The sequence below is a fragment of the Jeongeupia naejangsanensis genome (genome assembly GCF_016865585.1).
Taxonomy (GTDB): domain Bacteria; phylum Pseudomonadota; class Gammaproteobacteria; order Burkholderiales; family Chitinibacteraceae; genus Jeongeupia; species Jeongeupia naejangsanensis.
This window is the reverse complement of sequence record NZ_JAESND010000002.1, coordinates 226,947-283,106: the sequence shown is the minus strand read 5'-3', so window position 1 is coordinate 283,106 and position 56,160 is coordinate 226,947. Positions and strand designations below refer to the sequence as shown.

53 protein-coding genes and 2 tRNA genes (2 of these 55 running past the window's edge) are annotated in these 56,160 nt (G+C 63.8%); 30 read left to right on the top strand and 25 right to left on the bottom strand.

Translation table 11 applies throughout. From position 1 onward, the window contains the following. The 6 genes from JMJ54_RS06460 to JMJ54_RS06435 all read left to right on the top strand — a co-directional run. A protein-coding gene (locus JMJ54_RS06460; RefSeq protein WP_203537129.1) for an AAA family ATPase crosses the window boundary here: on the top strand, positions 1–297 show its 3' portion. It extends 615 nt beyond the left edge of the window; only the last 297 of its 912 coding nucleotides appear in the window; its start codon lies off the left edge, out of view; the stop codon is at positions 295–297. A 65-nt stretch (positions 298–362) separates the two neighbouring features. Continuing rightward, positions 363–1,250 carry a DUF58 domain-containing protein gene (locus tag JMJ54_RS19520; RefSeq protein WP_203537128.1) on the top strand — a complete coding sequence of 296 codons (888 nt, stop codon included), beginning with the start codon at positions 363–365 and terminating at the stop codon, positions 1,248–1,250. After that, complete coding sequence (locus JMJ54_RS06450; protein ID WP_203537127.1) at positions 1,247–3,190, top strand: transglutaminase TgpA family protein; 1,944 nt, start codon at positions 1,247–1,249, stop codon at positions 3,188–3,190. Before JMJ54_RS19520 ends, JMJ54_RS06450 begins: the two co-directional genes overlap by 4 nt. A gap of 14 nt (positions 3,191–3,204) precedes the next feature. Further along, positions 3,205–4,311: a ferrochelatase gene (gene hemH, locus JMJ54_RS06445; RefSeq protein WP_203537126.1), complete on the top strand. Its 1,107-nt coding sequence runs from the start codon at positions 3,205–3,207 to the stop codon at positions 4,309–4,311. 81 nt (positions 4,312–4,392) lie between these two features. Continuing rightward, the gene (locus tag JMJ54_RS06440; protein WP_203537125.1) at positions 4,393–5,091 is read left to right on the top strand and encodes a response regulator transcription factor; all 699 of its coding nucleotides are present in this window, start codon (positions 4,393–4,395) and stop codon (positions 5,089–5,091) included. After that, the gene (locus JMJ54_RS06435; protein ID WP_203537124.1) at positions 5,078–6,466 is read left to right on the top strand and encodes a sensor histidine kinase; all 1,389 of its coding nucleotides are present in this window, start codon (positions 5,078–5,080) and stop codon (positions 6,464–6,466) included. Before JMJ54_RS06440 ends, JMJ54_RS06435 begins: the two co-directional genes overlap by 14 nt. Before the next feature lie 3 nt (positions 6,467–6,469). On the opposite strand, the gene JMJ54_RS06430 is transcribed toward JMJ54_RS06435, so the two are convergent. The 3 genes from JMJ54_RS06430 to JMJ54_RS06420 form a co-directional block, all read right to left on the bottom strand. Continuing rightward, on the bottom strand, positions 6,470–7,111 hold the full coding sequence (locus tag JMJ54_RS06430; RefSeq protein ID WP_203537123.1) for a CoA pyrophosphatase: 642 nt from the start codon (positions 7,109–7,111) through the stop codon (positions 6,470–6,472). A 1-nt stretch (position 7,112) separates the two neighbouring features. Further along, complete coding sequence (locus JMJ54_RS06425; RefSeq protein WP_203537122.1) at positions 7,113–7,727, bottom strand: trimeric intracellular cation channel family protein; 615 nt, start codon at positions 7,725–7,727, stop codon at positions 7,113–7,115. A gap of 69 nt (positions 7,728–7,796) precedes the next feature. Beyond that, entirely contained in the window at positions 7,797–8,156 is a 360-nt protein-coding gene (locus tag JMJ54_RS06420; RefSeq protein WP_203537121.1) for an Hpt domain-containing protein, read from the bottom strand. Positions 8,157–8,281: 125 nt separating this feature from the next. Here JMJ54_RS06420 and metG point away from each other — a divergent pair, with 125 nt between their 5' ends. Both metG and JMJ54_RS06410 read left to right on the top strand, forming a co-directional pair. Next, the gene (gene metG / locus JMJ54_RS06415; RefSeq protein WP_203537120.1) at positions 8,282–10,327 is read left to right on the top strand and encodes a methionine--tRNA ligase; all 2,046 of its coding nucleotides are present in this window, start codon (positions 8,282–8,284) and stop codon (positions 10,325–10,327) included. A 70-nt stretch (positions 10,328–10,397) separates the two neighbouring features. After that, the gene (locus JMJ54_RS06410) at positions 10,398–10,682 is read left to right on the top strand and encodes an acylphosphatase (protein WP_203537119.1); all 285 of its coding nucleotides are present in this window, start codon (positions 10,398–10,400) and stop codon (positions 10,680–10,682) included. Position 10,683: 1 nt separating this feature from the next. Here the strand turns inward: JMJ54_RS06410 and JMJ54_RS06405 are convergent, their stop codons facing one another. Continuing rightward, positions 10,684–11,163, bottom strand: coding sequence for a WbuC family cupin fold metalloprotein (locus tag JMJ54_RS06405; RefSeq protein ID WP_203537118.1), 480 nt, complete (start codon positions 11,161–11,163; stop codon positions 10,684–10,686). A gap of 252 nt (positions 11,164–11,415) precedes the next feature. On the opposite strand from JMJ54_RS06405, the gene JMJ54_RS06400 reads away from it, so the two are divergent. The 3 genes from JMJ54_RS06400 to JMJ54_RS06390 are packed head-to-tail and all read left to right on the top strand — an operon-like array spanning position 11,416 to position 13,478. After that, complete coding sequence (locus JMJ54_RS06400) at positions 11,416–12,501, top strand: hypothetical protein (protein ID WP_203537117.1); 1,086 nt, start codon at positions 11,416–11,418, stop codon at positions 12,499–12,501. A gap of 15 nt (positions 12,502–12,516) precedes the next feature. Next, positions 12,517–12,834, top strand: coding sequence for a (2Fe-2S) ferredoxin domain-containing protein (locus JMJ54_RS06395; protein WP_203537116.1), 318 nt, complete (start codon positions 12,517–12,519; stop codon positions 12,832–12,834). Continuing rightward, positions 12,831–13,478, top strand: a complete 648-nt coding sequence (locus JMJ54_RS06390; protein WP_203537115.1) for an alpha/beta hydrolase — start codon at positions 12,831–12,833, stop codon at positions 13,476–13,478. The genes JMJ54_RS06395 and JMJ54_RS06390 overlap by 4 nt, the downstream gene beginning before the upstream one ends. Here the strand turns inward: JMJ54_RS06390 and JMJ54_RS06385 are convergent. Both JMJ54_RS06385 and JMJ54_RS06380 read right to left on the bottom strand, forming a co-directional pair. Further along, a complete protein-coding gene (locus tag JMJ54_RS06385; protein WP_203537114.1) occupies positions 13,475–14,878 on the bottom strand; it encodes a sensor histidine kinase in 1,404 nt (467 codons plus the stop codon). The two genes, JMJ54_RS06390 and JMJ54_RS06385, sit on opposite strands and share 4 nt — an antisense overlap. Beyond that, a complete protein-coding gene (locus tag JMJ54_RS06380) occupies positions 14,865–15,542 on the bottom strand; it encodes a response regulator (RefSeq protein ID WP_203537113.1) in 678 nt (225 codons plus the stop codon). The genes JMJ54_RS06385 and JMJ54_RS06380 overlap by 14 nt, the downstream gene beginning before the upstream one ends. Before the next feature lie 200 nt (positions 15,543–15,742). On the opposite strand from JMJ54_RS06380, the gene JMJ54_RS06375 reads away from it, so the two are divergent. The 3 genes from JMJ54_RS06375 (at position 15,743) to JMJ54_RS06365 (ending at position 19,727) form a co-directional block, all read left to right on the top strand. Beyond that, complete coding sequence (locus JMJ54_RS06375) at positions 15,743–16,840, top strand: ABC transporter substrate-binding protein (RefSeq protein ID WP_203537112.1); 1,098 nt, start codon at positions 15,743–15,745, stop codon at positions 16,838–16,840. Positions 16,841–16,918: 78 nt separating this feature from the next. Next, positions 16,919–18,670: an ABC transporter permease gene (locus JMJ54_RS06370; protein ID WP_238999926.1), complete on the top strand. Its 1,752-nt coding sequence runs from the start codon at positions 16,919–16,921 to the stop codon at positions 18,668–18,670. After that, entirely contained in the window at positions 18,663–19,727 is a 1,065-nt protein-coding gene (locus JMJ54_RS06365; protein WP_203537111.1) for an ABC transporter ATP-binding protein, read from the top strand. The genes JMJ54_RS06370 and JMJ54_RS06365 overlap by 8 nt, the downstream gene beginning before the upstream one ends. 96 nt (positions 19,728–19,823) lie before the next feature. Here the strand turns inward: JMJ54_RS06365 and JMJ54_RS06360 are convergent, their stop codons facing one another. Beyond that, positions 19,824–20,933, bottom strand: coding sequence for an agmatine deiminase family protein (locus JMJ54_RS06360; protein WP_203537110.1), 1,110 nt, complete (start codon positions 20,931–20,933; stop codon positions 19,824–19,826). Between the two features lie 230 nt (positions 20,934–21,163). Here JMJ54_RS06360 and JMJ54_RS06355 point away from each other — a divergent pair, with 230 nt between their 5' ends. From JMJ54_RS06355 to JMJ54_RS06345, 3 genes are all read left to right on the top strand, one after another. Then, positions 21,164–22,072, top strand: a complete 909-nt coding sequence (locus tag JMJ54_RS06355; protein WP_238999925.1) for a LysR family transcriptional regulator — start codon at positions 21,164–21,166, stop codon at positions 22,070–22,072. A gap of 82 nt (positions 22,073–22,154) precedes the next feature. Further along, the gene (locus tag JMJ54_RS06350; protein WP_203537108.1) at positions 22,155–22,688 is read left to right on the top strand and encodes a phospholipase D family nuclease; all 534 of its coding nucleotides are present in this window, start codon (positions 22,155–22,157) and stop codon (positions 22,686–22,688) included. 91 nt (positions 22,689–22,779) lie between these two features. After that, the gene (locus tag JMJ54_RS06345; protein WP_203537107.1) at positions 22,780–23,439 is read left to right on the top strand and encodes an energy-coupling factor ABC transporter permease; all 660 of its coding nucleotides are present in this window, start codon (positions 22,780–22,782) and stop codon (positions 23,437–23,439) included. On the opposite strand, the gene JMJ54_RS06340 is transcribed toward JMJ54_RS06345, so the two are convergent. Further along, entirely contained in the window at positions 23,436–23,999 is a 564-nt protein-coding gene (locus tag JMJ54_RS06340) for a GNAT family N-acetyltransferase (protein WP_203537106.1), read from the bottom strand. The two genes, JMJ54_RS06345 and JMJ54_RS06340, sit on opposite strands and share 4 nt — an antisense overlap. Positions 24,000–24,058: 59 nt before the next feature. Then, positions 24,059–25,339 carry an NAD(P)/FAD-dependent oxidoreductase gene (locus tag JMJ54_RS06335; RefSeq protein ID WP_203537105.1) on the bottom strand — a complete coding sequence of 427 codons (1,281 nt, stop codon included), beginning with the start codon at positions 25,337–25,339 and terminating at the stop codon, positions 24,059–24,061. 156 nt (positions 25,340–25,495) lie between these two features. On the opposite strand from JMJ54_RS06335, the gene rlmM reads away from it, so the two are divergent. Together rlmM and mscL are read left to right on the top strand one after the other, a co-directional pair. Next, a complete protein-coding gene (rlmM, locus tag JMJ54_RS06330) occupies positions 25,496–26,554 on the top strand; it encodes a 23S rRNA (cytidine(2498)-2'-O)-methyltransferase RlmM (protein ID WP_203537104.1) in 1,059 nt (352 codons plus the stop codon). Positions 26,555–26,641: 87 nt separating this feature from the next. Next, a complete protein-coding gene (gene mscL / locus JMJ54_RS06325; protein ID WP_203537103.1) occupies positions 26,642–27,061 on the top strand; it encodes a large conductance mechanosensitive channel protein MscL in 420 nt (139 codons plus the stop codon). 94 nt (positions 27,062–27,155) lie between these two features. On the opposite strand, the gene JMJ54_RS06320 is transcribed toward mscL, so the two are convergent. From JMJ54_RS06320 to gyrA, 9 genes are all read right to left on the bottom strand, one after another. Then, positions 27,156–28,232, bottom strand: a complete 1,077-nt coding sequence (locus JMJ54_RS06320) for a calcium:cation antiporter (protein ID WP_203537102.1) — start codon at positions 28,230–28,232, stop codon at positions 27,156–27,158. A gap of 123 nt (positions 28,233–28,355) precedes the next feature. Further along, a complete protein-coding gene (gene hisC / locus JMJ54_RS06315) occupies positions 28,356–29,453 on the bottom strand; it encodes a histidinol-phosphate transaminase (RefSeq protein ID WP_203537101.1) in 1,098 nt (365 codons plus the stop codon). Positions 29,454–29,519: 66 nt separating this feature from the next. Then, positions 29,520–30,107 carry an LOG family protein gene (locus JMJ54_RS06310; RefSeq protein ID WP_203537100.1) on the bottom strand — a complete coding sequence of 196 codons (588 nt, stop codon included), beginning with the start codon at positions 30,105–30,107 and terminating at the stop codon, positions 29,520–29,522. A gap of 72 nt (positions 30,108–30,179) precedes the next feature. Further along, positions 30,180–31,259, bottom strand: coding sequence for a prephenate dehydratase (gene pheA, locus JMJ54_RS06305; RefSeq protein ID WP_203537099.1), 1,080 nt, complete (start codon positions 31,257–31,259; stop codon positions 30,180–30,182). 3 nt (positions 31,260–31,262) lie between these two features. Next, entirely contained in the window at positions 31,263–31,469 is a 207-nt protein-coding gene (locus JMJ54_RS06300) for a hypothetical protein (protein WP_203537098.1), read from the bottom strand. A 4-nt stretch (positions 31,470–31,473) separates the two neighbouring features. Next, a complete protein-coding gene (gene serC, locus JMJ54_RS06295; RefSeq protein WP_203537097.1) occupies positions 31,474–32,571 on the bottom strand; it encodes a 3-phosphoserine/phosphohydroxythreonine transaminase in 1,098 nt (365 codons plus the stop codon). A gap of 58 nt (positions 32,572–32,629) precedes the next feature. Continuing rightward, positions 32,630–33,049, bottom strand: coding sequence for a PaaI family thioesterase (locus tag JMJ54_RS06290; RefSeq protein WP_203537096.1), 420 nt, complete (start codon positions 33,047–33,049; stop codon positions 32,630–32,632). After that, positions 33,049–33,504: a PaaI family thioesterase gene (locus JMJ54_RS06285; RefSeq protein ID WP_203537095.1), complete on the bottom strand. Its 456-nt coding sequence runs from the start codon at positions 33,502–33,504 to the stop codon at positions 33,049–33,051. Before JMJ54_RS06285 ends, JMJ54_RS06290 begins: the two co-directional genes overlap by 1 nt. Continuing rightward, entirely contained in the window at positions 33,497–36,229 is a 2,733-nt protein-coding gene (gyrA, locus tag JMJ54_RS06280; RefSeq protein ID WP_203537094.1) for a DNA gyrase subunit A, read from the bottom strand. The genes JMJ54_RS06285 and gyrA overlap by 8 nt, the downstream gene beginning before the upstream one ends. A 315-nt stretch (positions 36,230–36,544) precedes the next feature. On the opposite strand from gyrA, the gene JMJ54_RS19400 reads away from it, so the two are divergent. The 6 genes from JMJ54_RS19400 (at position 36,545) to JMJ54_RS06250 (ending at position 42,076) form a co-directional block, all read left to right on the top strand. After that, positions 36,545–37,228 carry an OmpA family protein gene (locus tag JMJ54_RS19400; RefSeq protein WP_203537093.1) on the top strand — a complete coding sequence of 228 codons (684 nt, stop codon included), beginning with the start codon at positions 36,545–36,547 and terminating at the stop codon, positions 37,226–37,228. A 70-nt stretch (positions 37,229–37,298) separates the two neighbouring features. Then, entirely contained in the window at positions 37,299–37,913 is a 615-nt protein-coding gene (lolA, locus tag JMJ54_RS06270) for an outer membrane lipoprotein periplasmic chaperone LolA (protein WP_203537092.1), read from the top strand. Further along, positions 37,897–39,231 (top strand): replication-associated recombination protein A, encoded by a 1,335-nt coding sequence (locus JMJ54_RS06265; RefSeq protein ID WP_203537091.1) that lies wholly within the window; start codon positions 37,897–37,899, stop codon positions 39,229–39,231. Before lolA ends, JMJ54_RS06265 begins: the two co-directional genes overlap by 17 nt. Positions 39,232–39,291: 60 nt before the next feature. Further along, positions 39,292–40,575 (top strand): serine--tRNA ligase, encoded by a 1,284-nt coding sequence (gene serS, locus JMJ54_RS06260; RefSeq protein WP_203537090.1) that lies wholly within the window; start codon positions 39,292–39,294, stop codon positions 40,573–40,575. A gap of 77 nt (positions 40,576–40,652) precedes the next feature. Beyond that, positions 40,653–41,120, top strand: a complete 468-nt coding sequence (locus tag JMJ54_RS06255) for an NfeD family protein (RefSeq protein ID WP_203537089.1) — start codon at positions 40,653–40,655, stop codon at positions 41,118–41,120. A gap of 11 nt (positions 41,121–41,131) precedes the next feature. Continuing rightward, positions 41,132–42,076: an SPFH domain-containing protein gene (locus tag JMJ54_RS06250; RefSeq protein ID WP_238999924.1), complete on the top strand. Its 945-nt coding sequence runs from the start codon at positions 41,132–41,134 to the stop codon at positions 42,074–42,076. Between the two features lie 86 nt (positions 42,077–42,162). Here the strand turns inward: JMJ54_RS06250 and JMJ54_RS06245 are convergent, their stop codons facing one another. The 6 genes from JMJ54_RS06245 to JMJ54_RS06220 form a co-directional block, all read right to left on the bottom strand. Then, a complete protein-coding gene (locus JMJ54_RS06245; RefSeq protein ID WP_203537087.1) occupies positions 42,163–43,071 on the bottom strand; it encodes a polysaccharide deacetylase family protein in 909 nt (302 codons plus the stop codon). A gap of 6 nt (positions 43,072–43,077) precedes the next feature. Beyond that, entirely contained in the window at positions 43,078–43,638 is a 561-nt protein-coding gene (locus JMJ54_RS06240; RefSeq protein ID WP_203537086.1) for an SRPBCC family protein, read from the bottom strand. Beyond that, the gene (locus JMJ54_RS06235) at positions 43,635–43,943 is read right to left on the bottom strand and encodes a PilZ domain-containing protein (RefSeq protein WP_203537085.1); all 309 of its coding nucleotides are present in this window, start codon (positions 43,941–43,943) and stop codon (positions 43,635–43,637) included. Before JMJ54_RS06235 ends, JMJ54_RS06240 begins: the two co-directional genes overlap by 4 nt. 86 nt (positions 43,944–44,029) lie before the next feature. Further along, a complete protein-coding gene (gspE, locus tag JMJ54_RS06230; protein WP_203537084.1) occupies positions 44,030–45,493 on the bottom strand; it encodes a type II secretion system ATPase GspE in 1,464 nt (487 codons plus the stop codon). After that, on the bottom strand, positions 45,490–47,595 hold the full coding sequence (gene gspD, locus JMJ54_RS06225) for a type II secretion system secretin GspD (protein ID WP_238999923.1): 2,106 nt from the start codon (positions 47,593–47,595) through the stop codon (positions 45,490–45,492). The genes gspE and gspD overlap by 4 nt, the downstream gene beginning before the upstream one ends. Before the next feature lie 8 nt (positions 47,596–47,603). After that, complete coding sequence (locus JMJ54_RS06220; protein ID WP_203537083.1) at positions 47,604–48,422, bottom strand: type II secretion system protein N; 819 nt, start codon at positions 48,420–48,422, stop codon at positions 47,604–47,606. Positions 48,423–48,588: 166 nt separating this feature from the next. Here JMJ54_RS06220 and JMJ54_RS06215 point away from each other — a divergent pair. The 5 genes from JMJ54_RS06215 to JMJ54_RS06195 all read left to right on the top strand — a co-directional run bounded on the left by JMJ54_RS06215 (position 48,589) and on the right by JMJ54_RS06195 (position 54,806). After that, positions 48,589–48,664 (top strand) — tRNA-Val (locus tag JMJ54_RS06215). Between the two features lie 36 nt (positions 48,665–48,700). After that, positions 48,701–48,777: transfer RNA gene (locus tag JMJ54_RS06210), tRNA-Asp, on the top strand. 157 nt (positions 48,778–48,934) lie between these two features. Beyond that, positions 48,935–50,122, top strand: coding sequence for a PAS domain-containing protein (locus tag JMJ54_RS06205; RefSeq protein ID WP_203537082.1), 1,188 nt, complete (start codon positions 48,935–48,937; stop codon positions 50,120–50,122). Between the two features lie 74 nt (positions 50,123–50,196). Beyond that, positions 50,197–54,078, top strand: a complete 3,882-nt coding sequence (gene hrpA, locus JMJ54_RS06200) for an ATP-dependent RNA helicase HrpA (RefSeq protein ID WP_203537081.1) — start codon at positions 50,197–50,199, stop codon at positions 54,076–54,078. Then, positions 54,075–54,806 (top strand): hypothetical protein, encoded by a 732-nt coding sequence (locus JMJ54_RS06195; protein ID WP_203537080.1) that lies wholly within the window; start codon positions 54,075–54,077, stop codon positions 54,804–54,806. Before hrpA ends, JMJ54_RS06195 begins: the two co-directional genes overlap by 4 nt. 35 nt (positions 54,807–54,841) lie before the next feature. Here JMJ54_RS06195 and JMJ54_RS06190 read toward each other — a convergent pair whose 3' ends face one another. Then, positions 54,842–56,160: the 3' portion of a histidine-type phosphatase gene (locus JMJ54_RS06190; protein ID WP_203537079.1), read on the bottom strand. 334 nt of this gene lie beyond the right edge of the window; only the last 1,319 of its 1,653 coding nucleotides appear in the window; its start codon lies beyond the right edge, outside the window — the gene reads right to left on this strand; it ends in the stop codon at positions 54,842–54,844.

Sequence of the window (56,160 nt, the reverse complement as noted above, 5' to 3'; positions counted from 1 at the left end):
CAGCGCGACGCCAGCGCAATCCGGATCGCCCCGCCGCTGCTCGACTACATCCAGGCGCTGGCTGCCGCCACCCGGCATCACGAGCGTTTTGCTTGCGGCCTGTCGCCACGGGCGCTGATCGGGCTGGTTGCCGCAACGCGCGCATGGGCCTGGCTCGACGGCCGGGATCACGCGATCCCCGAAGACGTGCAGGCCGTATTCCCGGCCATTGCCGGCCACCGGCTGCTGTCGCGTGCCAGCGGGCGGCCGGATGCACTGGCGGCGGTCGAGCTGCTCGACACCGTCGCCATTCCCTGATGCTTCGCTGGCTTCGATCCCGGTGGCAACGCGAGCAGACGCGCCGGCATCCACCTGCGTCCGTGGTGGCGCTCAAGCACAATCGCATCTATGTCCTGCCCACGCTGTTCGGCGCGATCTATGCAGCGACCGCAGTGCTAGTGCTGATCGGCGCCATCAACTACCAGCTGAGCCTCGCCTACCTGTTCGCCTTCGTCCTGATCGGTCTCGGTCATGCCGCGTTGCTGCAGAGCTATCGCAACCTGTTGAAGATCGAACTGCGCACACTGGCCACCGAACCGGTCTTTGCCGGTGACACCGCGCATTTCCCGGTCTCGCTGTCCAACCCGGGCAAACCGCCCCGGCGCGCGCTGAATCTGTCGCTGCGTGGCCACCCGGCAAGCTGGATCGAAGCCATCGATCGCGACGACACCGCTATCGCACACCTGCCGGTCGCGACGCTGGCACGCGGCTGGCTGGGCATGCCGACCATGCGCATCGACACCGCTTATCCGAGTGGCTGGTGCAAGGCCTGGAGCTACGCCAATCTCGACGCACGCTGCCTCGTTTACCCGCAGCCAGAGGCAAACGCGCCGCCCTTTCACGGAGAAAACGGTGATCGGGGTCAGCGACGCGTTCGTGGCGACGACGATTTTGCCGGGCTGCGCAATTACGTCCCCGGCGACACGCCGAGGCAGATTGCCTGGAAGCAGTTCGCCCGCCTCGATGCCCTGCTTGTCCGTCAGGACGACCGGGTCGAAGGCCAGACCTGGCTGTTCGACTGGCACACCCTGCCGGAACTCGGCACCGAGGCGAGATTGTCCCGGCTGACCGCATGGGTACTGGCGGCCGAAGCCGCCGGTGACCGTTACGCGCTGGCGCTACCAGGCACGACGCTGCCACGCGGTCGAGGCCCCGCGCACCGGCACGCCTGCCTGCGAGCGCTGGCCCTGTTCGGACAGACACCGTCATGAGCGATACGCTGCCCAGCCGCGCGCTGTATGCGCTGATCGCCGCCCTGATGATGGCGCTGCTGCCCCATCTGCTGACACTCCCCCCCTGGCTGGCGCTGCTGATCATCGCGGTACCGGTCTGGCGTGCCAGCCTTGTGTACCGCGGCAAGGCGCTTCCGTCGCGCTGGCTGCGTTATGCCTTGATGCTGGCCTTGCTGGCGCTGGTGTTCTGGCAGTTCCGCACGCTGATCGGCCGCAGCGGGGGCGTGGCCATGCTGGTCAGCCTGATCGCGATCAAGCTGCTCGAGACGCATGGCAGGCGCGACGCCGCGGTCCTCACCCTGCTCGGCTACTTTGCCAGCGGCGCCATGTTCCTCGTTTCGCAATCGTTCTGGATGCTGCTCTGGGCGCTGGCCACCGCAGTCGCGCTGACCACCCAGCTGATGGCATGGCAACGGCGCAGCGACCGCTTCGAGCGCGACGAAGCCTGGCGCGCCCTGCGCATGCTGGCAGAAGCCACGCCGGTCATTCTGCTGCTGTTTTTGCTGTTCCCGCGCCTGTCCGGACCGTTGTGGAGCATGCCGGAAGACCGAGGCGGTGCCAGCAGCGGCCTGTCGGACGTGATGAGTCCGGGCAGCTTTACCAATCTGGCGCTCGACGACAGTCCGGCCTTCCGCGTCAGCTTTGACGGCGAGGCGCCGCCGGTCTCGACGATGTACTGGCGCGGCCCGGTATTCGAGCGCTTCGACGGCCGCAACTGGCAACAGCTGCACGATGACACCGGCGTCCGCCCCACCGCCATCGCCGTCGGACCGACGGTGCGATACAGCATGCTGATGGAGCCGAACGAGCGCAGCTGGCTGCTGGCACTCGACCTGCCGGTACGCTGGCCCGAACGCACGCGGCTGACGTCGCGTTTCCAGCTGGTTGCCGATGCGCCGCTCACGCAGCGTCGCCGGGTCGACATCGTCAGCAGCCCCGGCTGGCACGCCCGCGAGCCGGATGCCGTACTGCGCCGCAATCTTGACCTGCCGGCCTCGGGCAACCCGAAAGCGCGCGCGCTGGCCCGGCAATGGCAGACGCTGTCCGCGCCGGCCCGCGTCGATGCAGCACAGCAGTGGCTGCGGGCAGGCCGGTTCAGTTATTCGCTGACCCCGCCATTGCTGCCCGGACCCGACCCGGTCGACGACTTGCTGTTCACGACACGTGAAGGCTTCTGCGAACACTACGCCGGCGCCTTCGTCTTTCTGATGCGTGCGGCCGGTGTCCCGGCCCGCGTCGTCGGCGGTTATCTCGGCGGCGAGCGCAACGCCGGCGGTGATTACTGGCTGGTCCGCCAGGCCGACGCACACGCCTGGACCGAGGTCTGGCTCGACGATCGCGGCTGGCAGCGGGTCGATCCCACCGCGGCGATTGCGCCGAACCGGATCAACCAGGGGCTGGCACAAAGCGTCACGGATGCGGCCCGGCTGCCCGGTGTGCTGCGTAACGAGGCCCCTTGGCTCAAGGGACTGCGCCAGCACTGGGACGCGACCGTTTTCCAGTGGAACCGCTGGGTGATCGGTTATGATGCGCAACGCCAGATGCAGTTGCTCAACCGGCTCGGCATCGACGCGCTGGCCTCGATGGCGTTCATCGGCTGGTTTGCGGCCCTTGTACTGACACTGCTGGCCGGTTATGCCGTCATGCAGCGCTGGCGCAGCCGGCCGCCCCCCCGCGATGCGGCAATGCGCAGCTGGCTGCGGTTCATCGCCAAACTCGACCGGGCCGGCATCGCCGCCTACCCCGGCGAAACACCCACTGCGCTGATCCAGCGCGCCACCGGCGCACTGCCCGGCCATCGCGATGCGCTGGATGCGATCGCCCGATGCTATCTGGCCGCCCGATATGGCGAAGATCACGCCGCCCTTGACGAACTGCGTACCCGGGTCAGGACGCTGCGCCTGTCCCGTGCCCCGTAATCAGGAAAGAATCAATGAGCCGTTTTGCCGTAGAACCCGAATTCAGCCACGATCAGCCCGCCCGGATCGGCGTTCTGCTGGTCAACCTCGGCACCCCGGACGCGCCGACCGCTGCGGCGGTCAAACCCTATCTGCGCCAGTTCCTGTCCGATCCACGCGTGGTCGAGATTCCGAAGCTGCTTTGGCAACTGATCCTGCGCGGCGTCATCCTGAACGTGCGACCGAAGAAATCGGCCCACAAGTACGCCAGCATCTGGAGCAAGGAAGGCTCCCCTCTGCAGGTCTGGACGCAGAAGCAGGCGCGCCTGCTCAAGGGTTATCTGGGCGAGCGGCTGCAGGTGCCGCTGTCGTTCGCGGTCGGCATGCGTTATGGCGAACCGTCGATCGCGGCGGGTCTGGATACGCTCAAGACCGCCGGCTGTGACCGGATCCTGCTGATGCCGCTGTACCCGCAGTATGCAGCCAGCACGACCGCCACCGCCTGCGATGCCGCGTTCACCCAGCTCATGCGCTACCGCAACCAGCCGGCGCTGCGTACCGTGCGCAGTTTTCACGACCACGCCGGTTACATCGATGCGCTCGCCGGCCAGGTTCGCGCGCACTGGCAGCGTGAAGGACGTGGCGACCATCTGCTGATGAGCTTCCATGGCCTGCCCCGCTACACGCTGACCAAGGGCGACCCCTATTTCTGCCACTGCCACAAGACGGCTAGGCTGCTTGCCGACGCGCTGGAACTCGACCCGGACCAGTACACGCTGAGTTTCCAGTCGCGCTTCGGCAAGGCCGAATGGCTCAAGCCGTACACCGCCGACGTGCTGACAAAGCTGGGCAAGGCCGGCGTCGGCCGCCTCGATGTCATCTGTCCCGGCTTCGCCGCCGATTGCCTTGAAACGCTTGAGGAAATCGCGATCGAGGGCAAGGAAACCTTCCTCACCGCCGGTGGTGGCAGCTTCCGCTACATCGCCTGCCTGAATGACAACGGCGACTGGATCAAGGTGCTGGCAGACCTTGTTGAGCGCGAACTTTCGGGCTGGCTGGCGCCTGACTGGCAGGCCGAACAGGCCACCGGTCTGGCTAGGGAAAGCAGGGAGCGCGCCCGAAAGCTGGGTGCATCAAAATAACTGGGAAATTGGCGAAATAGCAGTTACACTCAGCAGTAAGCATTTCCTTACAGAACACCGAGTTCCCGGAGGTTTCCCACCATGAGCACCCGGCTTTTTCTTGCCGAAGACGACCTCATTCTCGCCGACGCCCTGAAAACCAGCCTGTCGCAGGCCGATTTCCAGGTTGACTGTGTCAACGACGGCGCGCTGGCGCTGCAGATCCTTCTGCACAACGACTACGACATCGTCGTGCTCGACATCGGCCTCCCGAACATGGACGGCCTGACCGTGCTGCGCAACGTTCGCCAGCACAAGCCGTCGCTGCCGATCCTGATCCTGACCGCACTTGACGGTCTGGAAGAACGCGTTGCAGGCCTGGACGCCGGCGCCGACGACTACCTCGCCAAGCCGTTCGAGTTCGCAGAACTCGAAGCCCGCCTGCGCGCCCTGCTGCGTCGCAGCCAGATCCTGCCGCAATCGGTCCAGCAACTCGGCAACCTGCGTCTTGATCGTGCCGGCCAGCGCGCCTGGTGTAACGACACCCCGCTCGACCTGTCCGCTCGCGAGCTGACCGTGCTCGAGATCCTGATGTCGAACATCGACCGCGTCGTCACCAAGGAACAGATCGTTTCCGAACTCGGTTCGGACAATGCCGAAGTCGGCCTGAACGCGATCGAAGTGTACGTGCACCGTCTTCGCAAGAAGCTCGAACCGTGCGGCGTGGTGATCCGGACCATCCGTGGCCTGGGCTACCTGCTCGAGAAGCAACAGCCGCTGTCGCAGGATGCTGCGGGATAAGGTCTCGCTCAAACGGCAGCTGCTCCTGTGGCTGCTGATCCCGCAAATCGTCCTCTGGCTGGCCGGTGCGGCGCTGTACTACAACGTCGCGACGCACTACGCCAACGCCATTACCGACAATAGCCTGCTGCAAACCGCACGGGCCATTGCCCGGCAAGTCCAGCCTTACGATGACGGCCTCGTCGTCGACTTTCCCCGCGCAGCCCAGTTGCTGCTCGAGGAAGGTCCTGACGACAAACTCTTCTATACCGTCAGCACGCTTCCCGGCGGGATGATTCTCGGGAATCGCCGTCTTCCGCCGCCATCCGGCACACCGGTCGCCGACAAGCCCCTGTTCTACAACACCATGCAGGGCAGCGAACCGATTCGCGCCTTGTCGCTCTACTATCCGCTGAATCGCCCCAATCACTGGCTGCACGTGCAGGTCGGCAAGAATCTGCAGAAGCGCAGCCAGATGTCGCGCGAAATCCTGCTTGCAACCGGCATTCCGATGGGCCTGTTGATCATCGCGATGAGCGCACTGGTCTGGCTGGGCATCCGCCGCGGTCTGCGACCACTGGAAAAGCTCCAGCGCAGCGTCGAACACCGCGCGCCACAGGATCTGGCGCCGCTGGAGACGCACGCACTGCCGGTCGAGCTGCAATCGCTGACGCACGCGCTGAACCACCTGCTGTCGACGACCAACGAAAGCGTGTCCAGGCAGCGGCGCTTCATTGCCGATGCCGCCCACCAGCTGCGCACACCGCTGGCCGGGCTGAAATCGCAGACCGAACTGGCGATGCGCGAATCGACACCGGAAGGCCTGCGTGACCGGCTCAATCTCGTCCATGCGAGCGCCACCCGCAGCATCCACCTCGTGAACCAGCTGCTGACGCTGGCACGCTCAGAGCCCGGTGCGCAGACCGGCACGCCGGGCATGAAGGTCGACCTCGCCAAACTGATTCGCGACCTGACAGCAGAGTCGGTACCGCGTGCGCTCGCCGCCGGCATGGATCTCGGCTGCGACAGCGCACTGCCGGAAGCGAACATCGACGGCAATCCGGCCTTGCTGCGCGAGCTGTTCGTCAACCTGATCGAGAATGCGATCAAGTACATTCCGCGCGGCTGCAGCATCACCGTACGCCTGTTCGAACAGGGTACGGACTACATCGTCGAGGTTGAAGACGATGGCAATGGCATCCCCGACGAACAGAAACCCCGCGTATTCGAGCGCTTTTACCGCGTCAACCAGAACGACGGCAACGGTTGCGGACTGGGCATGGCCATCGTCAAGGAAATTGCCGAACGCCATGGCGGCAGCATCGTACTGGCCGATGCCGAGCCACACGGCCTGATTGCCAGAGTCACCTTACCCAAGCAGCGCGCAGCCGACTGACCCTCAGTCGATGATCCGGGGTTCACCAGCGACGCGCAGGGCCGCAGCCAGCATCAGCAGGATGTTCGCCGTCGCACCCCAGACGGTGTAGCCGTCGATCTCGATGAAATGCGTCTGCCCGCGCAGGCCGCGCCGTTCGACCCAGCGACGCTCGTACCTTGTCGGATCCAGCAGCGCTACCAGCGGCAACTCGAAGACCTGCTCGACCTCGTCGGCGCAGGGCACCAGCGAAAATCCGGGGTCCAGCACGCCGATCACCGGGGTCACTGCATAGGCGCTGACGGTGTAATAACTGCCCAGACTGTCGATGACCCGCACATAGCCGGGGTCCAGGCCGATTTCCTCGGCACTTTCGCGCAAGGCCGCAGCGATTGCGCCTTCGTCCTCCGGCTCGACCCGCCCGCCGGGAAAACTGATCTGCCCGGCATGCGTCGGCAGGTGCGCCGCCCGCTCGGTCAGCAGGATCGTCGCACCACCCGCACGGGGCACGATCGGAATCAGCACCGCAGCCGGACGCGACTCCTGCTCGAACGGAAAATCACCGCCTTCGGGACGCGGCGACCCGGCCAGCCTCGCCTTCAGCCAGTCGGCCCAGACCCGCGGGTCGCCGGAGTCCGGCCAGTCGAGCGGCAACTTGTCATCCATCTCAGTGGCCGACGCGTGGCAGGCGGAAATCGCGCAGATGCGCGACTAGGCGCAAGCCGAGCCCCACCGTGAACAAGATCCACTCGACCCACAGGCCACGCCAGCCCGACTGCGCTGCCGCATACAACAGCGCAGCCACCAGGATGGCAACCGTGCCGTAGAAATCTTCATGCAGGATGAACGGGACGTCGTTGACCATCATGTCGCGTACCAGCCCGCCGCCGACAGCCGTGACGAAGGCAAGGAAAGCAACACCAAACAGGTTCAGCCCGACGTCGAGGCCGATCTGCGCGCCGGCAATGCTGAATGCAACCAGACCGATCGAATCGGCGACGATGAAGATCTTGTACAACAAGCCGCGATTGCGCTGGTGCAGCTTGATCGCCCAGGCCACCAGCAAGGTGGCGAAAATCGTGTACAGCGGGCCTGCGTCGAGGAAAATGCGCGGCACCCGATCGACGAGGACGTCGCGGATCATCCCGCCACCAATGGCAGTCAGCAGCGCAAGAATCACTACGCCCAGTACGTCGAAGCGCTTCGTTGCCCCGACCAGATAGCCGGAAATCGTGAAGGCGGCGGTGCCGATCAGAAACAGCACATCGAACTGCAGCTGCATGGTCAGAAAAGCCCGAATTGGAAAAAAACGCGCCAGTGTAGCGCGGCCGTTACGGCGTCCATGTAACAGTCAGCGCCGCAACGCCGACTCGACGCCGGTCGCCAGCACGACCAGATCGGCATGGGCCTCGCCGGCCAGTCGGGACTCGCGCGCCGCCAGTTCGATCGTCCGGCACAGCGCTGCCATGCCAACCGCGCCGATCTGCGCACACGCCCCCTTCAACTGGTGCGCCGCACGTTCGGCCAGATAATGCTGACCCTGCTGCAGCGCCAGCCCGATTTCACTCAGGCACGCCTCGTGTGTCGGCCAGTAGGCATCCAGCAGCTCCGCGCGCAAATCCTGTCCCAGATCCAGTGCCAGCGTGGCAAAGGTGGCGTCGATGGCAGCCAGCTCGTGCTGCAGGTCGGGGGGCGGGGGCGGGGGCGGCATGCGTTCGGGATTCCTGTGAGGCCATCGGACCATGACAGACAACTATAACGGCCGACCCGCAATGCGTCACGGCCCGGCGTGCGGCTGCGATATAATCGGACGATTCATTGCCCAAAAAGACGACCATGAGCCGCAAGATCCTCGTCACCTCCGCCCTGCCCTACGCCAACGGCGCCATCCACCTCGGCCACCTTGTCGAATACATCCAGACCGACATCTGGGTCCGCTTCCAGAAGATGCGCGGCCACACCTGTCACTATGTCTGCGCCGACGACACCCACGGCACGCCGGTCATGCTGCGCGCCGAAAAAGAAGGCCTGAGCCCGGAGGCGCTGATCGAGCGCGTGCACGGCGAACACCTGCGTGACTTCACCGGCTTCCATGTCGCCTTCGACAACTACTACAGCACCAATTCGGAAGAAAACCGCCAGTTCGCCTACGACATCTACGGCAAGCTGAAAGCCAACGGCAAGATCGTCAGCCGGACGATCTCGCAGCTGTTCGATCCGGAAAAGAGCATGTTCCTGCCGGACCGCTTCGTGAAGGGCGAATGCCCGAAGTGCGGCGCCAAGGACCAGTACGGCGACAACTGTGAAGTCTGCGGTGCGACCTACAGCCCGACCGAACTGAAGAACCCGTACTCGGCCGTCTCCGGCGCGACGCCGGTGCTGCGCGACTCGGAGCACTTTTTCTTCCGCCTTGGCGACTGCGAAGATTTCCTCAAGGGCTGGACGACCGGTGCAAGCACGGTCAACGGCGCCGAGCGCCCGCGCCTGCAGGAAGGCGCGGCGAACAAGATGCAGGAATGGTTCGACGCCGGCCTGAACGACTGGGACATTTCGCGCGACGCACCGTACTTCGGCTTCGAGATTCCGGATGCACCGGGCAAGTATTTCTACGTCTGGCTCGACGCGCCGGTCGGCTATATGGCCAGCCACAAAAACCTGTGCGACCGCCTCGGCCTGGACTTCGACGAGTACTGGAGCAAGGATTCGACTGCCGAGCTCTACCACTTCATCGGCAAGGACATCCTCTACTTCCACGCGCTGTTCTGGCCGGCCATGCTCGAATACAGCGGCTACCGCACGCCGACCGGCATCAACGCCCACGGTTTCCTGACCGTCGACGGCGCCAAGATGAGCAAGAGCCGCGGCACCTTCATCACCGCCGAGTCGTACCTGCGCCACCTGAACCCGGAATGGCTGCGCTACTACTTCGCCGCCAAACTGAATTCGGCCATCGAGGACATCGACCTCAACCTCGAAGACTTCGCCGCCCGCGTCAACAGCGACCTGATCGGCAAGTACGTCAACATCGCCAGCCGCGCCGCCGGTTTCCTGACCAAGCGCTTCGGTGGCGAGCTGGCCCGCGAACTGGGCGACGTGCCGGTGCTGGCGAAGCTGCAGGCCGCCGGTGACGAGCTGGCGCAACTGCTCGAAGCACGCGACTACAGCCGCGCGATTCGCGACATCATGGCGCTGACCGACGAGGTCAACCAGTTCGTCGATGCCAACAAGCCGTGGGAAATGGCCAAGCAGGAAGGCATGGATGCCGAGCTGCAGCGTGTCTGTTCGATCCTGATCAATGCGTTCCGCCTGCTGACGATCTACCTGAAGCCCGTGCTGCCCAAGCTGGCCGCCGACGTCGAAGCCTTCCTCAACATCGCGCCGCTGCGCTGGGTCGATGCCGGCTCGCTGCTGCTCGGCCACTGCATCCATCCGTATTCGCACCTGATGACGCGGATCGATCCGAAGGCCATCGAAGCCATGGTCGAGGAAAACAAGCAGAGTCTGGCACCGGCAGCGGAAACCAAACCGGCACTCGATTACGACGTCCCGCCGATCGCCGAAACGATCAGCATCGACGACTTCATGAAGGTCGACCTGCGCGTCGCCAGGATCGTCGAAGCCAAGTCGGTCGAAGGCGCCGACAAGCTCGTTTCGCTGACGCTGGACATCGGTAACGAAACCCGCCACGTGTTCGCCGGCATCAAGTCGGCGTACAAGCCCGAAGACCTGCAGGGCCGGCTGACCGTGATGGTCGCCAACCTCGCGCCGCGCAAGATGAAGTTCGGCTTGTCCGAGGGCATGGTACTCGCCGCGGGTGGTGACGGCGGCCTGTACATCCTCAGCCCGGACAGCGGCGCCAAGCCGGGAATGCGCGTCAAGTAAGGCGCGGGACTAAAATCAAAACCGGCCCGCGTGGCCGGTTTTGTTTTGCCTCGTCAACGGAGGAATCGGCATGAACGAAGTCATCGCCAGACGGTTGCGTGTCCACGGCCGGGTCCAGGGCGTCGGCTTCCGTTTCTACACGGTCCGCGAAGCGCTGGCCCGCAACCTGACCGGCTGGGTGCGCAACCGCACCGACGGTACGGTCGAAATCCAGGCACAAGGCCGGGCTGCCGAGATCGACGATTTCCTGCTCTGGGTGCACCGTGGCCCCGACTCGGCCCGCGTCGACCGGCTTGACGTGACCGACGCAGGCATTGAAGCGCTGACGGGCTTTTGCGAGATCGAGACGCGCTAGTTCAGCGGGCGAAATGCGCCAGCATGCCGGCCAGAAAAGCCTCGACGCCGGGTTCGCCTTCCGACGGCGCCCAGACGGGCTTTTCCGCTGCGCCCAGCGCAGCATACGGACCGGCCTTGCTCTCGAAGAACACCGAACCGGCCTCGAGCGCGACCAGGCTGTGGAATACGCCCGGCGCGACATTGACGCCAACCGTCTCGCCGCCAGCGACGAGTTCGCGCGTTGCGGTCACCGCGCCGGTCTCGTCAAACAGCAACACACCGATGCGGCCGTACAGCACGATCAGCGTTTCTTCCTTGTCGGCGGCCAGATGGCAATGCGGCTGGATATAGGTTCCGGGCTCGAGCGCATTGAGCAGCCGGTGACAGGCATCGTCATTGCCGGTGTGGAAATTGCGGTTCTTGCGCAACCGGGGACTTTGCGCCGCCTCGGCGCTGAGTTCGTTCAGCAGATTGCGATCGATGAAGGTCGGCGACGTCATGCAGGTACTCCAGATGAAAAAAAACCCGGAAACGTAAACGGATCCGGGCCACCAACAACATCTACAAAGGAGAAACCATCAAGACGCAAATCTCGCATCCCAACAGAACCTTGAATTTACCTGAGGGTCTGGAAGATTGTCAAATCAATTCAATAGCTTGCAGAAATAGAAAGCATATTCCATGCCAAAGTCATTAACCCCTCCAGACCCACCCCGCACGGTATAATTGCGCTTTTGCTCCTGGCCAGCCCCATGTACCTGCCCGATCCCCGCCTCTACCCCCGCGTCAACGCCAAGAACCCGGTCATTCGCAGCCTGATGGCCTTTCTGACCGCCAGCGAACCCGCGGATGCAAAGCAAAAGCGGCAGGTGCTGGACGAGGTGGTTCGCGAACTGTTGCTAACCGGTGATCACTACGGCCTGAATGGCGCATTGACACAAGCGCCAACGCAGGATGCGTACAAGGTGCTGTGGAAAACGCTGCGCGATGCCGTCGAGCAGCCGCTCGGTAACGTCGCCCATGCCGTGCCGTTCGCCCTGCCGATCGTCTTCGTCGCCGGCCAGAAAGGCGAGACCGAACTGCCGGGCGAAGCCGATGCACAGGCGATTGCTGCTTTGCTGCGCACGCACGGCGTGATCGCCGCCGACGCCGATGTCTGGCTCGGCAGCGCCCTCGTCGGCGCAGATCAGCTGGCCGCGATCAATCCGACCCAACTGTCGCGCTGGCAAACGCAGATCACCGCTGCCGAAGCACTGCCGGCCGAACTGGTGTCGGCACCGATCAGGTTCAAGGACGAGGGCGTGTTCATCCGCTATCTCGTCGGCGTGGCCATGCAGCCGTCCGGGACCGATCCGGTCATCCGTCTCGGTGGCGCGGTCGGCGGCTGGGGCATGCCGCTGGCGCAATTGCTCAGCGACGGCTTCAAGAAGCCGGGCCTGACCCTGTTCCCGATCCCGCGCGTACCGCAAAGCTGGCTCGCCGCGCAGGAGTCCGGCCGGGTCACCGTGCTCGAAACCCGCCTGCAGGTCGCCGCCAGCAACGCGATCCGCAGCATTCGCGGCAAGGGCCGCACGCCGGTGATCACGCTCGCGGCGCATGAAGGCGGCGAAATCCGCATCACCTTTTCCAGCCGCGAGGATGCCGAACGCTGGGAAGGTTACGTCTGGCCGCTGGCACCGCTCGACACAGCCGAACAGGTGCATGCCTTTGTCGATGACCTGATGCGCGAATGCCAGGTCGACGACGTGGTGGTGATCGAAACGATCCAGCCCGACCTCGATACCGACGGACTGCCGTTCTTCGTTACCGCGCACAACCGTCCGGTCCAGCCGCAGTAAATCTCGGGGGCAACAATGAGCTACTACAAGCACCATGTGTTTTTCTGCCTGAACCAGCGCGATCCGGGCGAACGCCAGAGCTGTGCCAACTGCGGCGCTGTTGCCGCATGGGAGCACGCCAAGGCTCGCGTCAAATCGCTCAAGCTCGCCGGCCCCGGCGGCGTGCGCATCAACAAGGCCGGCTGTCTGGAACGCTGCGAGGAAGGCCCGGTGATCGTGATCTATCCGGAAGAGACTTGGTACACCTATATCGACGAGAGCGACATCGACGAAATCGTCGACGAACATCTCGTCAACGGCCGCGTGGTCGAACGGCTGAGGCTGAAATTGTGAACGCTCCGCGCAAAGCCCCCGCGTTCGAGTTGCTCGACATCGCCGGGCCGGCCGGCAAACTCGAATGCCTGCGTCTTGATTCCGCACTCGACACCGTCCGTGGCATCGCGCTGGTCGCGCACCCGAATCCGACTGAGGGCGGCACGTTCACCAACAAGATCGTCCACACACTGGCCAAGACACTGTCCCGGCTCGGTTACATCGCCTACTGCCCGAACCTGCGCGGTGTCGGCAATTCCGAGGGCGAGCACAGCCGTGGCCTGCACGAGCCCGACGACATGGCCGCAGTGCTGGCCTTCGCGCGCGCGGCGCATCCGGGCTCCGACAAGCTGGTGCTCGCCGGTTTTTCGTTCGGCACCTATGTGCAGTCACAGCTGCGCCAGCGGCTGGGTGACGACGAGGTAGAGGGCATGATCCTTGTCGGTCCGGCGACCAGCCGTTACGCCGACTACCCGGCCGTGCCGGCCGACACGCTGGTGATCCACGGCGAGGAAGACGAAGTCGTGCCGCTTGCCAGCGTGTTCGACTGGGCACGGCCGCAGCAGCTGCCGGTCATCGTCGTTCCCGGCGTCGGCCATTTCTTCCATGGCCGGCTGATGCAACTGGGCGAGATCGTCGACAAACAGTGGCGGCTGCGCGGCTAGGACGACTCCTGCGCAGCGCGATCGACCGGAAAATCCACCGTCACCGTCAGGCCACCGCCCGGCGTGTGCGAGAGCGCAATCAGCGCATCGTGCAGCCGGGCGATTTCATGCACGATCCCCAGGCCCAGCCCACTGCCCTCGACCTGCGTGCCGGCGATCCGGTAGAAGCGCCGGAACACCTTGTCGCGCTCCTCCTCGGGGATGCCGGGGCCGTTGTCGACCACCTGCAGCCGCGCGTGGCCATCGACCGGGGCGCAACGCACCGTCACCATTTTGCCCGGCCCGGCGTAGCGGATCGCGTTGTCGATCAGGTTGCCGACCAGTTCCTGCAGCAGTTCGGGGCGTCCCGACAGCGTCGCCGCAACGTCGCCTTCGAAACCGAGATCGACGCCGCTACGGCGTGCCACCGGCGCCCAGTCGAGCGCGACTTCTCGCGCCACGCTGGTCAGATCGACATCGCTGTAGGTGACGACAAGAAAATGGTCCGGTGCCAGCCGGGACAGCGACAGCAGCTGCTTCACGCCGCGTGATGCGTGCCGGACGGTATCGAGCGTTTCGGCCAGCTGTTTCTTCACCACCGGCAGGTCGTCCTCGCGCAAGGCCAGTTCGACCTTGGCCTGCAGCACCGCCAGCGGCGTTTTCAGCTGATGTGCCGCGTCGGCGAAAAAGCGGCCGCGGTCGTTGAGGATGCGCTCGATCCGCGCGATGTACTGGTTCATCGCCTCGACCAGCGGCTTGAGTTCGGCCGGCAGCTCGGTCGCATCCAGCGGTTGCAGGTCATCGGCATCCTTCTCCTTGACCTTGGCCGACAGTCGTCGCAGCGGTCGCAGCCCGAGGCTCACCGCGAGCAGGACGATCCCCAGCGCCAGCGCCACCAGCACCAGATCCTGGATGATCGCGCCGACCAGAATCTGCCGCGCCAGCTCGCGCCGCGATTCGGGCGTCTCGCCGGTCAGCACCCACACGGTTCGCGCCTGCGCGGTCGCGACGTCGTGGACGCGCTGACGCGTCGCTGCGACGCGGATCGTTTCCCCCTTGTAGTCGGCGTCGTAGAACAGCGGCTTGTAGTAATCCTGTTCGCGATGACGCGGCAGCGGCAGATCCTTGTAACCGGTCAGCTCGGCGCCGTTCTCCTCGACCACCCGGTAGTAGACCCGGCCCGAGGCATTGGCTTCGAACATTTCCAGTGCCAGATACGGTATGTCGACGACGATCTTCCCGTGCTGGATCGAGATGCCCTCAACCATGGCCTTGTTCGACGTGAACAGGCTGCGGTCGAATGCCGCATCGGCCGATTGCCGGGCGCGGTGATAGGTCAGGACGGCATCGACGCTGAGCAGTACCAGCAACGGAATCAGCAGGCAGACCGTCAGATAGCGGCGCAGGCTACGCCGTGGCATCACGCACTTCCAGCAGGTAACCGAGGCCACGCAAGGTCACGATGGCCACGCCGCTGCCTTCGAGCTTCTTGCGCAGCCGGTGGACGTAGATCTCGATCGCATCGGGACTGCTCGATTCATCGAGGCCGAAAATCTTTTCGGACAATGCGTCCTTGCTGACCGCCTTGCCGCCGCGCAGCAACAGCACCTCCAGCACGGCGTGCTCGCGCGGTGTCAGGCTGAGCGGGCCGCCGGGCAGGCTGAAGACCCGACTGACGCTGTCGTAGCGCAGCGGCCCGAGTGTCTGTTCGGCACTGTCGAACCCGTGGCTGCGACGAATCAGCGCCCGGGCACGCGCTTCGAGCTCGGTCAGATCGCAGGGCTTGGTCAGGTAGTCGTCGGCCCCAAGATCGAGCCCCTTGACCCGCTCGTCGATCGAGCCATGCGCGGTCAGGATCAGCACCGGCACCTTGTTGCGCCGTTGCCGCAGTCGCCGCAGCACTTCCAGGCCGTCGAGCTTGGGCAGGCCCAGATCAAGAATCACCAGCGCGTAATCCTCGGTGCGCAGCACCTGGTCGGCGTCCGCGCCGTTATGCATGCAATCGACCGCAAAGCCGCACTGAATCAGGGCACGACTCAGCGAATCGGCGAGCGAAGGATTGTCTTCAACGAGGAGCAAACGCATGGTGGTACCCGGTCATCCAGTGGCAGTTTCAGTATCGTCAGCCCTTCCAACCCGCACCATCGGGGATCGCCGCAACAGCAAAATGCATCGATCTGGTGCCTGGAAAGCAAATTGAAAGCGCTGCGCGCATAGGATCGTTTCACACGGATGAAACACATCCGCGAAATCCGAGCCTAAACGGCCAGATTCTGGAGATCGATATGAAGCGCATTACCCGTTTTGCCCTGGCCCTGGCCAGCTGTTCCGTCGCCGGTCTCGCCGCAGCAGCGAGCATTCCGGCTGGGTATCCGAGCAACTACGCCGCGATTGTCAGCGCGGCCCAGAAAGAGGGCAAGGTCGTTGTTTATTCGGTGACCGACAGCGCAGCGGTCAAGCCACTGATCAAGGATTTCGAATCCATGTATCCGGGCATCAAGGTCGAATACAACGACATGAACAGCACCGAGCTGTACAACCGCTTCATTTCCGAGAGCGCGGCCGGTGCCACGACCGCCGACTTCCTGTGGAGCTCGGCAATGGACCTGCAGATCAAGCTCGTCAACGACGGCTTCATCGCCAGCTACGCCTCGCCGGAAACGCCCAAGCTGCCGGCGTGGTCGGTGTACCAGAACCAGGCCTACGGCACGACCTTCGAACCGATCACCATCGTCTACAACAAGCGCCTGCTCAAGGCCGAGGAAATCCCGCAAACCCACGCTGATCTGGTGCGCATCCTCAAGGCCAACCCGGACAAGTTCAAGGGCAAGGTCACCACCTACGACATCGAGAAATCCGGCGTCGGCTTCAGCTATCTGACCCAGGACGTGCGCGTCGGCGGCGCTGCCACCTGGGACATGGTCAAGACCATGGGCAGCACCGGGCTCAAGCTGCAGTCGTCGACCGGCGCGATGATGGAACGGATCTCGTCGGGCGAGAACCTGATCGGTTACAACATCATCGGCTCGTACGCCTTCACCAAGGCCAAGAAGGATCCGTCGATCGGTTATGTCTATCCGAAAGACTACACGCTGGTGATGAGCCGCCTTGCGTCGGTGACCAAGTCGGGCAAGAACCCCAATGCCGCCAAGCTGTGGCTGGACTACTTGCTGTCCAAACGCGGCCAGACCATCCTCGCCAACGATGCCGACCTGTTCTCGCTGCGCACCGACGTCGACGGCGAAACCTCGATGGCCGGCCTGACCAAGCAGCTGGGCAGCAGCCTCAAGCCGATCCAGGTCGGCACCGGCCTGCTGGTCTACCTCGACCAGGCCAAGCGGCTGGAATTCCTCAAGCAATGGCAGCAGGCGGTCAAGAAGTAAACGCCGTTCGACGCTGATTCCTCCCTCTCGCATGACATCGCGCCGCAGCCTTCCGGCTGCGGACGCTGGAGTATTGCCATGAGTTCTACCACTTCGATGCGGGTCCCGCTGCCGGCGTCGTCCGGCAACGCCGGCCGCAGCCGCGAATGGCGCGTCTGGGCCGGCTTCGGTCGCTGGCTGACGATCGCGATCGCGGTCACGGTTGTCGCATTGCCGCTGTCGCTGATCCTGTTCCAGAGCTTCCTGAGCGCGCCGTTCTTCATGCCGAACAAGACGTTCTCGCTCGACGCCTACCGTTTTGTCTTCGACGATCCCGACTTCTATTCGGCGCTGAAAAACACCTGCGCCATCGCCTTCGGCATGCTGTTCATCGCCGTACCGATGGGGGGCATCCTTGCCTTCCTGATGGCCCGGACCGACCTGCCCGGCCGGCGCTGGCTCGAACCGCTGCTGCTGACGCCGGTGTTCGTCTCGCCGATGGTGCTCGGCTTCGGCTACGTCGTCGCCGCCGGCCCGGTCGGCTTCTACTCGGCCTGGTGGATGTCCACGTTCGGCACCGAAGCCGCACCGTGGAACATCTACTCGCTGTGGGCGATCACGCTGATCGCCGGCCTGACCCACGTGCCGCACGTCTACCTGTACGCGTCGTCGGCCCTGCGCAATCTCGGCTCCGACGTCGAGGAAGCCGCACGCGTCTCCGGTGCCAGCCCTTTCCGCGTCGCCAAGGACGTCAGCCTGCCGATGGTGATGCCGTCGCTGCTGTTCGCCGGCGTGCTGGTGTTCTTCCTCGGCTTCGAAGTCTTCGGCCTGCCGCTGGTACTCGGTGACCCCGAGGGTCATCTGGTGCTGACCACCTATCTGTACAAGCTGACCAACAAGCTCGGCATTCCGTCCTACCACCTGATGGCTGCGGTCGCCGTGCTGCTGATCATGGTCACCTTCCCGCTGGTGCTGCTGCAACGCCGGCTGCTGCGCAACGCCGGCCGCTACATCGCGGTCAAGGGCAAGGCAGCCCGCCAGCATGCACTGCCGCTCGGCGCATGGCGCTGGGTTGCGCTGGCCATCGTCACCCTGTGGCTGATCGTGACCGTGTTCGTGCCGCTGTCGGGGATCACCCTGCGCGCCTTCGTCAGCCACTGGGGCGTCGGCGTGCCGCTGCTCGAAACGCTGACCCTGTCCAACTTCACCGATCTGTTCGAGAACGACAGCTTGGTGCGCGCCATCGTGAACAGTTTTGGCGTCGGCATCCTCGGCGGTGCCGCTGCGGTCGCCTGCTACACCGCCGTCGGTTTCGCCGGTCACCGCCGCAACGACTGGGGCAGCAAGCTGATGGACTACCTGGTGCTGGTGCCGCGCGCCGTACCGGGCCTGCTCGCCGGCCTCGCCTTCCTCTGGGTGTTCCTGTTCGTGCCGGGGCTGAAGGAGTTCAAGAGCTCGATGATCTCGATCTGGCTGGCCTACATGGTCGTGTGGATGGCCTACGGCATGCGGCTGATCCAGGGTGCACTGATGCAGGTCGGCCCGGAACTCGAGGAAGCCGCGCGCAGCGTCGGTGCCACCCGTGGCCAGACCAGCCGCCACGTCACGCTGCCGCTGATCAAATCCGGTCTGCTCGCAAGCTGGCTGCTGGTGTTCATGATCTTTGAACGCGAATACTCGACCGGCGTGTATCTGCTGTCGCCGGGTACCGAAGTCCTCGGCGCACTGATGGTGTCGCTGTGGGCCACCGGCGCAGTCGATCAGGTTGCCGCCCTTTCCGTCATCAACATCCTCATGGTCGGCGCCGGTCTGGCTGTCGCCCTGCGTTTCGGAGTGAAACTTCATGACTAAGCTCATCGTTGAAGACCTGCACCTCAGCTACGACGCCACCGAAATCCTCAAGGGCGTGTCGTTCCACCTGAAGGCAGGCGAAGTCGTCTCGCTGCTCGGCGCCTCGGGCAGCGGCAAGACCACGCTGCTGCGCGCCGTCGCCGGGCTCGAACAACCGTCCAGCGGGCAGATCCTGCTCGATGGCAAGGCGCTGTACGACGGCGCCAAGGACATCAACCTGCCGGTCGAGCAACGTTCGCTGGGCCTCGTGTTCCAGTCGTACGCGCTGTGGCCGCACCGGACGGTGTTCGACAACGTCGGCTACGGTCTCAGCCTGCGCAAGGTGCCGCAGGCCGAGATCAAGCAACGGGTGCAGAAGGCGCTGGATCAGCTCGATCTCGGCCATCTGGCCGAACGCTTCCCGTTCCAGCTCTCCGGCGGACAGCAGCAGCGTGTCGCCATCGCCCGGGCGCTGGTCTACAACCCGCCGGTGATCCTGCTCGACGAACCGCTGTCCAACCTCGACGCCAAGCTGCGCGAAGAAGCCCGTGCCTGGCTGCGCGAACTGATCGTCTCGCTCAACCTGTCGGCGCTGTGCGTGACCCACGACCAGACCGAAGCAATGGCGATGTCCGACCGCATCCTCCTGCTCAAGAACGGCAAGATCGAACAGGAAGGCACGCCGGCGGAGCTGTATGCCGCACCGAAGTCGCTGTACACCGCCGAGTTCATGGGCAGCAACAACAAGCTCAGCGCCAAGGTCGTCTCGGTCGAGGGTGAACAGGTCAAGCTCGCCGGCGACGGCTGGGAGCTCAACGGCCTCGCCCGCGACTGGCTCACCGCCGGCAACGACGCGCAGGCCGTGATCCGGCTCGAACGCGTCCGCGTCGTCGACGGCCCGGGCGACAACCGGATCAAGGCCAAGCTGATTACCGCGATGTACCTCGGCGACCGCTGGGAATACCTGTTCCATCAGGGCGGGCTGCGCTTCCGCGCCTACGGCGGCGAACCGCGCGATGCCGGCGATTACTGGGTCGAATTCCCGGCCAACGATTGCTGGGTGTTCGCGACGGCCTGATCGATTACATGTTTCCGGGTTTGCGGCGGGCTGGTCCCGCCGTTTTTTTTGCCTCGGAAACAGCCGCTACCCGCAGACCCGATGGCGCCACCGCGTTCAGGCAGGCTGTTGCTGGGTCGTGCAATGAATGCCGCCACCGCCAGCAGCAATGGCATCGATATCGATCTGGACGACCTCGCGTTCCGGAAACACGTCGCGCAGCACGTCGCGACAATGGGCATCGGTCTTGGCATCGCCGAATTCGGGAGCGATCACCGCGTGATTGCACAGGTAAAAGTTGATATAACCGGCGGCGAAATCGTCGCGCCGGTATTCGGGACGGATACTGCCGGCGGCGGGGATGACGATCACCTCCAGTTTGCGTCCCTTCGCATCGGTCGCCTGACGCAGTACGTCCAGATGACGCCGGGTCACCGCGTGATCGTAGGACGCCGGGTCGGGATCGTAGTGGGCCAGCACCACGCCGGGGCCGGCGAAGCGCGCATAGAAATCGGTGTGCCCGTCGGTAATGTCCTTTCCCGCAATGCCCGGCAGCCAGATGATCTTCTGCAGCCCCAGCAGTCGTTTCAGTTCGGTCTCGCATTCGGCCTTGCCGACGCCCGGATTGCGATTTCGGTTCAGCACGCAACTGGCCGTGATGATGGCGGAGCCTTCGCCATCGACCTCGATGCCGCCCCCCTCCAGCACCAGCGTGCTGTTCAGCAGCTGCGCCCTGGCGTGGCCAACGGCAAACCGGGCCACTTCGGCATCGTGGGCATGCGCCTGTTTGTTGCCCCAGCCATTGAAGTTGAAATCCACGCCGCCGATCTGGCCAAGTTCGTTCTTCACGAAAACCGGGCCGGTGTCCCGCACCCACAGGTCGTCGACTTCCCTGACGATCAGATTCACATTCGCCCCACACATCCGGTGCGCAACGTCGTAATCACGCTCACGCACCAGCATGTTCACCGGCTCGAACCCGGCAATGGCACCGGCGATGCGGGCCAGGCTCTCGCGGGCGCCCTGCTGCAGCCGGCGGCCCCAGATGTCCTCGCTCGGGCCGAACGCCATCCAGGTGGCGGCATGGGCCTCGCCTTCATCTGGCATGCGCCAGCCGGTGCCCGCGGCAACCGCCGTACCGATCAGATTGCCGCCAAGGCTGCCACCCAGTACGCCGGCCAGCATGCCGCCGGCTGAAGCTTTCAGAAAATTGCGTCGAGTGGTCATCGTGTACTCCACGTGTTCGTCATGTGAATGATGGCCGGCCGCTGCCGCGCCGGACAATGCCGGTCGCTGCCTCCGATCGGAATGCCGGCGACCGGGGTGCTTCAGAGCGGCCCTTGTCTGCCTCCCTGATTGACGCAGCTATTGTCGATCGCATCACACTTGATGAAAATTGATGTTTATTGTGCCAACCAATCAGTTTTTCTCATATGTCGAATCCGGACATTCCATCCTTGCGTTTGCTGATGGGCTTTGAAGCTGCCGCCAGACTGGGCAGCTTTTCGCGTGCAGCCGAGGAACGCTATCTGTCGCAGTCGGCCATCAGCCACCAGATCCAGCAACTGGAGGAGCAGATCGGCCAGCCGCTGTTCAGCCGGGTGGGACGCGGCGTCGAGTTGACCGTGGCCGGCGAGGTCTTGCTGCGCAGCGTGCAGCTGTCGCTGAACACGCTGCGCAGCGGGCTCGGACGCGTTGCCAGCTATCTCGATCCCGGGCTGGTGGTGCTGGTCTGCCCGGCACCGCTGCTGCAAGGCTGGTTGCAACCCCGGCTGGACAAATTGCGGCATGCCCTGCCGGCGCTCTGCCCGCTGTTCTCCACCGACGAGTCCGCACGGTTTGTGGACGAGCTGGATGTCGACATCAATATCGTCGCGCGTCCCCTGCAGCAGCGCGGGCTGCTGGAAGCCCCGTTCCTGCAGGACGAATGGATCGTTGTAGCGGAACCGGGGCTGGCCGCGCAGCTGGCAGACCGGCCGATGGCAGAACACGCCCGGCACGCCGAGCTGATCTGTCTCGAGGAAAGCATCACCCACGACGAGAGCGCCGGCCTGTTTCTCGGCCCGCTGGCCGGGTTTCGCAAACGGCTGGTTTACGACGATGCGCGCCTGCTGCTGGATGGCGCCAAGCGGGGCATGGGGATTGCCTGCATCTCGCGCCTGCTGGCAAGCGAGTCGCTGGCCCGGGGAGAGCTGGCGTTGCTGCCCGATTACCCCCGGCTGCCCGGCCGGCAATGGTGGCTGTCACGCGTCGAAGGCGAGACCCGTTCTCCGCTGGTGCGGCAGCTGTTTGACTGGCTGCGGGCCGAGGCGGACGAACCCGGCCGGGACACGCAATCGTCACGGACGGCACCGCCTGACCTGTGAATTGTGGCAACCGGCCCGCATTTGGCGCCATAACAGGGCCGGGCAGGCGTAATGTTGCGATTGCACACCGGAGCACATCCTCATGCAATGTCACTCGTGGTTCAGGCCGTTCGCCCTTGCAGCCCTTCTGGGACTTCCCGCCGTTTCGTTGGCTGCGCCTGGCGTCGAGGTCGGTTTTTCGCCCGAAGGCTCGGCACAGTCGATGGTGCTGCAGCTCATCGGCAGCGCGAACACAAGCATCCGGATGATGGCCTACAGCTTCACCGCACCGGACATCATGCAGGCGCTCGTCGCCGCACGGGCGCGCGGCGTGGACGTCCGGGTGGTCATCGACAAGAAACGCAATCAGGGCAAGGCCAGCCAGTCCGCCATGGCATATGTCGCCAGTCACGGCGTGCAGCTGCGGATCGACGATCACTACAACATCCAGCATGACAAGGTGATCATCGTCGACGGCAAAACGGTGGAAACCGGCTCGTTCAACTACGCGCCATCAGCCGAAACCGAAAACTCGGAGAACGTGCTCGTCTTGCGCGACCTGCCCGACATCACCCGGCAGTACATGGCGCACTGGCAGTCACGCTGGGATCTGGGCGTGCCATACACGCCGCAGTAAGCGCGAGCCTGGCCACGAATCCGGCCGCGCCGGCTGCAAGCCACGGCCGGCTGCACTAAGATGCCGGCTGTCGCCCCGCTCCCACCCCGGCATGAACCTCGTCTCGTCGCAATTTCCGCTCTGGCTGCTCGCGTTGTCGTGGTTCGCCGCCACGCTGCTGCTGATCCGCGCCGCGTTGCGGGTACCGTGGTTCGCGCTGTCGCAATCGGCGCTGACCGGCTGGCTCGGTGCCACCGTCGTCGCCTTGCTGTTCTGGCAGATGAAGGCCAACATCCAGCCCGGGCTCAGTTTCCACCTGATCGGCGCCACCGCGCTCACACTGATCGCCGGGCGCGATCGCGCCCTGCTCGGCCTCGCCGCCGCACTTGCGATCGACACCGGCTTCGGTCATGCCGAATGGGGCGCGTTCGGGCTGTCCTGGCTGATCATCGCCGCGCTGCCCTGTCTGCTGACCCAGGCCTTGTTGCGACAGGCACAGACCCGGCTGCCGCTGAACTACTTTATCTACATCTTCCTCAACGCCTTCGGCGCGGCGGCACTGTCGATGTGGCTGGTCGGGCTGCTGACCTGCAGTCTGCTGGCGATCTTCGGCCCGTATGCGCTCGACTTCCTGCTCGAAGAACAGCTGCCGTACTACTTCCTGATGGGCTGGCCCGAAGCATTCACCACCGGTACCAATCTGGCACTGCTGGTGATCTACCGGCCGCAGTGGGTCGCGACCTTCGACGATGCCAAATATCTGGCGGACTAAGCGCCGGAACCACGCCACTCACGGTGCAGCAGCGCGTAGTCGGCCAGATCGAGGAAATCGCCCTCCTTGAACTCGCATTCGCGCCGGGTCCCTTCATGGACGAAACCCAGATCCGCCAGCAGCGCGCTGCTGCGTACGTTTTCCGGCTCAACCTCGGCGGCCACCCGGTGCAGCGCCAGCGCACCGAAGCCGTAGTCGAGTACCGCGGGCAGACACTCGCGCATCACCCCGTGCCCCCAGTATTCGGGCAACAACCAGTAGCCGATGTCGGCGTGGCGATGCTCGTGATGCCGGTCGTTGAAACCGCAGGCGCCGTACAGCACCTCCGGCGTTCCAGCATCGGCAATCGCCCACCAGATCCCGCTCTGCTCGGCAACAATCTGGCGAAACCAGTCCATCTGCTCCTGCGTGTCGTCGAGCGTCGCGTACGACACACCGTAATGTGCGATGACCTGCGGATGGGACAAGCCGCGAAAAACCGCGTCGATATCCTGCTGGACGAATTCGCGCAGCACGAAGCGAGCGGTTTCAAGCGTGGGGAAATCAGCGTACTGGGACATGAAATGGCACTGGAGAATGAGTGCTGATACAGACCGGGGGATCCGGTATCGGTTCCACCTCAGCGCCGCTCCCAAGCGGGACTGACGCCGAAATCGGCGGCGATGGCCAACGCCGATGTCACCGCGGACTCCGGCAAGCCATCCCCGGTCCATGCACCGGCGTACCAGCTGGCGCGATGCCCCTGAAGCTGCGCAAGCCGTGCCTGCGCCAGCGTCGCGTCATGGTCGAAAACCGGAAACTGCCGTTCGAAACGCAGAAAAGGCGAATCCGGTTCGATCAGCGGATCAACGGTCAGCAGCAAGGGCGTTTTCAGTGTCAGATGCTGCAACAGGTCCAGCCGATCGCTGAGGCATACCGAAGACACGGCAGCACTGCGGCACAGGTAGTTCGATACCGCCCACGCCTTGCGCCGGCGTGGCAACAGCCGCCGGTCTGCATGCAGCCAGACCGAACCGCCACGACAACGCAGCACATCGAGTACGGCGGTTTCGTCCGGGTCCGCGTCGGCCAGCAGCGACCGCGTGACCGGTGCTTTCGCCGCCATGATGACCGCATCGAAACGTTCGACGCAGTGGGGCGTTTCGACCAGCACACCCAACGGCTCGCGCCTGATCGCGATTACCGGCGTCGCCATGCGAAGCTCGCCGACCTGCCCGGCCAGCTTCGGCAACCATGACCGCCCGCCACCGTAAACGCTGCGCCAGACCGGCCGGCCGAAACCGCGCTGCAGACCATGGGTGACAAAGACGCGCAGGAACATCGTCGCCGGCATGTTCAGCACGTCGATTGCCGGATCGGACCAGATCATCGCGGCAACCGGCAGCAGGTAGCCGTCCCGAAACGCGCGGCCATAGCGGGTCCGCGCCAGCAACTGCACCATGGTGAAACGCGTCACGATCGCATCGAGCCGCAGTTCCTCGGCATGGCGACGAAAGTGCCGGGCATCGGCAAGCAGGCCGAAAAAGCCCGGGGACAACAGATTGCGCCGCTGGGCGAACAACGTATCGATGCCGGTGTCGGCCCATTCGTGCCTGCCCGCATCGAACGACACGCCCAGCGTGGCCGGACAGCCCATGGTGCCGGCGCCCAGCACGTCGAGCAGCGCGGTCAGGTTCGGGCTTGCCGTCATGCTGAACCGGGACAAGCCGGCGTCAACCGCCCACGTCTGCCCGTCGAGTGTGACGTCGACGGTCCGGCGGCACAGGTCGGCGGCGGCCTCGAACAAGGTCACCCGGTACCGCTGCGACAGCAGTCCGGCCGACACCAGCCCGGCCAGGCCCGCGCCGATCACCGCGATGCGGCTACCCGGGCCGGGTACCGCATCGCCTTGCGTACGCATGCTTCGCTCCCGTCAAGGCCCACGCCTACCAGATTAGCACCGGCGACCGGCGTGGATCGCGAGGACCGAGCACCGGCACATGGCGGATTACCGGATTGGCGCCCCGCAAAGCGGGCAGTAAATGCGTTATCCTCTGCGGTTTTGCGAGTCGCCGCGATGAACCCAGCCCTGCTGCTGTATTGCCGCCCCGGCTTTGAAGCCGACTGCCAACAGGAATTTGCAGCCCGTCATCCGCTCGATGGCCGCTGGCAAACCGGCGTGGGCTATGTGCTGTTCGAAGCCGACGACAGCTACGAACTGGCGCAACTGCACCAGAGTCTCGACGTCACCCAGCTGATTTTCACCCGACAGGTCCTGCTGACACTGGCCAAGGTCGAACTCGGCGAACGCGACCGTCTGACGCCCATCACCGATGCGCTCGACGCACTGGATGCGCGCTATGCCGCACCGTGGCAGGCCGTCTGGCTCGAACACCCGGACAGCGACGCCGGCAAGCCCCTGTCGGGTTTCTGCAAGCGCTTCGGCGCCATCGTCGAAGCCGCGCTGCAAAAGCGCAAGGCGCTCGACGCGCGGCGCGGCCGCTACCGCCTGCACCTGTTCTTCACCTCGATGTCCGAAGCCTGGATTGCCTTCGCCAAACCGGCGCTGGCCAGCCCGTGGCCGCTCGGCATTGCCCGCGTACGCATGCCTACGGGTGCGCCGAGCCGCTCGACGCTGAAGCTGGCAGAAGCGCTGATGATGCTGGTCCCCGAAGTCGAGAAAAAAATGAAACCGGGCATGGTCGGCGTCGATCTGGGGGCTGCGCCGGGCGGCTGGACCTTCCAGCTCGTCAGCCACGGCCTCAAGGTCTTTGCGATCGACAACGGCCCGATGAAGGGCGATATGGCGATCCACCCGCATGTGAAACACCTGCGCCAGGACGGCTTCAAGTTCCGCCCGCCCAATCCGGTCGACTGGCTGGTCTGCGACATGGTCGAACAGCCGGCACGCATCGCCCAGCTGATTGCCGACTGGTTCACCCGCGGTCATGTTCGCCACGCGGTGTTCAACCTCAAGCTGCCGATGAAGAAGCGCTGGGCCGAAATCGAGCGTTGTTTCGACCTGATCGACAACGCGCTGTACAGCGCGGGCATCGATTACGAACTGACCGCCAAGCAGCTTTACCACGATCGGGAAGAGATCACCTGTTACCTGACACGTACCAAAGTGCGTTGACAGTATTTGGGCTGCCTGACTAGGCTTACAAAAATGCGGCCGGCTTTCTGCCCGTCAGGCTTTGCAAACCATCATGGAGATATAACAATGTTCAAGGAATTCAAGGAATTCGCCATGCGCGGCAACGTCATCGACCTCGCGGTCGGTGTCGTCATCGGCGCGGCGTTCGGCAAGATCGTCGACTCGCTGGTCAAGGACGTCATCATGCCGCCGCTCGGCTTCCTGATCGGCAAGGTCGATTTCGCCAACCTGTTCCTGACGCTGTCGGAAGGCAAGATCCCGGGCCCCTACGCCTCGCTCGATGCGGCGCAGAAAGCCGGTGCGGTCACCCTGAACTTCGGCGTCTTCATCAACACCATGATCAGCTTCATCATCGTGGCGTTTGCGATCTTCCTGGTCGTCAAGGCCATGAACAAGCTCAAGCGCGAAGAGCCGGCGGCTGCACCGGCCTCCCCGCCGGAAGACGTACAGCTGCTGCGCGAAATCCGCGACCTGCTGAAGAAGTAAGCATCAGCACCAAAGAAAAAAGCGCCCTGTGACGGGCGCTTTTTTCTTGCCTGCTTTCGCCGGCGGCTTGATCGCAGCCGGCGTAGCCCGGTCTTTACGGTACGACAGCGAAGAAGAAGAACGACGCGAAGATCACCAGATGCACGATGCCCTGCAGCACCGTCGTTCGCCCGGTCGCCAGACTCATCGAGCCGACCAGCAGCGTCAGCGCGAGCAGCACGGTTTCCTTCATCGGCAGTCCCAGCAGCAGCGGCTTGCCGGTGAAGACGAAGATGATCGCGACGGTGGGAATCGTCAGACCGATCGTCGCCAGCGCGGAGCCAAGCGCCAGATTCAAACTCGTCTGCAGCCGGTCGGCACGTGCAGCACGTGCAGCGGCAATGCCCTCGGGCAGCAGCACCAGACCGGCGATGACGATCCCGACCACGGCTTCGGGTGCGCCGAAGCCCGCCACGGCGCGCTCGACTGCCGGTGACAGCAGTTTGGCCAGACCGACGACGGCGACGAGGCACAGCAGCAGCAGACCGACACTGATCCAGGTTACCCGCAAGCTCGGGGGCGCCGCGTGTGCATCGGCGCTCGAGCCTTCGGCAAGGAAGTAGTCGCGGTGACGAATCGTCTGCACGAACACGAATGTCCCGTAGAGCAGGAGTGAAACGACGCCGATAAACGCCAGTTGGGTCGATCCGAGGAACGGCCCCGGTATCGACTGCGCGTAGCTTGGCAGGATCAGCGTCAATACCGACAGCGACGCGAGCACCGTCATCGCCGTGCTGGCACCGCGCAGCTGGAAGTCCTGCTCCCGGTGCCGCAAACCGCCGAGCAGCAGGCACAGGCCGACGATCCCGTTGCAGACGATCATGATCGCCGCGAACACCGTATCCCGCGCCAGCGCTGCCTTGGCCTCGCCCCCCGGCAGCATGACCGAGATGATCAGCGCGACTTCGATCACCGTGACCGCCAGCGCCAGCACCAGCGTGCCGAACGGTTCGCCGACCCGGTGTGCAATGACTTCGGCATGGTGGACTGCGGCAAAGACGGTGCCGGCCAGCGCCATCCCGACCAGCAGCAGGAACAGCGTCGCCTCACCGGCAAACGGCGACGCAAACATCGCGCCCCAGGCAATGACGGGCAGCGCCCAGGTCCAGCGAGGTATCGTGTTCAGCGACAATATATGCTCCTTGATTCAAGCCGCACGCAGGCGGATTCCGGTTGATGGGATAGAGAAAACTTAGTACCGCCCGCTGCCGGAAGCGAGCCGATTTCAGGCCCGCCGACGCAACGCAGCGGCCAATCAGTCGTCCATGGCTTCGTCGAGCACGGCGATGAAGCGGGCATTTTCCTCGGGCAGGCCGATCGATACGCGCAGGCTGTTCGGCAGCCCGTATCCGGCCAGCGGACGGACGATCACGCCGCGCTCGAGCATGAAGCGGTTCAGCAGTTCGGCATCACCGCAATGGAAGGTGACGAAATTGCAGTAGCTCTGGATGAACGACAGCCCGAGCCGCTGGAATGCCGCGGTCAGCTGCACCATCCCGGCCTGGTTGACGCGGACCGATTCGGCAAGGAAGGCGTCGTCGTCGAGCGCCGCGCAAGCGGCCGCCTGCGCGAGGCTGTTGACGTTGAACGGCTGGCGCAACCGGTTGAGCAGATCGGCCACTTCCGGCGACGCCAGCGCCATGCCGACGCGCAGGCCGGCAAGACCATAGGCCTTCGAGAACGTCCGCACGATGATCAGGTTCGGAAACTGCCGCAGCCAGGCGATCGAATCGGAGCGCTTTTCGCGCGGCAGGTATTCGGTGTACGCCTCGTCGAGCACCACCAGCACATTGTCCGGACACAGCTCGAGGAATTCGATCAGATCGCCGGGGCGCGCGAGGGTTCCCGTCGGATTGTTCGGATTGGCAATCCAGACGATCCGGGTGTCCGGCCGGATGGCCGCGCGCATCGCGTCGAGATCGTGACCGTAGTCGACGGCCCGCACCGTAATCCCCTCGGCCCCCATTGCCTGCACCGCCAGCGGATAAACCGCGAACGCATACTGTGAATACACCGACGAGGTGGTCGGCGTCAGGAAGGTGCGTGCGATCAGATCGAGCACATCGTTCGAACCGTTGCCGAGCACGATCTGGCTTTCGCCGACGCCGAACTTCCGGGCAATCTTCGCCTTCAGCTCGAAGCCGTTGCCATCCGGATAGCGTGCCAGTTCGCCAAGCTCGCGCTCGATCGCCGCCCTCGCCTTCGGCCCGATGCCGAGCGGATTTTCATTCGACGCCAGTTTGACGATGGTCGCCGGGTCCAGCCCCATTTCCCGCGCAAGCTCGCTGATCGGCTTGCCCGGCTGATAAGGCGCGATGGCGCGGATGTAGTCCGGCGCGAGTGTTGCGAGCATGCGGTCTCCCCTGTGTTCTGGTGTGTCGTTTTGTGCCACCGATGGTGGCTGATGGTGGTTACGGTATCAGCTCTTCGTCAGCAGATCCGCCTTGGCCCAGCGCGCCGGCAGCACCGGCGTGGCGACCAGCGTGTCCAGCAGTGCGGCCGGGGCGCTGGCAACGGCAATGCGTTCGACCTCGGCTTCGCGGACAAACCCCTCCGTCACGGTCTGCCGGATGAAGCCGAGCAGCAGGTCGAAGTAACCCTCAGTGTTGAGCAGGCCGACCGGTTTGCCGTGCAGGCCGATCTGCGCCCAGGTCAGGATTTCGAACAGCTCGTCGAACGTGCCGAAGCCGCCGGGCATTGCGATGAAACCATCGGCCAGCTCGGCCATTTTCGCCTTGCGCGTATGCATGGAATCGACGACCAGCAGCTCAGAACACGCGGACAGCGCCAGCTCGCGCTCGACCATGAACTCTGGAATCACGCCGACAACGCGACCGCCCGCATCCAGGCAGGCGTGCGCAACATCCCCCATCAGCCCGACATTGCCGCCACCATAAACGAGCGCAATCTGCCGTTCGGCCAGCTGACGCCCGAGCGCCTTGGCCGCCTCAGCGTATTCGGGACGGACACCGTGACGCGAGCCACAAAACACCACGAACGATTTCATCGTTCCTTTCTCCCAATCAGAATGAAACAAGCCCGGCAATAGCCGGGCCTGTCGGATGGCAAACCGCGACGCTCAAAGCACCGCCAGCGGATACGTACCCAGCACCTTGACGAAGGCCGATGTCGAACGCAGTTCGTCGAGTGCGGCAATCAGGTTCGGATCGCTGACGTGGCTTTCCACGTCGACGAAGAACAGGTACTCCCACAAACCGGTGCGGCTCGGCCGCGACTCGAACTTGGTCATCGACACGCCGTGGCGCGCTAGCGGCTCGACCAGCGCATGCAGCGCGCCGGGCTTGTTCGGCGCGGAAATCACCAGCGAGGTCTTGTCCCGGCCGCTCTTGCTCACGTCCTGATAACCGAGGACGAGGAAGCGCGTGGTGTTGTTCGGTTCGTCCTCGATGTTCTCGGCCAGCTTCACCAGCTGGAACTTCTCGGCGGCCGCATCGCCGGCAATCGCCGCCGCGCTCGGGTCGAGGCTGGCCAGACGCGCCGCTTCGGCATTGCTCGCCACCGAAATGCGCTCGACTTCGGCCGGCAGGTTGCGGTTCAGCCACTCGTGACACTGCGCCAGGCTCTGTGCGTGCGAATAGACGCGCTTGATGCCGTCCTTGGTCGGACTCGCCCGCAGCAGGTGATGGTGAATCCGCAGTACGACCTCGCCGCAGATTTTCAGCGGCGAACTCACCATCAGGTCCAGCGTGCGGCCGACTGCGCCTTCGGTCGAGTTCTCGACCGGCGCAACGACATAGTCTGCTGCGCGGGCTTCGACGGCGCGGAACGCATCGTCGATCGACGCACAGGCCTGCGTCGCCGCAGCGTGGCCGAAATGCTTGATCGCCGCAGCCTGGCTGAACGTCCCTTCCGGGCCGAGAAACGCGATCGTCAACGGTCGTTCGAGCGCCAGACACGCCGACATGATCTCGCGGAACAGCCGTGCAACGGTTTCGTCCGGCAGCGGCCCGCGGTTGAGTTCGCGGATGCGCGTCAGCACCTGCGCCTCGCGTTCCGGCCGGTAGACGATGCCGCCGCCCTTGATCTCGCCGATCGTGTGGGCGTGCTGTGCACGCTGATTCAGCAGTTCGAGCACCTGCGCATCGATCGAATCGATCGCGTCGCGGTGTGCTTTCAGTTGTTGTTCTTGATCGGCCATCTTCTATTTACCCGGTTCGAAACGGGCCGCATCGATGATCGACCACAAGTGAATGATCCAGCCCATGAGAATGACCCACAGCGCACCGGCAAGCACGAACATCAGCAGTGCGATCAGCGGCCGCCCCTGCAGCAGTTGCCCGAGGCCGGGTACGAAGAAGCTTGCCAGCGCGGCCAGTACGTTGCCGCCCGATCCTTGTCCGGATGCCATGCGCTTACCCATGAGTCCGCGCGAACTCGCGCATGAAGGAGGTCAGTACCTGCACACCCTCGAGCGGCATCGCGTTGTAGATCGACGCACGCATGCCACCGACCGAACGGTGCCCCTTGAGCTGCAACAGTCCGGCGGCCTTGGCATCGCCAAGGAAGGCATCGTCGAGCGCGTCGTCATGCAGCATGAACGGCACGTTCATGCGCGAGCGGAACGGTTTTTCGACCGGGCAGGTGTAGAAACCGTTCGACGCATCGATCGCTTCGTACAGGAGTGCAGCTTTTTCGATATTGATCTGTTCGACCGCTGCCAGACCGCCCTGCTCCAGCAACCACTTGAAGACCAGACCCGCGACGTAGATGCCGAAAGTCGGCGGAGTGTTGTAGAGCGACTCGGCATCGGCGTGCACGCTGTAGTCGAGCATCGTCGGCGTCGACGGCCGCGCGTGACCGAGCAGGTCTTCACGCACGATCACCAGCGTCAGGCCCGACGGGCCGATGTTCTTCTGTGCACCGGCGTAGATCAGGCCGAACTTCGACACGTCGACCGGACGCGACAGGATGTTCGACGACATGTCGCAGATCAGCGGAACCTCGTTCCCACCGAAGGCCGACTGCGGAATGAACGGGAACTCGACGCCGCCGATCGTTTCGTTCGAGCAGTAATGCAGGTAAGCAGCATTGGCGCTGCGCTGCCAGCCGGCTTCGGCCGGAATGCTGCTGAAATGACTGTCCTCGCCCGATGCCGCGATATGGACATTGGCAAAGCGGCGCGCTTCCTTGATCGCGATCTTCGACCAGTGGCCGGTATTCACGTAGTCGACCGTATCGCCTTCGCGCGACAGGTTCAGCGGCAGCATCGAGAACTGGAAATGCGCGCCGCCCTGCATGAACAGCACCCGGTAATTCGACGGGATGTTCAGCAGCTTGCGCAGATCGGCTTCGGCTTCGTGAATGATCTGGGTGAACTCGCGACCGCGGTGGCTCATCTCCATCACGCACATGCCGCTGCCGTGCCAGTCGACCAGTTCTTCCTGAACGGTCAGCAGCACATCACGCGGCAGCACCGCAGGGCCGGCACTGAAATTGAACACTGGGCTCATGCTTCGCTCTCTCGGTAAGGCCGGCTCGTACAGGCCGGTGAATTCATCGTTCCCGGGCTCAGGCCAGCAGGAAGTGGGCTCTTGCGGTGGCGATCGGACGGGCCTCGTCGTCCTGCCAAGCGCTCATCAGTACGTTGGCCACCCGTCGTCCCTGACGGACGATTTCGCAGCGGGCATAAAGATCCTGTGGCCGACCCGCGCGCAGGTAATCCAGCGAAAAATCGACGACCCGCGGCAGCACCGACGCTTCGTGTGCCCACATCAGGTGCAACACAGCCGCGTTCTCGAGAAAGCCGCCAATCACGCCACCATGCAGTGCAGGCAACAGCGTGTTGCCGATATTGGACTCGCGAAAAGGCAGCACGAACAGCGGCGATCCGTTGTCGTCGCGTACTTCGGCGCCGATCAGCCCCGCATACGGGATTTTCGCCAGCAGGCCGCTCAGGTCGGCCACGTTACGGATATCGGTGTGGGACATCAGCCCTCCTTGCCGTGGCTGGTGCCGCGCGCGAACGTTGCAACGGCATAGGCAACCGGCTTGGTGATGTCGTCCTGAAACGCCGTCGCCCGGGTAAACGCGATATGTTCGGTCAGCCGGTAGCATTCGGCGGTACAGAAAATCGACGCATCCGGCTTGGCCGGCCGGAGGTAATCGATACGCAGGTCGAGCGTGGCGATCACTTCGGGCGCCGGCAGCAGCGTGAACAACGATGTACCACTGGCCGTGTCGATCAGCGTCGTCACTGCGCCGCCGTGGACTACGCGGGTTTCCGGGTTGCCGATCAACGCATCCTGGAAAGGCAGCTCGAGCGTCACCTTGCCTGCTTCCGAAGCGACATGTCTGAGACCAAGGGTCCTGCATTGCGGCAAGCCCTCGAACCACGTCATGACTTCGGCAAAGTAGGCCGGTACCGCTCTCGCTGCATCAGGCATCGCCAGACTCCGTTTCGCCGCCACCAGCGGCTGTATCCACATCCGGTGCGTCGTCGGCCACTTGTGCGCCCTCGACCTCGCTCTCGTCGTCCGAATCGGCTTCGCAGACGATTTCCAGTCCCGACAGCAGTTCGCCTTCGTCGAGGTTGATCAGCCGGACGCCCTGTGCCGCGCGACCCGTTTCACGGATCTGCGCCACCTTGGTCCGGATCAGCACGCCGCCGGTCGTGATCAGCATCACATCGTCGGATTCTTCGACCAGACTTGCCGCCACCAGCTTGAGGCCCGTCTTCTCGGTCAGATCCATCGCGATCACGCCCTGGGTACCGCGGCTAGTCAGGCGGAAGTCACCCACCGGGGTCCGCTTGCCGTAACCACCATCGCTGGCGGTCAGCACCATCTGGCTGTCCGAGTTCGCAACCAGCAGCGAAATCAGCTTCTGGTCGTCGCCCAGCTTCATGCCGCGCACGCCTCTGGAGTTGCGCCCCATCGGTCGCACCTTGCTGTGGCTGAAACGCACCGACTTGCCTGCATCGGAGAACAGCATGACCTGATCGCCTTCAACGATCTGGTCTTCGTCCGCGCTTTCGTCGTCGATCACGACGTCGTCGTCCAGCGCAGCATCATCGTCGAGCACCGGTCCACCGGCACCACGCGTCAGCGCCACGCCGATCAGGTAATTGCCTTCATCCAGATTGATCGCGATGATCCCGGCGGTACGCGGGCGGGAGAAATCGGTCAGCGGGGTCTTCTTCACCGTGCCGTCAGCGGTCGCCATGAAGACATACTTGTCTTCGCTGAACTCCTTGATCGGCAATACCGCATTGATCTTTTCACCCTCTTCCAGCGGCAGCAGGTTGACGATCGGCTTGCCACGGCTGGTACGGCCGCCCTGCGGCAGCGTGTACACCTTGAGCCAGTAGACCCGACCGCGCGAGCTGAAGCACAGGATGTAATCGTGCGTATTGGCAACGAAAAGCTGGTCGATGAAATCGTCTTCCTTGGTCGCCGCTGCCTGCTTGCCGCGACCACCACGCTTCTGCGCGCGGTATTCGTCGGTCGGCGTCGCCTTCATGTAACCGCCATGCGTCAGCGTGACGACCATGTCCTGCGGCGTGATCAGGTCTTCGAGGCACAGGTCTTCACCGTGGGCGATGATCTCGGACTTGCGAACGTCGCCAAAGGCCGTCTTCACCTCGTTCATTTCGTCGGCGATGATCTGCGTCACGCGTTCCGGACGCGCCAGGATGTCGAGAAGATCGAGGATCTTCTCCATGATGTCCTTGTACTCGGCAACGATCTTGTCCTGCTCCAGACCGGTCAGGCGCTGAAGCTGCATTTCCAGAATGCGCTGCGACTGCGCTTCGGACAGGCGATAGCCGTCCTCGCCCAGGCCGTAGATGACATCCAGACCATCCGGGCGCGACGCGGTGGCATCGGCACGGGCGAGCATCTCCTCGACCAGCGACGAACGCCAAGTCCGGCTCATCAGGCCGATCTTGGCTTCAGCCGGCGTCGGCGCAGCCTTGATCAGCGCGATGATCTCGTCGACATTCGACAAGGCCACCGCAAGGCCTTCGAGGATATGGCCGCGCTCGCGCGCCTTGCGCAACTCGAACACGGTGCGGCGGGTGACGACTTCACGACGGTGCTTGAGGAAGCACTCGAGCACCTGCTTCAGGTTCAGCAGACGCGGCTGGCCATCGACCAGCGCGACCATGTTGATGCCGAAGCTGTCCTGCAGCTGAGTTTGCTTGTACAGATTGTTCAGTACGACATCGGGCACTTCACCGCGCTTGAGTTCGATCACCACGCGCATGCCGGATTTGTCCGACTCGTCACGGATTTCGCTGATGCCCTCAAGCGACTTCTCGCGAACCAGATCGCCGATGCGTTCGAGCAGACGCGCCTTGTTCACCTGGTACGGCAGCTCGTCGACGATGATCGCCTGCTTGTCGCGCGACACGTCCTCGAAATGCGTACGGGCACGCATCACCACGCGGCCGCGGCCGGTGCGGTAGCCTTCGCGCACGCCATGGACACCGTAGATGATCCCTGCGGTCGGGAAGTCCGGTGCCGGAATGATGTCGATCAGTTCGTCGACGGTCAGCTCAGCATTGGCCAGCAGGGCCAGCGCGGCATCGACCACTTCATTCAGATTGTGCGGCGGGATATTGGTCGCCATACCAACGGCAATACCGGAAGAGCCATTGATCAGCAGGTTCGGAATCCGGGTCGGCAGGACTGTCGGCTCGAGTTCCTTTTCGTCGTAGTTCGGCGTGAAATCGACGGTTTCTTTGTCGATATCGGCCAGCAGTTCACTGGCAATTTTTTCCAGCCGGCATTCCGTGTACCGGTAGGCAGCCGCATTGTCACCGTCAATCGAACCGAAGTTGCCCTGACCATCAATGAGCGTGTAGCGCAACGAGAAGTCCTGGGCCATCCGCACGAGGGCTTCATAGGCTGCCGAGTCGCCATGCGGGTGGTATTTACCCAACACATCACCGATGACGCGTGCGCATTTCACATACGCGCGATTCCACACGTTGTTGCTTTCATGCATCGCGAACAGGATGCGCCGGTGCACGGGTTTCAGACCGTCACGCACATCGGGCAGCGCACGTCCCACGATGACGCTCATGGCGTAATCAAGGTAGGAGCGACGCATCTCCTCTTCTAGGCTGACGGGAATCGTTTCTTTGGCGAAGCTAGGCTGTTCGGACATCTTCCAGATCAATCGCTGGGCGCTGAAGCGCGAGGAAAGAGAACTTCTTGACTGTGTGGAAATGGCCAATGCTGCTCAGCATCGCGCAAAACCACGCCAGCTCAGTGTAACATGACCCTCGGCACGCTCCAATTTCGTTGCAACGGCAACAAAAATTCACGTGCAATTCATTTGCAGCCTTTGTCTGACCGACATTAGAATGGCCGGGGTTTTGGAAGAATAAATGCCTTGACGCAGGGCTATTGTCAGGTATATCCAGAAACAACAAGCTTGGTTGGTTCAAACACCATATCCAAATTTACCAGGAGAAAAACTATGCTGTCGCTCAAGCAAACCATGATGTCCCTTGCTGTCGTTTCGGCCCTGAGCATGGGCTCGGCTGTCGCCGCTACCACCGCTTACAGCACCAACGGCACCAACGTGTCGCCGACCAACGTCGAAGGCGTGGTGAAGAACTCGATCGGCGAATGCTGGCGCACTGGCACGTGGAGCAAAGACCAAGCGACCGTGGAAGGCTGCGATGGCTACGTGAAGCCGCAACCGAAGGTTGAGGCTCCGGCTCCGGTTCCGGCTCCGGCTCCGGTCGTGAAGAGCAAGACCTTCAGCCTGCAAGCTGACGTGCTGTTCGACTTCAACAAGGCTTCGCTGAAGCCGGCTGGCAAGGACGCCTTGGACAAGCTGTACCAAGACGTCGTGAACTTCGATCCGAAGGAAGGCAATGCAGTTGTGGTTGGCTACACCGACCGCATCGGCTCGGACAAGTACAACAACGCACTGTCGCAAAAGCGCGCTCAGTCGGTTGTTGACTACCTGGTTTCGAAGGGTGCTCCGGCTGACAAGTTCACCGCAGAAGGCCGTGGTAAGGCTGATCCGGTGACCGGCGATACTTGCAACAAGATCAAGGCTCGCAAGCAGCTGATCGAATGCCTGGCTCCGGATCGTCGCGTCGAGATCGAAGTCAAGGGCGTGCAGGAAGTCGTTGTTCCGGCAACCAAGTAATTCCGGTTCCGCTCCAAAGCCCCGCCCCTGGCGGGGCTTTTTCATTTCTCAGCCCGAGGAAACGCCACCAATGAGTACATTCCGCTGGCTTCCCGCCTTGGTATTCGTAACAGCATCGCTGGCCCATGCTGACGGGGTAAGCGACCTGAAGCGCTTCCTGTCGTCGACTACAGGCGTACAGGGGCAGTTCAGCCAGACCGTCTCCGGCAAACCCGGCACTCCGGTGCAAATCAGCAGCGGCACCTTTGCCATCCAGCGGCCTGGCAAGTTCCGCTGGAGCTATCTCAAGCCCTACGAACAGCTGATTGTGGGGGACGGCAAGCGCGTCTGGCTTTACGACCCCGACCTGCGCCAAGCGACGTCGAAACAGCTCTCGGCCGCGCTTGAAAGCAGCCCGGCAGCCCTGCTTGCCGGCGACAATGCGCTCGACAAGACCTACACGCTCAGGAACCTCGCCAACCGCGACGGTCTTTCCTGGGTCGAGGCCGTGCCGAAGAGCAAGGAATCCACCTTCGACAGCATCCGCCTCGGCCTGAAGAGTGCGCAAGTCGTCGCAATGGAGCTGCAGGACCATTTTGGCCAGACCACCCGGGTCTCGTTCAGTGGCCTGACGCAGAACCCGAAGCAATCCGCCTCATTGTTCCAGTTCACGCCCCCCAAGGACGTCGATGTCGTCGAAGAATGACCTCTTCGCCGACGACCGCAACGAGCATGAGCCGCTAGCCGAACGGTTGCGCCCCAAGGTCCTCGACGATGTCATCGGCCAGCGGCATTTGCTCGCAGCAGGCAAGCCGCTGGCGCTCGCCGTGGCGTCGGGGCAACCGCATTCGATGATCTTCTGGGGGCCGCCCGGCGTCGGAAAAACCACGCTGGCACGGCTGATGGCCGGCGCGTTCAAGGCCGAGTTCATCCCCCTCTCGGCAGTCTTTTCCGGCGTGAAGGACATCCGGGCCGCCATGGAGCAGGCCGAGCACTATCGTGCCGGCGGGCATCGGACCATCCTGTTCGTCGACGAGGTCCACCGTTTCAACAAGTCCCAGCAGGATGCCTTCCTGCCCTTTGTCGAATCCGGCCTTGTCACCTTCATCGGCGCTACGACCGAAAACCCGTCGTTCGAAGTCAACGCCGCGCTGCTGTCGCGCGCGCAGGTCTACGTGCTCAAGGCGCTCGAAGAAGACGCCTTGGCCGAACTGGTCACCAGGGCGAACACGCAGTGCTATCCGGACCTGGAGTTCCAGCCCGACGCCGTCACCCTCCTCACCGGCTACGCCGACGGCGATGCACGCCGTCTGCTCAATCTGGTCGAGCAGGCTGCCAATGCGGCCGGCGCGCAAGACCGTCGCCAACTCGATGCAGCCTTCCTGCAGGATGCGCTGACACTGAACAACCGCCGCTTCGACAAGGGCGGCGACGCTTTTTATGACCAGATCTCCGCGCTGCACAAATCGGTGCGTGGCTCGAATGCCGATGGCGCGCTGTACTGGTTCTGCCGGATGCTCGACGGCGGCGCTGACCCGCGCTATCTGGCCCGGCGCATCGTACGCATGGCCTGGGAAGACATTGGCCTCGCCGATCCGCGCGCCATGACCCTCTGCAACGATGCGGCCGAAACGTTCGAGCGACTCGGCAGCCCTGAAGGCGAACTCGCCCTGGCGCAGGCGGTGATCTATCTCGCCATCGCCCCCAAGTCCAACGCCGGCTACAACGCCTACAATGCCGCCCGTGCCATGGTCGGGCAGGACAAGTCCCGCCCGGTACCCGAGCATCTGCGCAATGCGCCAACCAAGCTGATGAAAGAGCTTGGTTACGGCAAGCTGTACCGCTATGCGCACGACGAGCCGGAAGCCTACGCCGCCGGCGAAACCTATTTGCCTGAAGGCCTGGAAGACACGCGCTTTTACCGGCCGACACCGCGCGGCCTCGAAGGCAAGATCACGGAAAAACTGCGCCATCTTGCCGAACTGGACGCAGCCTGGCTGGCCGAGCACGACGGAAAGTCCTAAGGTGCTTCGTGTAGAATGAGCGTCATCCGCATCAATAGATAAACGACAAGAATCCAGCCCATGCTCGATATCAATCTGCTCCGCAACGACCTCGAAGCCGTTGTCACCCGCCTCGCCGCCCGTGGTTTCGCTTTCGATGGCGCAACCTTTGCCACGCTTGAAGCCGAACGCAAGACGCTGCAAACCGCCACTCAGGAGCTGCAGGCCAAGCGCAACAGCGTGTCCAAGCAGATCGGTATCGCCAAATCCAAGGGCGAGGACGTTGCACCGATCTTGGCCGAAGTCGAGAACCTCAAGGGAGAACTGGCCGCCAACGAATCGGCCCTTTCGGCTTTGCAGGACAAGCTCAACGGTCTGCTGCTGACGCTGCCGAATCTGCCGCACGAATCGGTGCCGGCCGGCGATGACGAAAGCGGCAATATCGAAGTCCGCCGCTGGGGCACGCCGCGCAGCTTCGATTTCGACGTTCGCGATCACGTCGATGTCGGTGCGCCGCACGGCCTGGATTTCGAAACAGGTGCCAAACTGTCGGGCTCGCGCTTCACGCTGCTGCGTGGCCAGATTGCCCGGCTGCACCGCGCACTCGCGCAGTTCATGCTCAACACCCAGACCGAAGAGCACGGTTACACCGAGGCGTACACGCCCTACATCGTCAACCCGGAAGTCCTCTACGGCACCGGCCAATTGCCAAAGTTTGCCGACGACATGTTCCGTGTCGAACGCGGCGGCACCGACGGCCAGACGCAGTACCTGATTTCGACCTCGGAAATCTCGCTGACCAATACCGTCCGCGACACCATCCTCAAGGCCGACGAACTGCCGGTCAAGCTGACCGCGCACTCGCCGTGTTTCCGCTCCGAAGCCGGTGCTGCCGGTCGCGACACCCGCGGACTGATCCGCCAGCACCAGTTCGACAAGGTCGAGATGGTGCAGATCACCGCGCCGGAGCAATCGTACGCCGCGCTGGAGCAGATGGTCGGCCATGCAGAAGCCATTCTGCAAAAGCTCGAGCTGCCCTACCGCGTCGTGTCGCTGTGCACCGGCGATATGGGCTTCTCGGCCGCCAAGACCTATGACCTCGAAGTCTGGCTGCCGGCGCAAAACACCTATCGCGAAATCTCGAGCTGCTCGAACTGCGAGTCGTTCCAGGCCCGCCGGATGCAAGCCCGCTTCAAGAACGACGCCGGCAAGAATGAACTTGTTCATACGCTGAACGGTTCCGGCCTTGCGGTCGGACGTACACTGGTCGCGGTACTTGAGAACTACCAGAATGCCGACGGCAGCATTACCGTACCGGCGGTGTTGCGCCCCTACATGGGCGGCCTGGCCCGCATCGGCGGCTAATGAAAACGGCGGCCCTCGGGTCGCCGTTTTCATTTCTGCGGCAGGCGGAGCGCTATGCTTTGCCCCGCAGATGCGGCATGATCGGGAACTTGCCGAGCTTTTTGGAATCTGACTTGATCATGACTCCCACTACCATTTGGCTCATCGCCGCGGCAGTACTGGTTGGACTGGAAATGCTCAGCGGCACTTTCTACCTATTGGCCATTGCTGCAGGCATGCTGGCCGGTGCAATCGCGGGCGCGCTGTCGGCCCCGCTGGCCTTGCAAATTGCCGTCGCAACCGTCGCCAGCCTGATTGCCGTTGCCGGGCTGCGGCGCTGGAAGCGCCGGATTCAGCCCAAACATGACGAAAGCAATGCACTCGACCTGGGTCACAAGGTCACGGTCGAGCACTGGCTCGACGCCCGGCACGCTCGTGTCCGCTATCGCGGCGCCGACTGGGATGCCGAGTTTGCTCTGCCGGCCGATCAGACCCTGACCCAGTTCTATATTGTCGGGCAGCGGGGCAACACCCTACTGCTCGATGCCACGCCCCCCCAATCCTGATGGAGTCATCCATGTCGCTGCAGTTTGTCGTCGCGTTTGCGGTCATCGTCGTCATTTTCATCTCCAAAACGCTGAAGATCGTCCCCCAGCAACAGGCATGGGTGCGCGAACGCCTCGGGCGCTTTCACGACGTCCTAGAACCGGGCCTGCGCATTGTTGTCCCCTTCATTGATCGCGTTGCGTACAAGCACAACCTGAAGGAAATTCCGCTCGACGTACCGAGCCAGATCTGTATCACCCGCGACAACACCCAGCTGCAGGTCGACGGCATTCTGTATTTTCAAGTCCGCGACCCGAAGCTGGCATCGTACGGCGCCAGCGATTACGTGCTTGCCATCACCCAGCTGGCGCAGACGACGCTGCGCTCGGTGATCGGCAAGCTTGAACTCGACAAAACCTTCGAGGAGCGCGAAGACATCAACCGTGCCGTGGTGCTGTCGCTCGATGAAGCCGCGTCGAACTGGGGCGTCAAGGTGCTGCGCTACGAGATCAAGGATCTGACGCCGCCGCAGGAAATCCTCCACTCGATGCAGAAACAGATCACCGCCGAGCGGGAAAAGCGCGCACTGATTGCGCAGTCCGAAGGTGTGAAGCAGCAGCAGATCAACCTTGCCAGCGGTCAGCGCGAAGCAGCGATCCAGAAGTCGCAGGGCGATATGCAGGCGGCGATCAACCAGTCCGAAGGCGAAAAGCAGGCCGCAATCAACCGTGCCACCGGTGAAGCGCAGGCGATCCGCCTGGTCGCGCACGCAACCGCCGAAGCAGTAGAAACCGTCGGCAAATCGATCGAAACCGGCGGCGGAATCGAGGCGGTCAACCTCAAGGTGGCCGAACGCTACATCGACGCGTTCGGCAAGATCGCCAAGGAAGGCAACACCATGCTGCTGCCGGGCAATGTCGGCGATGTCGCCGGTGTCGTCGCCACCGCGATGAACATCGTCAAGGCCAGCAAGTAGCCCCTCGCCCGATCGGGCACCGAAGCAGTTCATTCTGCAGAAACAACAACGCCGGCAATGCCGGCGTTGTTGTTTTCCGGGTCCGGTTACAGGAACTGCGGTCCCTGTACGGCAAGCACACCGCTGCGACCGGGAATCTCGGCCATCTGCACTTCGTGATACGGCAGCTGGCTCAGGTCCAGCGCCGCGCAATGCTCGCCCAGACTGACGAACTGATAACCCTGTTCCTGCCAGCCTGCGAGCAGCCGCTCGAACACCGGCAGAAGCTTCATGCCCTCCAGCTCGGCATGCAAGGTATAGACGTGACCGAAACGCATTTCGGCTTCCGTCAGCCGCAACAGATGCTCATGCACGTTGTCCGGTGTCAGCCCGTCGATGCCGATCAGCTCGTCCAGCGTCGGCAACGTCGTCGGCAACTGCGGCACGCGCACCGGCTCGCCACGGACCATGGGCCAGAACGGATGGGTTCCGCGACCGTCGGAAGCGTAGCGCATGCCCAGCCGCTGCTCGAGCCGGTAAGCATGGGCGTTCATCTGCCAGCCCGCAGCACCGTGGGTTTGCGGCGGCTCGCCGAAAATCTCGACATAACGCTCGATCGACGCATTCAGTTCGGCGGCCGTCCATGCTTCATCGGCCTCGGCAACGCCGTCCTGCCAGCGGATGTGATCCCAGGTATGCACACCACTCTCGAAGCCGGCAGCGACCACCTCGCGCATCAGCGGCGCGCAGCGCTTGCCGATATCCGGCCCCGGCAGCAGCGTGCCGTAAAGCAGGGTCTTGATGCCGTAGTGTTCGCGCACCGAGGTACGTGACACCTTTTTCATGAACCCCGGGCGGAATACCCGTTTGATGGCCCGGCCGGTATGGTCAGGACCGAGGCTCCACAGGAAGGTCGCGTTGGCATTGAAGCGCTGCAGCAGATCTACAAGTCTGGGAATGCCTTCGCGGGTGCCGCGATAGGTGTCGACATCGATTTTGAGCGTAAGGAGACGCATGGTGACTTAGGGCGCCGAAGCCGGCGTAATGGAGTGTGCTTTGCGGCGCAGCATTTCCTGCTGCATCGCGTCGAACTGGCGAACCAGTTGCTGTTTGAGAAAACCGGTACCGATGGCGGACTGCCAGACCGAGCCGGGCGTCCAGTCGGCGCGGTATTTTACTACGGTCTGCTCGCCACGCTGCTGCAGATCGCAAATACTTTCCATCCGGCCAGCATTGCCCTCGAGCGTGCGGGCACGGATTTCGGTGATGGGCTGCAAGCTGACATCTCGGACCGACTCGTACGAGAAAGGCAAGCCGGCGACGGTGTAATGCCCGCGCTGGTGAACCTCAAGATGATTGGTCGACCTGGCCACGGCCCGGCTTTCGTCGAGCTGCGGCAGAAACGCGGGCATGTGGTCGAAATCGACCATCACCTCCCACGCCAGCGCCTGCGGTACCGCAACGGTGAACTCGACGCTGAGCATCACGATGTCGCCGTGCCGGACCACGTCGGCCCGGATCGGATCGGGCTGAGCCAGGGCAACCAGCGGCCAGCACAAAACCAGCCACCACCCCGACCTCACCCGAGGATTTCCTCGATCGCCAGCCCCAGCTCGAACAGTTCTTCATCGATCGCGTGGCAGCGCACCACACGCGCCCGGGCCGACAGCGGTTGCGTACGCCCGCCCTGTGGCGGCGGCAACACGCAGACATCAAGCAGTTCGTCCTCCTGCGGCACGAACATCGTCCGTACCGTGAGGCCGGTGACCGACAGGTCGGCGCACACGCCATAGTAGGAACGACCGTCGGTGCCCCGCAGCCGGACCTTGCAGTCCAGCGGAACGCGTAGTGCGCCGCGTGCGTCGGGCGCCGGTAATCCGTGCTGCATGCTGTCCTCCTCGAACCCGGTGGTGTTTCAACCCACTCTTTCAGTGCATCGGCTGCTCGTGCACAACGCCGGACACGCCCCTGCGCTCAACTTTCCCGCGTTACGCGCCAGACTTCCTCGAGACTCGTCTGGCCCGACCGGGCCCGCCGTTCGCCATCCTGACGCAGCGTCAGCATGCCGCCATGCATTGCGTGCTGCCGGATCGCCAGTTCGGTATCCCGATTGTGGATCATCCCGCGCAGCGTCTCGTCCACCGTAAGCAACTCGTAGATGCCGGAGCGGCCACGATAACCGGTGTACTTGCAGACCGGGCATCCGACCGGCCGATACAGCGTCACCGCATCGTCAATGCCCATCGCGATGCGTTCGGCATCGTCTGCAGCATAGGCAATGCGGCAGTCCGGACACAATGTTCGCGCCAGCCGTTGTGCAAGCACACCCAGCAACGAGCTGGCGAGCAGAAAAGGCTCGATGCCCATGTCGATCAGCCGGGTGACTGCGCTGGCCGCATCGTTGGTATGCAGGGTCGCCAGCACCAGATGCCCGGTCAGCGAGGCCTGCACTGCAATCTGTGCAGTCTCGAGATCACGGATTTCGCCGATCATGATCACGTCCGGATCCTGCCGCAGGATGGCGCGCAGGGCCCTGGCAAAACTCATGTCGATCTTCGGATTGATCTGCGTCTGACCAACACCATCAAGGTCGTACTCGATCGGATCCTCGACGGTCATGATGTTGGCGGTTTTGGCATCCATGCCCGACAGCGCCGCGTACAGCGTCGTCGTTTTGCCCGAGCCGGTCGGGCCGGTCACGAGGACAATGCCGTGCGGCTGCGTGAGCAGCGCCTTCAGTTGCACCAGCACCTGCCCGTCCATGCCGAGTTTTTCGAGGTTCAAGCGCCCTGCCGACTTGTCGAGCAGGCGCAGCACTGCACGCTCGCCGTGGCCGGACGGCAGCGTCGACACCCGTACGTCGACCGGTCGACCGGCGATGCGCAGCGTGATCCGGCCGTCCTGCGGCAAACGCTTCTCGGCGATGTCGAGCCCGGCCATGACCTTGATCCGCGACACCAGGGCTGCATGCAACGCGCGCTTGGGTTCGAGGACGTCGCGCAGCGTGCCGTCGACGCGGAACCGCACCAGCGAGCGCGTTTCGAAGGCTTCGAGATGCAGGTCGGATGCACCTTCCCGCAGCGCCTCGGTCAGCAGCGCATTGATCAAGCGGATGATCGGCGCGTCGTCCTGCGTATCGAGCAGATCCTCGATCTCCGGCAGAGCCTGCACCAGTCTGGAGAGGTCGACCTGCTGCTCGACATCGTCGGCCACACTCGCGGCCTGACTGCCGTGACTGAACAACTGCGACAAACGCTGTTCGTACTCGCCGGCATCGACCAGTTCAACGTCAAGCGGTCGACCCGCTGCGCGACGCAGTTCGTTCAGCGCGGCCAGCGAGGCACCGCGACGCATCAGCACTTGCACGCTGGCATCATCGCCGGAGACATCGACGACGCCCCGGTCACGGGCGAAATGGAACGGCACCAGCCGGCTCATGGCTGGGCAGTTCCCTGTTCGGATTTCGCCGACGGTTCGGCCTTGACCGGCGCCGGCGCAGGCAACTCGGGCAGCACGACCTTCGGAAGATCAGGCAGGAAGGGATGGCTGTCGAAGCCGAACTTCGCCTGTTCGTTGCGCAGATACTGGTAACGGTCGGTCGACAGCGTATCGCTGGCCGCGCCATCGCGCAGGATCACCGGGCGCAGGAAGATCATCAGGTTGACCTTGCCCCAGTTGCGGCTCTGGTATTTGAACAGGTTGCCCAGACCCGGCACGTCACCGAGACCCGGCACCTTGTTGACCGAGTTGTCGAGCTGGTCCTGAATCAGCCCGCCAAGCACGACGACCTGACCGTCATCGACCAGCACCTTTGATTCCAGTGCACGCTTCTTGGTGGCAATACCGGCGCCATTGGTGTTGACGGTATTGTCGATACTCGACACCTCCTGATACACCGACAACGTGATGCTCCCGCCCTCGGACACCTGCGGTTTCACTCGCAACGCAATACCGATGTCCTTGCGCTCGACCGTGGTGAACGGGTTCGGATTGCTGCCCGTCGACGACTGCGTACCGGTGATGATCGGGATGTTCTGGCCGACCATGATCCGTGCCTCCTCGTTGTCGAGCGTAATCAGGTTCGGCGTCGACAGGATGTTGGCGTCACCGGTGTTCTGCAGCGCACTGGCCAGAATGCCCAGCGTCGGGGTCTTGCCGCCTTCCTTGAACGGATTGCCGTTGACGACACCGACAGTCAGACCGCCCGGGATCGCGTTCGGGTCCTTGTTGACGATGCCGCTGATGAGGTTGCCAAGGCCGTTCGACAACAGGCCCAGCGCACTGATGCCGACGCCGGACACGTTGTCGCCACCGCCGCCGAGCAGCCACTGCACGCCGAACTCGCCGACCTTGGACGCATTGACCTCGGCAATCATCGCCTCGACGTAGACCTGCGCACGGCGAACGTCCAGCTTGTCGATCACCGAGCGCAGGTTGTTGTAGACGTTGTCCGGCGCGGTGATGATCAGCGCGTTGGTCATCGGGTCGGCCTGCAGCAGCACGGTGGCGCCGCCGATCTGCACGCTGGCCGCCGAGCTGCCGGTCGCCGTCGTCGGTGCACTTGTCGGCGGCAGCGACATGCCGCCGCTGGTGTTGTTGCTCGACAGCGAGGATGCGCTGGTACTGCCGGTCTGGCCTGCACCGCCGCTGTCCTGGCCGGTCAGCACGCCCTTCAGCGTTGCGGCCAGCTTCACGGCCTCGGCATTGCGCAGATAGACGACATGGATATTGCCGCCGGCCGCGCCCGGCTGATCGAGCGTTTCAACCAGACGCCTGATCTGCTGCGCGTGCACGGCGTTTTCGCTGCGGACCAGCAGTGTATTGCTGCGCACGTCCGGCACCACGCTGCTGCGCCGCGCGCCGTCGACCGGCGTCGCACCCGCCATCGCACCCTGCGCGTTGAGTTCCGGCATCAGCCGCGAAAGCATCTGCGACACGTCGACGGCCGAGGCGTACTTGAGCTGGACCGGAAAGATGTCCGACTGTGCCGGCTGGTCGATGCTCTGGATGATGCGGTTCAGCCGGCGGATGTTGTCGGCGTAATCGGTGATGACCAGCGTGTTCGACGGTGCATAGACCGAAATGGCGTTGTTCGCAGAGACCAGCGGCCGAAGGATGGGCAGGACCTGGTTCGCCGACTCGAACTTGAGCGGATAGACCTGGGTGACGATGCGGTCGCCGGCAGCGCGCAGTTCGCGGCTTTCGGTCGGCCCGCTGTTGGTCTTGGCGTCCGCCTCGGGCATCACCTTGACCAGCTTGCCCGACTCGACCGCGGTAAAGCCCTGCTGCCGCAGCGCCGACAACAGCACCGGATAGACCGAGTCCTTGTCGACCGGCTGCGCCGAGACGATGTTGATCGTGCCTTTCACACGCGGGTCGATCAGGAAATTCTTGCCGGTAATCAGTCCGACTGCCTTCACGGTCGACTCGATGTCGGCATTGACGAAGTTGAGCGTCACCTTGTTGTCGGCCGCGTGGACATGAGCGGCCAGCAGGCTGGCCAACAGAAGGCGGCGGGACGCGCGAAGCATGGATTTCATGGTGTCTTTCAAGGTTGGATTTGGTACTGCAACGTGGTCGGCACGCCGCCACGCAATACGGAAAGCTTGATCTGCGCCTGCTGGCTGAACGCGCTCAGCAGCAACGACATGTCGGCCGGTTGCGCCAGATTCTGGCCGTTCACCGACTTGAGGACGTCGCCGGCCTGCAATTGCAGCGATCTGGCCAGCGGTTGCTGTGCCGGATCGTTGATCAGAATGCCGCCGCCCGGTGCCGCTGCCAGTCCCTTGGCCCAGTCGGCGATATTGCCGGCCTGCATTGTCGCAGCCATCTGGCCGCGGTACAGCGTCTGTGCGGGGGTCTCGACCGTGGGTGCCGTAGCGCCGGCGCCTGGCGTGACGACGACAGCCGGACTGCTTGCGTCACGGCCATCGAGCATCAGCGTTTCGCGCCGGCCGTTGCGCTCCAGTTCGACCCGGTCGCGCGCAACCCGCATCAACCGGACCCCGGGTTGCACGGCATCCCCGACGCGTACAGCGACCGCACTGGCCTCGATACCGGTAAAGACCGCCGCGCTGCTGGTGTCGCCGCCGGCGATGACCGCAATCAGCCGGGCCGACAGCGTACTGGCCGTCGCATCCCCCCCGACTGCGCCAAACCAGGACGACGCACTATTCCAGAGCAGGTTTTGCGCGACTGGCACGGTCTGCGGCGGCTTCAAAACAGGTCCGGACGATCTGGGCATGAACAGCTGCCAGAACAGCCCCGCAGCCAGCCAGGCCGCGACCAGCACCAACAGCGCTTCAGCGATAGGAACAACCCTGCCCGGCGCAGGCCAATGCAGCTTCAGTGCGGGCACTCTCGACACGTAACTTTTCCAAAAATTACAGAACGGTGAAATTTTCTCAGCTTTTATACGCCAAGCACATTACAGCTGCCACCACGGTTGGATTTACCCATTCAGCTGCTGTTTTTTGAAAATAGTGTTGACACCCAAAAACCGGCATGCTTAAATGCGCTCCTCGTTTGACGACGGGTGATTAGCTCAGTTGGTAGAGCGTCTGCCTTACACGCAGAATGTCGGCGGTTCGACCCCGTCATCACCCACCAGTTACCCTAGGTAAATGGCAATAACGAGACCGCTGCGGAGCGGTAGTTCAGTTGGTTAGAATACCGGCCTGTCACGCCGGGGGTCGCGGGTTCGAGTCCCGTCCGCTCCGCCAAAATATCAGCAAAAAGCCAGCGAAAGCTGGCTTTTTGCATTGGGTCATACTGTTGCAATGCAGTCACCGTTGCAGACACGCCTGATGGTCAAGCCCCCGACACGACCGATACACTCAGGGCGTCTTTGACCCGACCCCGGACAGGCGCCCGATACGCATGCGCTCCCTGCCCTCATCCGTATTTGTCGCCGCAGCCGCCGGCGTCGCTGTCCTGCTGGCCCTCAGCCCGATACTCGCGCCGTCGTCGGCCGGCATGCTGCTGTTGCAGCTTGGCATTGCCGCCTGCGCCGCAATGCTCTGGTTCGGCACCCGGCGTGCTGCCCCGGCCACACCAGCACAGGATTTCGCCGACCTGCCCGCCTGCCTGCCCGATCTGGTCTGGCAAATCGACTACGCCAATCGCTCGGCGATGCCGCTCAACACCCTCAAGTACGACCAGCACCCGATGCCCGCCGGCGGCAACAACCGCATCTCGTCACTGTTCCCGACCCGCATAGCCCGGCAGTACCTTGAATCGCTGATCGTCGTCCAGAGCAGCAACAAGCCGCTGCATTTCGAATACAAGCTTGGCAACGACGCCCGCAGCGCCAGAGCCTTCGAAGTCCGGATGATGCCGCGGGACGCAAAAAGCTGCGTCGCCCTGATCCGCGACGTCAGCGCACTCAAGGACGCCGAGGAGGCCCTGTTCCAGCAGCAGCTCTTCCTCAATCAGGTCATCGACGTCAGCCCCAACCTGATCTACGTTCGCGACCGGCACGGCCGCTTCCTGCTGGTCAACCGCGCCACGCAGACCACGCTCGGTCACGATCTGCTGGTGCAGTCGCACATGGGTACCGACGACGACGCCCTACCGTTCTCGACCGGGGACGAGGAAGTGCTCGAGCACGGCCAGACGATCCGCGTCGTCGATCACTGGACCCTGCCCAGCGGCCGGACCCACTGGTTCGACATCACCAAGCAGCCGCTGGTCCGTGACGGCGATGTCTACATCCTGTCGATGGCCATCGACATCAGTCATGTAAAAGCCGCAGAAGACGCTCTGGCCGTCACCGACCCGCTCGGCAGCGATATTGCCGATGCCCTGCCCTGCGCCTTCCTGCTCGTGTGCGACGGCCAGATCGAGTTCGCGAACCTGCGCGCGTGCGAGCTGCTGAACACGCCGCCGGTTGCCCTGCTCGGCCGCCCGATCGACCTGATCGCCGGCACCTCGCTGCTGCCCGAAGCCGGTGAAACGCAGCGTCGTTGCCACTTCACGCCGGTGACCAGCGAAGGCGCACTCGTCAGCGACGCCAGGACGATCAGCAGCAATGCCAGGACCGTGATCGTGCTGAAGTCGGCCGAATAGCAGCCTCGCCGCATCACGGGCCTGTGGTTGCCGCGTGATAAAATGCGCGGTTACGCCAACGACGCCGCGCCGCAATGACCGCTTCCGCCCCCCTTTCCGATCTCCTTAGCCGGGTTCCGGCGCGCGAACACGCCCCGCTGGCGAAAAAACTCGCCACGCTCGAAGCCCGACGCGCCGCCGGCAAGCCAGCCGATCGGCTCGAAGCGCAATTGCAGCAGGAACTGGAACACGCCGCCGGCAAGACCGAGCGCCGCCGCCAGAATCTGCCGGTGCCGACGTTCGACGAATCGCTGCCGGTCAACCAGCGCCGCGACGAGATCCGCGATGCGATTGCAGCAAACCAGGTCGTCATCCTCTGCGGCGAAACCGGCTCGGGCAAGACGACGCAGCTGCCGAAAATCTGCCTTGAACTCGGTCGCGGCGTGAACGGCCTGATCGGCCACACCCAGCCGCGCCGGCTCGCCGCGCGCTCGGTCGCCAGCCGGATTGCGCAGGAGCTGCAGTCCGAACTGGGCAGCATTGTCGGCTTCAAGGTCCGCTTTACCGAGAAATCGAGCGGCGACAGCTACATCAAACTGATGACCGACGGCATCCTGCTGGCCGAAACGCTGTCCGACCGAGATCTCGCCGCCTACGACACGATCATCGTCGACGAGGCGCACGAACGCAGCCTCAACATCGACTTCCTGCTCGGCTACCTGAAACAGCTGCTGCCGCGCCGGCCCGACCTCAAGGTCATCGTCACGTCGGCCACGATCGACGCCGAACGGTTCTCGACGCATTTCGACGGCGCTCCGGTGCTCGAAGTTTCGGGCCGCACCTATCCGGTCGAAGTCCGCTACGCCCCGCTGGAGAGCCGCGACGAGGACGACGCCGAAATCGAAATGGAAGAAGCCATCGTCGCCGAAGTCGAGCAGCTGTGGCGCACCGACGGTGCCGGCGACGTCCTGGTCTTCCTGCCCGGCGAGCGCGAAATCCGCGAAACCGCCGAGGCCTTCCGCAAGGCCAAGTTGCGCAATGCCGAAGTAATTCCGCTGTTCGCGCGGCTGTCGAATGAAGACCAGCAGCGCATTTTCCGCCCAGGCAACGGCCGCCGCGTGGTACTGGCGACCAACGTTGCCGAAACCTCGCTGACCGTGCCGGGCATCCGCTACGTGATCGACTCCGGCCACGCGCGGATCAACCGCTACAGCCCGCGTGCCAAGGTCGAGCAGCTGCTGGTCGAAAAGATCTCGCAGGCGTCGGCGCGGCAGCGCGCCGGCCGTTGCGGCCGCGTGTCCTCGGGCATTTGCGTCCGGCTGTACTCGGAAGAAGATTTCAATCTGCGCTCGCCGTTTACCGATCCGGAAATCGTCCGCTCCAGCCTTGCAGGCGTGATTCTGCGGATGGCTGCGCTCAGGCTCGGCAAGGTCGATGCCTTTCCCTTTCTCGAAGCGCCATCAGGGCGGCTGGTCGCCGATGGCTACCAGCAGCTGCACGAGCTCGGCGCCGTCGATGACTTCGATGAGCTGACCCCGGTCGGCAAGCAGCTCGCGCGCTTGCCGGTCGACCCGCGGCTGGCGCGCATGCTGCTCGCCGGCCACGAACAGGCCTGCCTGAAGGAAGTGCTGATCATCGCCTCGGGCCTGTCGGTGCAGGACCCGCGCGACCGGCCGTTCGACGCCCGCGATGCCGCCGACCGCGCGCAGGCTAAATTTGTCGACGAGAAGTCCGACTTCCTCACCTACCTGAACCTGTGGGCCTTCTTCGAAAAGGCCGTCGCCGAAAAAACCTCGAACCGCCAGCTCGTCGAGGTGTGCCATACCCATTTCCTGTCGCACATCCGTCTGCGCGAATGGCGTGATCTGCACCGGCAGCTCGCCGACATCGTCGACGACCTCGGCTGGCGCACCAACGAGGCTGCCGGCACGTTCGAGCAGATCCACAAGGCGCTGCTGACCGGCCTGCTGGGCAACCTCGGCTTCAAGCAACCGGACCGCGACGAATACCTCGGCGCACGCGACATCAAGTTCAACATCTTTCCGGGTTCGGGGCTGAAAAAGGCGCGGCCGAAATGGATCGTCGCCGGCGAACTGGTCGAGACCACCAAGCTGTACGCGCGCGGCGTTGCGGCAATCGAACCGGAATGGATCGAGAAGCTCGCGACGCACCTGACCAAGAAGCAGTACTTCGATCCGCACTGGGAGAAGAACGGTGCGCAGGTGATCGCCAGCGAGCGTGTCACGCTGTACGGCCTGCCCATCGTCAACCGTCGCCGCGTCCACTACGGCCGGATCAACCCGGTCGAGGCGCGCGAGATCTTCATCCGCGAGGCACTGGTCCGCTTCAACTATCAGACCAAGGCGAAGTTCTTCGACCACAACCTCGAGCTGCTGCTCGAAATCGAGGAGCTTGAACACAAGGCACGCCGTCAGGACGTACTGGTCGACGAAAACGCGCTGTACGCCTTCTTCGACGAGCGCGTGCCGGCCGATGTCGTCAACGGCGCCAGCTTCGAGGCCTGGCTGAAGAAAGCCGAGCGCGAACAGCCGCAGCTTTTGTACCTGAGCCGCGAGTTCCTGATGAGCCACACCGCCGACGCGGTGACCGAGGAGCAGTTCCCGGTGTTCTTCAAACTCGCGGAAGCCAGGCTGCCACTGGCCTACCGCTTCGAGCTCGGCCATGCGCTCGACGGCGTGACGCTGACCTTGCCGCTGCACCAGCTCAACCGCGTCAACCACGCCGTGTTCGACTGGCTGGTCCCGGGCATGCTGCGCGAAAAGGTCACGCTGCTGGTCAAGTCGCTGCCGAAAACGATCCGCCGCGTCTGTGTGCCGGTACCCGAGTTTGCGACGAAGATGCTGACCGAGCTCGACAAGGCCGACCGTGAAGCACCGCTGCTACCGCAGCTGGCGCACGCCGTCACGCGCGGCACCGGCCTGACCGTCACCGCCGAGGATTTCGACGCCAGCGTGCTGCCGCCGCACCTCTTGATGAACTTCCGCGTCGTCGACGACGCGGGTCAGGAGCTGGCAGCAGGCCGCGACCTGATCGCGATCCGCGCCCAGCTCGGCGAAGCCGCGCAGCTGACGTTCCGCGACGAAGCCGACGATGCCGGCATCGAAAAATCCGGCATCGTGAAGTGGGACTTCGGCGACCTGCCCGAGCAGATCACCTTCAAGCGCCACGGTCGCAAGCTGACCGGCTATCCGGCGCTGGTCCCCGACGAGGAGGCCTGCGCAATCCGGCTGTTCGACACCGCCCATGCCGCAGCCGCAGCGCACCGGCAAGGCGTGGTGCAGTTGCTGCGTTTCGAGCTCAAGGAGCACGTGAAGCAGCTCGAAAAATCGGTGCCGAACTTCCAGCAGCATGCAATCGCGCTGCGCAGCACGCAGAACGCCGACCAGCTGATGGCCGACATCGTCGCGGCGATCTGCGACCGCGCCTTCGTCGGTGATGACGACGCACCGCGCAGCAAGAAGGAATTCGACAACCAGAAATCCCGCGCCAAGGTGCGACTGCCGAGCGTGCGCGATGCGGTGGTCCGCACACTGGCGGCGGTGGTCGCCGAATACGTGCCGGTGGTGATGGCCGCGAACAAGTCCGGCAACCTCGCCCACGCGCTGAACCAGCAGCTCGGCACGCTGGTGTATCAGGGCTTCCTCGCCGCAACGCCGTGGGAGCAGTTGCCGCGGTTGCCGCTGTACCTGAAGGCCATCCGCGTCCGGCTGGAGAAGCGCGTCGCAAACCCGCAGCGTGACGGCCAGCGCAACGCCGAGATCACCGAGCTGTGGCAGCGCTGGGAAAGCGAAATCGACAAATGGCAACGCGAAGGCCGCGATACCGCACCGCTGGCGCCGTTCCGCTGGATGATCGAGGAGCTGCGCATCTCGCTGTTCGCGCAGGAGCTGAAAACGCCGTACCCGGTATCGCTGAAGCGGCTGAACAAGACGTGGGACGAGATCACCCGCCGATGAAGCCGGTGACGAAACCGCATCTGGACCTGCGCGGTGCGTTGCAGGACGTCGCACCGCAGCAGGACGGACGCCGTACCGCGCTGATCGCCGGTGCGGTCAACCGGCTTGGCGAAGCGCTGCTGAACCGCTTGCTGGTCGAGTACCGTCACGTCTGGGTGCTGACGAGCAAACCGCTGCTCAGCAGCACGTCGCGCTGCGACGAAATCCAGCTGACCGGCGAGCCGCTCGATCACGCCGGACTGGCGGCCATCCGCCTGCCGCAGATCGATGACGTGTACTGCCACGTCGGCGAGCACGGTCTGGCAAACCAGCGGGATGCCGGCCTGCACGCCGTACGCCACGAAGACATCGTCCCGATCGCGCAGGCTGCCGCGCGCGCCGGTGCGCGCCAGTTCTGCCTGATCGAGGCGATGGCGCCGAGTGCACAGATGAGTCGCCACCTGCCGCTGGCCGCCGGCGAAACCGGCCGCCAGCTGGCGCTGCTGCCGTTCGAGCGTGTCGCGCATGTCCACCCGACCGTGTTCAGGACGCCACCGACCGGACAGGGCTGGCTGGCGCGGTTTCATGCAGCCTATCTGGCGCAATTCGCCTACATGCTGCCGCGCTCGGCCACGCCGCTGACCAGCCCGCGAATCGCCGAGGCCTGCGTGCGGCTGATGCAGGCCCCCGCGTCCGGCAATCAGGTGATCGACATGCGCGATCTGCGCGGCGTGCTCGGGCTGGACTGAGCACCCGGGCCTGCCGAGCAGACCGCCGGACCGACTCAGCTTGCCACGTGGCCGTAGCAGGCCTTCAGCTTGCCGTAGTCGTAGAAGTTGCTGCCGGCCTTGAAGCGGGCCCCTTCGCAGTCCGCCTTGAAGGCCGTCTCGCGCTCGTTGTAGAGCATCTTCACCAGCAGCCTGCCGCCAGCGTCGCGATAGACATCCCACTGCACATTGGCCGCCATCGGCGATACCAGTTCGCCACGCCACGGGTTGTTGTCGTAGCTGTAGGTCTGCGCCTTGGGCACCGGTACGTAGACGTTGGCCAGCCCGAGGCTGGACGCGAACGGGATGATGATTTCGGCATGCGTGAAGCGCAGTTTGGCCGCCCGGCCGAGCTGCCCCTTGGCGATGGCGTCGACTTCGTTGAAGAAATCCTCGCGCAGCGCGGTCGCCATCCTGAACGTGGCGGTACCGGCTTCGGTCATGCCCGGCCCCATCGCGTAAAAGTCCTGCGCATCCTGCAGGTATGCAAACGTCCGGGCCTGTGCATCCGGCAGGTAGGCACCGAAATCGAGATCGAGCGTGCCCTTGAAGGCCGGCGTGATCACGTAGACGTTGTACAGCATCGACACCACATCAACGATGCCCTTCACCGTCGTCTTGCCGTCACCGGTCAGCGTGTTGGTGAACTTGCCGTCGTCGCTCGTGAAGCTGAAGCTACCGCTGTTGGCAAAGCTGTAGGTACCGTTGTCGATCCTGTCGACGAACGTCTTGGTGAACAGGCGCTCGAGCACCGTACGTGCCGCAGTCTTCAGCGCCGGGTCAGCATTGAAACCGGCCAGCTTGGCGCTCAGATCGGCATCGGCGGCGTAGGCCTGGAACGCCAGGCTGTCCTGATAGGTCTGGTAGTACGGACTGGCCGGGTCACTGACCAGATCGGTCTTGGCGACGAGCTTGTGGAAGTACAGCAGGAAACGGTTCACGCCTGCGGCCTGCGCCACTGGTGCGTTGGCGGGATAAGCGGTCAGCGCGTCGGCCGCAACGGTGACCGGCTTGAGTGCCGGCGCATTGCCCGTCAGCGACTGGCTGAAGAAACTGGCGCTGTCGACGGCCCGGTCGACGCCGGACGATTGCACGACGATCTGTCGTGCCGCGCCACTGCCGGCCGCCCTGGCCACGTCATCGAAGTACGCCGGCAGCCGCTTGAGCAAGCGTGCCGCCAGCTGCTGGTGTTCGGCAATGCCGACCGCGGTCAGGTTGCCGTAGCCCGGCGTCGAAATCCCGGCAACGCCGTAGCCGAGCAAGGCATTGGCCTTCATCAGCCGCATCAGGTCCGGGCCCAGCTTCTGGCCCAGTTCGGTCAGCGCGCCGTCGGCGG

Bases quoted from the DNA above. Each gene is read 5' to 3' on its own strand.
- pheA (WP_203537099.1), bottom strand. From the start codon at position 31,259: ATGGCCGATCAAGAACAACAACTGAAAGCACACCGCGACGCGATCGAT.
- JMJ54_RS06420 (WP_203537121.1), bottom strand. From the start codon at position 8,156: ATGCCGCCCCCGCCCCCGCCCCCCGACCTGCAGCACGAGCTGGCTGCC.
- JMJ54_RS06425 (WP_203537122.1), bottom strand. From the start codon at position 7,727: ATGCAGCTGCAGTTCGATGTGCTGTTTCTGATCGGCACCGCCGCCTTC.
- hisC (WP_203537101.1), bottom strand. From the start codon at position 29,453: ATGCTCGCAACACTCGCGCCGGACTACATCCGCGCCATCGCGCCTTAT.
- JMJ54_RS06255 (WP_203537089.1), top strand. From the start codon at position 40,653: ATGATCGGGAACTTGCCGAGCTTTTTGGAATCTGACTTGATCATGACT.
- JMJ54_RS06450 (WP_203537127.1), top strand. From the start codon at position 1,247: ATGAGCGATACGCTGCCCAGCCGCGCGCTGTATGCGCTGATCGCCGCC.
- JMJ54_RS06400 (WP_203537117.1), top strand. From the start codon at position 11,416: ATGTACCTGCCCGATCCCCGCCTCTACCCCCGCGTCAACGCCAAGAAC.
- JMJ54_RS06345 (WP_203537107.1), top strand. From the start codon at position 22,780: ATGAACCTCGTCTCGTCGCAATTTCCGCTCTGGCTGCTCGCGTTGTCG.
- JMJ54_RS06360 (WP_203537110.1), bottom strand. From the start codon at position 20,933: ATGACCACTCGACGCAATTTTCTGAAAGCTTCAGCCGGCGGCATGCTG.
- JMJ54_RS06440 (WP_203537125.1), top strand. From the start codon at position 4,393: ATGAGCACCCGGCTTTTTCTTGCCGAAGACGACCTCATTCTCGCCGAC.
- gyrA (WP_203537094.1), bottom strand. From the start codon at position 36,229: ATGTCCGAACAGCCTAGCTTCGCCAAAGAAACGATTCCCGTCAGCCTA.
- JMJ54_RS06385 (WP_203537114.1), bottom strand. From the start codon at position 14,878: ATGCCACGGCGTAGCCTGCGCCGCTATCTGACGGTCTGCCTGCTGATT.
- JMJ54_RS06265 (WP_203537091.1), top strand. From the start codon at position 37,897: ATGTCGTCGAAGAATGACCTCTTCGCCGACGACCGCAACGAGCATGAG.
- JMJ54_RS06405 (WP_203537118.1), bottom strand. From the start codon at position 11,163: ATGACGTCGCCGACCTTCATCGATCGCAATCTGCTGAACGAACTCAGC.
- JMJ54_RS06380 (WP_203537113.1), bottom strand. From the start codon at position 15,542: ATGCGTTTGCTCCTCGTTGAAGACAATCCTTCGCTCGCCGATTCGCTG.
- JMJ54_RS06365 (WP_203537111.1), top strand. From the start codon at position 18,663: ATGACTAAGCTCATCGTTGAAGACCTGCACCTCAGCTACGACGCCACC.
- JMJ54_RS06235 (WP_203537085.1), bottom strand. From the start codon at position 43,943: ATGCAGCACGGATTACCGGCGCCCGACGCACGCGGCGCACTACGCGTT.
- JMJ54_RS06435 (WP_203537124.1), top strand. From the start codon at position 5,078: ATGCTGCGGGATAAGGTCTCGCTCAAACGGCAGCTGCTCCTGTGGCTG.
- JMJ54_RS06285 (WP_203537095.1), bottom strand. From the start codon at position 33,504: ATGCCTGATGCAGCGAGAGCGGTACCGGCCTACTTTGCCGAAGTCATG.
- mscL (WP_203537103.1), top strand. From the start codon at position 26,642: ATGTTCAAGGAATTCAAGGAATTCGCCATGCGCGGCAACGTCATCGAC.
- JMJ54_RS06195 (WP_203537080.1), top strand. From the start codon at position 54,075: ATGAAGCCGGTGACGAAACCGCATCTGGACCTGCGCGGTGCGTTGCAG.
- JMJ54_RS06375 (WP_203537112.1), top strand. From the start codon at position 15,743: ATGAAGCGCATTACCCGTTTTGCCCTGGCCCTGGCCAGCTGTTCCGTC.
- gspE (WP_203537084.1), bottom strand. From the start codon at position 45,493: ATGAGCCGGCTGGTGCCGTTCCATTTCGCCCGTGACCGGGGCGTCGTC.
- JMJ54_RS06250 (WP_238999924.1), top strand. From the start codon at position 41,132: ATGTCGCTGCAGTTTGTCGTCGCGTTTGCGGTCATCGTCGTCATTTTC.
- JMJ54_RS06310 (WP_203537100.1), bottom strand. From the start codon at position 30,107: ATGAAATCGTTCGTGGTGTTTTGTGGCTCGCGTCACGGTGTCCGTCCC.
- serS (WP_203537090.1), top strand. From the start codon at position 39,292: ATGCTCGATATCAATCTGCTCCGCAACGACCTCGAAGCCGTTGTCACC.
- metG (WP_203537120.1), top strand. From the start codon at position 8,282: ATGAGCCGCAAGATCCTCGTCACCTCCGCCCTGCCCTACGCCAACGGC.
- gspD (WP_238999923.1), bottom strand. From the start codon at position 47,595: ATGAAATCCATGCTTCGCGCGTCCCGCCGCCTTCTGTTGGCCAGCCTG.
- JMJ54_RS06245 (WP_203537087.1), bottom strand. From the start codon at position 43,071: ATGCGTCTCCTTACGCTCAAAATCGATGTCGACACCTATCGCGGCACC.
- rlmM (WP_203537104.1), top strand. From the start codon at position 25,496: ATGAACCCAGCCCTGCTGCTGTATTGCCGCCCCGGCTTTGAAGCCGAC.
- JMJ54_RS06300 (WP_203537098.1), bottom strand. From the start codon at position 31,469: ATGGCATCCGGACAAGGATCGGGCGGCAACGTACTGGCCGCGCTGGCA.
- lolA (WP_203537092.1), top strand. From the start codon at position 37,299: ATGAGTACATTCCGCTGGCTTCCCGCCTTGGTATTCGTAACAGCATCG.
- JMJ54_RS06395 (WP_203537116.1), top strand. From the start codon at position 12,517: ATGAGCTACTACAAGCACCATGTGTTTTTCTGCCTGAACCAGCGCGAT.
- hemH (WP_203537126.1), top strand. From the start codon at position 3,205: ATGAGCCGTTTTGCCGTAGAACCCGAATTCAGCCACGATCAGCCCGCC.
- JMJ54_RS06335 (WP_203537105.1), bottom strand. From the start codon at position 25,339: ATGCGTACGCAAGGCGATGCGGTACCCGGCCCGGGTAGCCGCATCGCG.
- JMJ54_RS06430 (WP_203537123.1), bottom strand. From the start codon at position 7,111: ATGGATGACAAGTTGCCGCTCGACTGGCCGGACTCCGGCGACCCGCGG.
- JMJ54_RS19400 (WP_203537093.1), top strand. From the start codon at position 36,545: ATGCTGTCGCTCAAGCAAACCATGATGTCCCTTGCTGTCGTTTCGGCC.
- JMJ54_RS06205 (WP_203537082.1), top strand. From the start codon at position 48,935: ATGCGCTCCCTGCCCTCATCCGTATTTGTCGCCGCAGCCGCCGGCGTC.
- JMJ54_RS06370 (WP_238999926.1), top strand. From the start codon at position 16,919: ATGAGTTCTACCACTTCGATGCGGGTCCCGCTGCCGGCGTCGTCCGGC.
- JMJ54_RS06350 (WP_203537108.1), top strand. From the start codon at position 22,155: ATGCAATGTCACTCGTGGTTCAGGCCGTTCGCCCTTGCAGCCCTTCTG.
- hrpA (WP_203537081.1), top strand. From the start codon at position 50,197: ATGACCGCTTCCGCCCCCCTTTCCGATCTCCTTAGCCGGGTTCCGGCG.
- JMJ54_RS06410 (WP_203537119.1), top strand. From the start codon at position 10,398: ATGAACGAAGTCATCGCCAGACGGTTGCGTGTCCACGGCCGGGTCCAG.
- JMJ54_RS06340 (WP_203537106.1), bottom strand. From the start codon at position 23,999: ATGTCCCAGTACGCTGATTTCCCCACGCTTGAAACCGCTCGCTTCGTG.
- serC (WP_203537097.1), bottom strand. From the start codon at position 32,571: ATGAGCCCAGTGTTCAATTTCAGTGCCGGCCCTGCGGTGCTGCCGCGT.
- JMJ54_RS06290 (WP_203537096.1), bottom strand. From the start codon at position 33,049: ATGTCCCACACCGATATCCGTAACGTGGCCGACCTGAGCGGCCTGCTG.